Genomic DNA, 56,821 nt, shown 5'->3' with positions numbered 1-56,821 from the left:
TCGTATCCGGTATTAGACCCCGTTTCCAAGGCTTATCCCAGAGTGCAGGGCAGATTGCCCACGTGTTACTCACCCGTTCGCCACTCATCCACACCCGAAGGTGCTTCAGCGTTCGACTTGCATGTGTTAAGCACGCCGCCAGCGTTCGTCCTGAGCCAGGATCAAACTCTCCAACAATGCTTTGTTGAAACAATCCCAGCAGACACTCACACAAACCCCAAGGGTTTGGAGCGTCATACTCAAAGAAACCACCAACCAACACAAATGTTTGGTCGGGGGCATAAAAGAACACTAACCAAAACAGTCCGCTGTTGAGTTCTCAAAGAACACACCCACACCATCACCATCACCCACAACCAATTACAGGCCGTGAAGCTCCGGGGAGCATTTCCTCTGTTCGCTTTCTTGTGCCGGTAACTCTAGCAGGCCCATTTTCCGGTGTTTCAGGGGGGTCGCTTTCGCTTCCCGCCGCCGCACCGTTCGAAATCCGGCTCGCTATTCGTCCCGACCGCAGTCAAGCGCATTTTCATCAAAGATCTGGGTTTGGGACCCGAATCCGCACCTCGGGCGCGAAGGCCCGCTGCTGCTTTTCCGGTTTCCCGATCGAGGTGCCCACTCTACCATCCGGAGATGGGAGCTTGGTTCGCTACCCCGTTGTCGCGCTCGTTCCGGTTTTCCCGGCCCGTGTCGCGCTGACTTGAATTAATTTACGCGCCGATCCGCGCCAAGTCAAATCCGCGGGGATCAGCACCGGAAAGAAGCGAACACGCAGGTCAGCGCCCCGTTCCGGTGCTGATTCAAGGCTAGTACAGGACCCGAACGCCCGCAGTGTGACGCTTGCCACGACGAATTACCAGCCAACGCCCGTGGAGCAGCTCCTCCTTGCTCGGAGACCACTCCTCATCAGCGATTTTGGTGTTGTTGACGTACGCGCCGCCCTCCTTGATGGTGCGCCGCGCCGCCCCCTTGCCGTTCGCCAGACCGGTCTCGACCAGCAGGTCGACCAGGTTCGGACCGTCCGAGAGCCGCACCTCCGCCGTCGGCACCGCAGCCATCGCCGAGTCCAGCGTCGGCTCGTCGAGCTCGCCCAGCTCGCCCCGGCCGAACAGCGCCTGGCTGGCCGCGATGACCTTCTGCGTCGCGTCCGCGCCGTGCACCAGCGTGGTCAGCTCCTCCGCGAGGCGCTTCTGCGCTGCGCGCAGCTGGGGCTTCTCCGCCGTGGTGCGCTCCAGCTCGGCGATCTCCTCGCGGCCGAGGAAGGTGAACAGCCGCAGGTACTTCGCCACGTCGGCGTCGGCCGAGTTCACGAAGTACTGGTACCAGGCGTACGGCGTGGTCATCGTCGGGTCGAGCCAGACGTTGCCGCCGCCGGTGGACTTGCCGAACTTGCGGCCTTCCGAGTCGGTGACCAGCGGGAGGGTCAGCGCGTGCGCGGCGACGCCCTCCTGCTTCCGGACCAGGTCGACGCCGGCGATGATGTTGCCCCACTGGTCGGAGCCGCCGAGCTGCAGCCGGGTGCCGTACTTGCGGTTCAGCTGCACGTAGTCGTTGGCCTGCAGGAGCATGTAGCTGAACTCGGTGTAGGAGATGCCGTCGGTCTCCAGCCGCCGCTTGACGGTCTCCCTGGCCAGCATGGTGTTCACCGAGAAGTGCTTGCCGATGTCGCGCAGGAACTCGGTGACCGGCAGGTCCGCGGTCCAGTGCGCGTTGTTCTCCATGATCGCGCCGGTCGGCGAGTCGTCGAAGTCGACGAACGCCGACAGCTGGGTGCGGATCTTCTCGGTCCACTCCAGCACGGTGCTCTCGTCGTGCAGGTTGCGCTCACCGACGTCGCGCGGGTCGCCGATCAGGCCGGTGGCTCCGCCCGCCAGCACCACCGGTCGGTGCCCGGCCTGCTGGAAGCGGCGCAGGGTCAGGATCGGGATCAGGTGTCCGGCGTGCAGGCTGGGCCCGGTCGGGTCGAAACCGGCATAGAGGGTGAGCGGCCCCTGGTCGAGTTCCCGTCGCAGCGAATCGAGGTCGGTGGATTGCGCGATCAGTCCGCGCCAGGTCAGCTCGTCGAGGATGTTCTCACTCACGCCTGCCAGTCTCGCTCATGCGAGCAACCGGGTTTACGCCCGGGCCTGGACCCGGCGGCGGGCGCCGCGCCGGTAGCTGCTGACGGCGTCCGAGCCGTCCACCCAGGTCCGCCACGGCAGGTCCATGGCCGCGGCCACTCCGACGCGCGGGCCGCTGCGGATGTCGTCCTCGGCGACCGGCGAGCCGTTGACCAGCCGGATGGGTGAGGCCGGGTCGGTGAGGTCGATGCCGTTGTGCTCCCGGGTGATGCCCAGGACTCCGGCCAGCCGGGCCGGGCCGCTGGCGATCTGGGACTCCTTGCGGACCGCCGGGCGCCGGGAGCGCGCCAGGTCGTGGCCCGCGGTGATCTCCCCGGCGCGGAGCAGGACCGCGCCGGGGACACCGTCGGTCAGGCACACCACGTTGATGCAGAAGTGCATCCCGTAGACGAAGTACACGTAGAGGTGGCCGGCCGGGCCGAACATGACCGCGTTGCGCTCGGTCCGACCCCGGTAGCAGTGCGACGCGGGGTCGTCCAGCCCGCGGTAGGCCTCCACCTCGACCAGGCGCACACCGACCTCGCCCTCGGGGCTGTTCGAGCGCAGCTCGCAGCCGAGGAGCCGTCGAGCCACCCACAGCGGGTCGAGGGCGAGTTCGTCGCGTGTCACCTGGCGCACACCGTAGACAGTACCGGTCGTGGCTGAACCGTGATCACTTAGACAGCCAGCCGCGATGTTCGCGCACCGCGGCCACCACCCGTTCGCGCTGCTCGGCGACCCGGTCCGGGGCGGTGCCGCCGTGCGCGTCGCGGGAGGCGATCGAGCCCTCGACGGTGAGCACCTCGCGCACCTGCGGGGTCAGCGCCGGGTTGGCCGCGGCCAGCTCCTCGTCGGTCAGCTCCTCCAGGCCGACGCCGCGGGCTTCGGCGGTGCGGACGCACTCCCCCGACGCCTCGTGCGCCACCCGGAACGGCACGCCCTGGCGGACCAGCCACTCGGCGATGTCGGTGGCGAGGGTGAAACCGGCGGGCGCGAGTTCGGCGAGCCGTTCGGTGTGGAAGGTCAGGGTGCCGAGCATCCCCGCCATCGCAGGCAGCAGGAGGTCCAGCTGCTCGACGGAGTCGAAGACCGGCTCCTTGTCCTCCTGCAGGTCGCGGTTGTAGGCCAGCGGCTGCGCCTTGAGGGTGGCCAGCAGACCGCTGAGGTTGCCGATGAGCCGACCGGACTTGCCGCGGGCGAGTTCGGCGACATCGGGGTTCTTCTTCTGCGGCATGATCGAGCTGCCGGTGGCCCAGGCGTCGTCGAGGGTCACGTAGCCGAACTCGGCGGTGTTCCAGATGATCACCTCTTCGGCGATCCGGGAGAGGTTCACGCCGAGCATGGCCAGGCAGAACGCCGCTTCGGCGGCGAAGTCGCGGGACGCGGTGCCGTCGATGGAGTTGTCCGTGGCGCCGTCGAAGCCGAGTTCGGCGGCGACGGCCTGCGGGTCGAGGCCGAGCGAGGAGCCCGCCAGCGCGCCGGAGCCGTAGGGCGAGTACGCGGTGCGGGCGTCCCAGTCGCGGATGCGCGCGACGTCGCGCAGCAGCGACTGGCAGTGCGCGAGCAGGTGGTGCGCGAGCAGCACCGGCTGGGCGTGCTGGAGGTGGGTGCGACCGGGCAGCACCGCGTCGGGGTGGTTGGCGGCCTGGGTGACCAGCGCGTCGACGACGTCCAGGACGCCCGCGGCGACGCGGCGGTTGGCGTCGCGCAGCCACATCCGGAACAGGGTGGCGACCTGGTCGTTGCGGGAACGGCCCGCGCGCAGCTTGCCGCCGAGGTCGGTGCCGACCCGCTCCAGCAGGCCGCGTTCGAGGGCGGTGTGCACGTCCTCGTCGTCGATGACCGGCTTGAAGGCGCCGGATTCGACGTCTGCGGCGAGGACGTCCAGGCCCTGCAGCATCCGCTCGAGCTCGTCGGCGGTGAGCAGCCCGGCGTGGTGCAGCACGCGGGCGTGGGCGCGGGATCCGGCGATGTCGTAGGGCGCCAGCCGCCAGTCGAAGTGGGTCGACAGGCTCAGCGCGGCCATCGCTTCGGCCGGGCCGGAGGCGAACCGGCCGCCCCAGAGCTTGGTGGGCTCGCTGCCTTGCTGCGTCACGGGTGTTCCTTAGGTGTGCTCGTAGTTGGGTGGAGGTCGGCCGGTCTCAGGCTTGGCCGCAGAACTGGCCGAGCTCCCGTTCGGAGGAGTCGTACCAGGTCGGGAGGTCCGGGGCGCGCCAGGGTCGTTCGCGGACGATCGCGCGGCCCTCGTGCAGGGCGATCCGGACCTCGCCGGAGACCTGCTGCTGCGAGTCGGCGACGAAGGCGTCCAGGGCGTCCTTGAACGGCGAGAACCACAGGCCGTCTTCGACCAGTTCGCTCCAGCGGTGCCCGACGGTGCTCTTGAACCGGGCCAGGTCGGGTTCCAGGGTCGCCGCTTCCAGCTCCCGGTGCGCGGTGATCAGCGTGATCGCTCCCGGTGCCTGGTAGCTCGCGGCGGTGCCCACGCCGTGGACGCCGGCCCGCAGGTTGAGCTCCCGGATCGCTTGCAGCACCGTGACGGTCTCGCCGTCGATGGCCACCGGAACGCCCCGGTCGAAGGTGATTGTCAGCTCTTCGGCGTCGGGCGTGCCCCAAACGTCTTGCGTGGGAACGGTTTCCGCGCTCCGGCCCCAGATGTTCCGCTCGATCGCGCAGTGCGCCTTCCCACCGACGTCGTGGTGGCCGCGGCCCGGGGAGACCACGCCCAGCCGGGGCGCGAGGGCACGGACATCGGCTTCGAGATGTCCGTGCTCGCCCGCGCAGCCGTGCGCGACGGCGTTCGCGCCGAACTGGTCGGCAGCGGCGACGAGGTGCTTGGCGATCATCGGCCGGGACAGCGCGGGCACCGGCGGGAGCGCGTTGGCCTGCAGCGCGGGCAGGCAGTACTGCTCGGCGAACTCGTCGCGGGCGTCGGTGACGACCGCTTCGACCGCTCCGCAGTCGAGGGCGCGCCGGCGGACCGCCGCCAGGTCCTCGCCGCCCTGGCCGAGGTCGACCGTGATGGCAACGACCTCGGCCCGGGTCCGCTCCGCGAACCACCGGATGGCCGCGGACGAGTCCGGATCGCCGGAGTAGGCGAGCACCACGCGCTCACTCATCTGCTCTGCTCCTCAGTGCTGGCGCGGATCCGGGCCACTTCCCGCGCCGGTGGCGGCTCCGCTCGGAGCCGCCACCCGATCCGCGCTCTAGGTCCTGCCGTTGTTCTCCGGTGCGTCCTCGTCGGCGGGCCGGGCACCGGCGGCCATCGCGGTGAACCGCTCCCCCAGCTCGTGGCCGGTGAGGGGTTCGCGGGCGACGATCATCACGGTGTCGTCACCGGCGATGGAGCCGACGACCTCCGGCAGCGAGGCCCGGTCGATGGCGCTGGCCAGGAACTGCGCCGCCCCCGGCGGGGTGCGCAGCACCGTCAGGTTGCCCGAGCCGTCGGCGCCGACGAGCAGTTCGCCGAGCAGCCGGCTCAGCCGCGAGGTGCCGCCCTGGACGCCGCGGACCGGACTGCCGTCCTCGGGGATGACGTAGACCGCCGCCCCGCCGTCCGCGCCGCGCAGCTTGACCGCGCCGAGCTCGTCGAGATCCCGGGACAGGGTGGCCTGGGTGACCTCGATGCCGTCGTCGGCGAGCCGCTTGGCCAGTTCGGTCTGGCTGCGGATGCCGTTCGACGAGACCAGTTCGACGATGCGGGCTTGCCGCGCCACTCGGTTCGTCATGGTCGTCGCACCAACCACGCCAGCAGCGCCTTCTGCGCGTGCAGGCGGTTCTCGGCTTCGTCGAACACCGCGCTGGCCGGGCCGTCGATCACGTCGTCGGTGATCTCCATGCCGCGGTGCGCGGGCAGGCAGTGCAGCACGCTGGTGCCGGGCTTGCCGGTGGCGGCCAGCAGTTCGGCGTTGACCTGGAACGGGCGGAACGGGCTGACCCGGTCCTTGCCGTCGTTCTCCTGGCCCATCGAGGTCCAGGCGTCGGTGACCAGGACGTCGGCACCGTCCACGGCGGCGTTCGGGGTGCTGAACAGCTCGACGGAGCCACCGGTTTCGGCGGCGCGCGCCTTGGCCGCCTCCAGCACCCACTCCAGCGGGCGGAAGCCCTCCGGGGCGCCGATGCGCACGTGCATGCCCGCGGTGACGCCGCCGACCATCAGCGAGTGCGCCATGTTGTTGGCGCCGTCGCCGAGGTAGGTCAGGGTCAGGCCTTCGAGCTTGCCGTGCCGCTCGCGGATGGTCTGCAGGTCGGCGAGCACCTGGCAGGGGTGGAACTCGTCGGTCAGCGCGTTGATCACCGGGACGCTGGAGACCGAGGCCATGGCGTCGATGCGGGCCTGGGCGAAGGTCCGCCACACCACGGCGTCGACGTAGCGGGACAGAACCCGGGAGGTGTCCTCGATGGTCTCCTCGCGGCCGAGCTGCATCATGCGCCCGTCCACGACGACCGGGTGGCCGCCGAGCTGGGCGATGCCGACCTCGAAGGACAGCCGGGTACGGGTGGAGTTCTTCTCGAACAGGACCGCGACGGCCTTCGGCCCGGCCAGCGCGTCGGAGCCGAGCGGGTCGGCCTTGAACTGGTCGGCGAGGTCGAGGACCTCGATCTGCTCCTCGGGTGTGAGGTCGTCGTCGCGGAGGAAGTGGCGGGGCATCAGTCGTTCTCCTTGGCAGCGTCGAGCAGCGCGGGCAGGGCGGCGAGCAGTCGCTGCACCTGCTCGGACCGCACGATCAGCGGTGGGGCCAGCCGGATGGCATTCGGCTGGATGGGGTTGAGCAGGAATCCGGCGTCCTGCGCGGCGGCGGCGATCTTGGCCGACACGGCTTCGGTCAGGCCCACGCCGATCAGCAGGCCTTCGCCGCGCACTTCGCCGATCAGCGGGTGGTCGAGCTGCCGGATGCCGGAGGCGAGTTCCCCGCCGACCTTCTCGACGTGCTCGAGCAGGTCGTCGGCGGCGATGGTGTCGAGCACCGCGAGCGCGGCGGCGCAGACCACCGGGTTGCCGCCGAAGGTGGTGCCGTGCTGGCCGGGGTGCATCAGGTCGCCCGCGGCGCCGATGCCGATGCAGGCGCCGATGGGCAGGCCGCCGCCGAGCCCCTTGGCCAGGGTGATCACGTCGGGCGTGATGCCCGCGCGCTGGAAGGCGAACCAGGCCCCGGTGCGGCCGATGCCGGTCTGCACCTCGTCGACCACGAGCAGCGCGCCGTTGCGGGCGGTGATCTCGCGGGCCGCCTGGAGGTAGCCCTCGGGCGGGACGATCACGCCGTTCTCGCCCTGGATCGGTTCCAGGAACACCGCGGCGGTGTTGTCGTCCACTTCGGACTCCAGCGCGGCCACGTCGCCGTAGGGCACGTGCACCACGCCGGGCGGCAGCGGTTCGAAGGGCTGCTGCTTGGCGGGCTGGCCGGTGAGCGCGAGCGCGCCCATGGTGCGGCCGTGGAAGCCGCCGTCGGTGGCCACGATCTTGGCCCGGCCGGTCAGCCGCGCGATCTTGAACGCGGCCTCGTTGGCCTCGGCGCCGGAGTTGCAGAACAGCACGCGGCCCTGACCGCTCGCCCCGGCCAGGTCCAGCAGCCGTTCGGCGAGTTCGAGACCGAGCTCGTGCACGTAGAGGTTGGAGACGTGGCCGAGCTTGCCGACCTGCTCGGAGACCGCTCGCACGATGGCCGGGTGGGCGTGGCCGAGCGCGTTGACCGCGATCCCGCTGAGGAAGTCCAGGTAGGTCTTGCCGTCGGCGTCGGTGACCTCGGCGCCGGAACCGCTGACCAGGGTCAGCTTCGGCGTGCCGTAGTTGTCCATCATGGACGCTTGCCAGCGCTGCGCGCCCGCGGCGTTGCCGACTGTTCCGCCTCTCCGCGATTCACAGTGGTGGCCGCGTTCGGGATTGATCTCACGTTTCGAGGTTTCTTGTGGTTGAGTTGCGTCACGGTCCCCTGAGGTGCGGTTGAGATGCGCCCCAGTCGGCACAGAATCACTCATCACTTCTCCTCGGTGTTCTGCGCTGGCACGACCATGGTGCCGATGCCGGCGCTGGTGAAGACCTCCAGCAGCAAGGAGTGCGCGAGGCGTCCGTCGATGACGTGGGCCCGCGGGACTCCGCCGCGCACCGCGCGCAGGCAGGCCTCCATCTTCGGGACCATGCCCGAGGCCAGGTCCGGCAGCAGTTCGGCCAGCTGGTCGGCGTCGAGCCGGGACACCAGCGACGAGCGGTCCGGCCAGTTCGTGTAGAGGCCTTCGACGTCGGTGAGCACCACCAGCTTCTCGGCGCCCAGCGCCACCGCCAGCGCGCCGGCGGCGGTGTCGGCGTTGACGTTGTGCACCACGCCGTCGGCGTCCGGGGCGACGGTGGACACGACCGGGATGCGACCGGCGTTGATCAGGTCCAGCACCGCGTCGGGGTTGACCGAGACGACGTCGCCGACCAGGCCGACGTCGACCGCTTCGCCGTCGACGGTGGCGGTGCGGCGCTCGGCGGTGAACAGCCCGGCGTCCTCGCCGGACATGCCGACCGCGTAGGGGCCGTGCTGGTTGATCAGGCCGACGAGCTCGCGCCCGACCTGGCCGACCAGCACCATGCGCACCACGTCCATGGTTTCCGGGGAGGTGACCCGCAGTCCGCCGCGGAACTCCCCCTCCATGCCGAGGCGGTCGAGCATCGAGGTGATCTGCGGGCCGCCGCCGTGCACCACGACGGGGTGCAGCCCCGCCAGGCGCAGGAACACCATGTCGGTGGCGAAGGCCTGCTTGAGCTCGTCGTCGACCATCGCGTTGCCGCCGTACTTGATCACGATGGTGGCGCCGTGGAAGCGCTGCAGCCACGGGAGCGCTTCGACCAGCACGCTGGCCTTCTCCGCGGCGGTGGCCAGCCGGTCGGTGGTTTCTGGGGTCATGACGAGTACGCGCTGTTCTCTTCGACGTAGGCGTGGGACAGGTCGGTGGTCAGGATGGTCGCGGTGTGCTCGCCGAGGTGCAGGTCCACGACGATCTCGACCTCGCGGCCGGACAGGTCGGCCTCGCTGCGGTCGCGGGCCTTGGTGCCGCCGGCGTAGAGCGTGACGCCGTTGGTGGCGATCTCGAGCTTGTCGACGTCGATCTCGGCGTCGACCCGGCCGAGCGCCATCGCGATGCGGCCCCAGTTCGGGTCGGAGCCGAAGATCGCGGTCTTGACCAGGTTGTCCTCGGCGATGGTGCGCCCGATGGCGACCGCGTCGGCTTCGCTGACCGCGCCGCGCACGACGACGTCGATGACCTTGGTGGCGCCCTCCGCGTCGTCCTGCAGCTGGCGGACCAGATCCGCGCAGACGGTGGTCAGCAGCTCGGTGAAGTCCTCTTTGGACACCTCGACGCCGGAGGCGCCGGAAGCCAGCACCAGCACGGTGTCGTTGGTGGAGGTGCCGCCGTCGACGTCGAGCCGGTCGAAGGTGACCCGGGTGGCCGCGCGCAGCGCCTCGTCGAGGTCGTCGCCGCTGATCACCGCGTCGGTGGTGAGCACGCCGAGCATGGTGGCCAGGTTCGGCGCGAGCATCCCGGCGCCCTTGGTGAAGCCGCCGATCGACCAGCCCGCGTCGTGCTGGCTGAAGGCCTGCTTGGCCTTGGTGTCGGTGGTGAGCACGGCGTTGGCCGCGTCGGAACCGGCCTGCTCGTCGTTCCCGAGCGCCTGGGCGGCGGTGTCGACGCCGGGCAGCAGCGCGTCCATCGGCAGCCGCTCCCCGATCAGACCGGTCGAGCAGACCGCCACCTCGATCGCGCCGGCACCGAGCACGTCGGCGACCTTCTCCGCGGTGGCGTGGGTGTCCTGGAATCCCTCGGGGCCGGTGCAGGCGTTGGCGCAGCCGGAGTTCAGCACCACCGCGCGCAGCTTGCGCTCCTTGAGCACCTGCTGGGACCACAGCACCGGCGCGGCCTTGACCTTGTTGGTGGTGAACACCCCGGCGGCGGCCTGCTGCGGCCCGTCGTTGACGACGAGCGCGAGGTCGCGCTTGCCCCCGGCCTTGATCCCGGCGGCCACCCCGGCCGCCCGGAAACCGGCAGGTCCGGTCACGCTCATTTGCTCTCCTCGGTGTCTTCGACGGTGTGCCCCGCAGCGGTGAGCACTTCCGCGGCCTGCTCGGCGGCGTCGGCCGGGACCAGGATCCAGTCGGTGTCGAACGTGGACAGGGTGAAGACGCTGATCCCGGCGTCGGCCAGCGGCACCAGCAGCGCGGCCAGGACCCCGGTCAGCGCGAAGTCCAGCGGGCCGTGCACCTCCAGCGCCCGGAACGGCCCCTCGACCCGCACGTCGCGCCCGGCTTCGGCGGCCAGCGAGTACGGGAAGACGATGGTGCGGCCCGCGCTGGTGGTGATGCTGCCCTTGATCGGCGCGTTGCCGCCGGTCAGCGCCAGGTTGACGTGCTCGGGGACCATGCCCACGGCCAGCGGTTCGCCGTGCAGCCGCAGCGCCATGCCGGTCACGGGGCCACCCCGACCGTCGGCAGGCCGGTGGTCTCGGGCAGGCCGACCGCGAGGTTCATGCACTGCACGGCACCGCCCGCGGTTCCCTTGGTGAGGTTGTCCTCGGCGGCGACGACGATCAGCCGATCGGCGTCGGGGTCCACCGCCAGCTGCAGGTGGACGGTGTTCGCGCCGAGGGTGGCCGAGGTCTGCGGCCACTGCCCCTCGGGAAGCACGTGCACGAAGGGCTCGTCGCCGTAAGCGTCGAGGTAGGTCTTGCGGGCCGCAGCGGCGTCGACGCCCTCGCGCAGCGCGGCGCTGCAGGTGGCGAGGATGCCGCGCGACATCGGCGCGAGGACCGGGGTGAAGGAGACCTTCACCGGCTGGCCCGCCGCGGCACTGAGGTTCTGGATGAACTCCGGGGTGTGCCGGTGCGCGCCGCCGACGCCGTAGACGCTGGCCGAACCCATGACCTCGGCGGACAGCAGGTGCGGCTTGAGCGCGCGACCGGCGCCGGAGGTCCCGGTGACCGCGACGACGACCGCTTCGGGCTCGACCAGCCCGGCGGCGAGCGCCGGGGCGAGCGCCAGCGAGGACACCGTGGGGAAGCAGCCCGCGACGGCGACGCGCTTGGCGCCACGCAGCCGCTCGCGCGCGCCGGGCAGTTCGGGCACGCCGTAGGGCCAGGTGCCGGGGTGGTCGCCGCCGTACCAGCGGGACCAGTCCTCGGGGTCGTTGAGCCGGTGGTCGGCGCCGCAGTCGATCACCACGGTGTCCTCGCCGAGTTCGGCGGCGATCGCGGCGGAGTGGCCGTGCGGCAGCGCGAGGAAGACGACGTCGTGCCCGGCGAGCTCGGCGGCCGTGGTCTCGGCCAGCACCCGGTCGGCCAGCGGCAGCAGGTTCGGCTGGTGCTCGCCGAGCCTGCTCCCGGCGTTGCCGCCCGCGGTCAACGCACCGATCTCCACCTCGGGGTGCGCGAGCAGCAGGCGGAGCAGCTCCCCGCCCGCGTAGCCACTGGCACCGGCAACCGCCACTCGAACCGTCATGCGGATGATTATGCACCCTCATGCAACATTAATCAAACAGGCATTCGTCACGCGCGAAAATGATTTGCCGCCGGCCCGGCCGCTCGACTAGGAAACCTGAATGCTCAAAGGCAAGTCGATCGGGCTCAGGGCCCGGCACGAGGACGACATCCCGGTCCTGCGGGCCGAGCTCTACGACGACGTGGTCAACGGCTCGCGCGCCGAAGCCGGCCCGTGGCGGCCGATCACGCCCGGCTCGAACGACCCCCGGCTCGTGGTGACCGACGAGAACCAGAAGGAGCAGGTCGTCCCGTTCTCCGTGGTGGAGCTGGACAGCGGCGCGCTGGTCGGCAGCGCGACGCTGTGGGGCATCGACAACCACAACAGATGCGCGCACATCGGGCTGGGACTGCTGCCCTCCTGCCGCGGCAAGGGCTACGGCACCGACGTGGTCGAGACGCTGTGCTACTACGGATTCACCGTGCGCGGCATGCAACGCCTGCAGATCGAGACGCTGGCGGACAACACCGCGATGCTGCGCGCCGCCGAGCGCAACGGCTTCGTCCGCGAAGGCGTGCTGCGCTCCTCCGCCTGGGTGCTGGGCGAGTTCGTGGACGAGGTGCTCCTCGGCCTCCTCGCCGAGGAGTGGAAGCCAGGCTCGAAGGGCTAGGCCACCGCCCGGCTCGTGCGCAGCTGCTCGTGAGTACTTCGGGGGGCTATAGCGCCCCGAAGTACTCACGAGACTGGAGCTCGCACCGGGCCGTTCGACGTGGTCGGATCGCAGCGGGTCCCGATGCGTAGGAGGCGTGATGGTCACCGTGCAGGCCGCTGTTGTGCAGGACGCTCCCGTTGCTTTCGATCTCGACGCCACGCTGGGCAAGGTCGATCGGCTCGCCGCTGAGGCCGCCGCCGGCGGGAGCGAGCTCGTCGTGTTCCCGGAGGCGTTCGTCTCCGCCTATCCCCGGGGCGTCACCTTCGGGGCGACCGTCGGGCAGCGGACACCTGAGGGGCGGCAGCTGTACCGGCGGTACTGGGAGTCCTCGATCGAGGTGCCCGGCCCGGCCACCGAGCGCATCGGGGCCGCCGCCGCGCGGCACGGGATCCACCTGGTCATCGGCGTCATCGAACGCGATCGCGGCACGCTCTACTGCACCGCGCTGACCTTCGGGCCCGACGGCGGGCTCCTCGGCAAGCACCGGAAGCTGATGCCGACCGGCAGCGAACGCCTGGTGTGGGGATTCGGCGACGGCTCGACCATGCCCGTGCACGACACCCCGATCGGCCGCATCGGCACCGTCATCTGCTGGGAGAACTACATGCCCGCGATGCGCATGCACATGTACTCGCAGGGCGTGCAGCTCTACTGCGCACCGACCGCCGACCCCCGCGACACCTGGGTGGCGAGCATGCAGCACATCGCCTGCGAAGGCCGCTGCTTCGTGCTCTCCGCCAACCAGTTCACCCGGCGCTCGGACTACCCGGCCGACTACCCCGTCGACGCCGAGCCGGACGCGGTGCTCAGCCGGGGCGCGTCGGTGATCGTGGACCCGCTCGGCACCGTGCTGGCCGGCCCCGCCACCGGAGGACCGGCGATCCTGCGGGCGGAACTCGACCTGGGCCGCATCGCGGAGGGCAAGTTCGACTTCGACGCCGTCGGCCACTACTCGCGCCCGGACGTCTTCGAGCTCCGCGTGGACCAGAGCCCGAAGCGGCCGGTCGTCTGACGCATCCGCCAACCGGACGTTTCGGGCGCTTCGCACCCATCTGGATGAGCTCCGGTCGGGCTTCCCGAAGTGCTGTGGCTCACCCGACCCCCTTGCGTGATCGTTGCGGCGGCGAGGGATCATCGTTGTGATGACGATGATCCCGCCCCGCCCGAGCGCGGTCCACCGCGCGTCGCGGCCGACTTCAGGCTGGGTGGGGCGTCGGGTGCGGTTACGCGGCATCGAACCGGGCGACCGGCGCACCCTGGTCGGCTTCGACCGGGAGTCCGCGAGCGAAGGGCCGCCGCAGTTCGACGGCTACCGGCACTGGGCGGCGCACCGCGCCAACCACCTCGAAGCCGGCGAGGACCTCCAGCTGGCGATCGAAACCCGGCAGGACCGCACCCTGGTCGGCTCGCTGTCGACGAGCCAGCCGGAAGCGGGGATCTTCAGCTACGGCATCGGGATCGGCCCGCAGCACCGCCGCCACGGCTACGCCGACGACGCGATCAACACCCTGCTCGGCTACATGTTCGGCCACCGCCGCTTCACCAAGTGCGAGGTCGGCATCTACAGCAGCAACGCCGCATCGCTCACCCTGCACGCCAGGCTCGGCTTCCGCGAGGAAGGCCACCTCCGCGACCCGGAATTCCTCTGCGGCGGAGCCCAGTACCTGGTCCTGATGGGCATCACCGCCGAGGAGTTCGCCACCCGCCGCCTCCCCCGGGCCCGCTGAGGGCTCACGACGGTGCGACGACTCCCGGGGCGGCGTCCGGTACTGGGGCCGGGATCGCGGGACGCGCTGTGACGATCACCTGGCCCCCGCAGTTCCAGCACTCCGGTTCGTTCTCGGGCGCCGTTCGGCCCGCTACGTCGCAGTCGGGGCACATCCAGGCCGTCAGGATGATGTGACCGGCGGGGTCTCGTCGGGGGATCACGGGCAGCCACCCACTTCGATCATGCCGGGGGCTGAACGCGCAACGTGAAGCCCGCTGGCAAGCACTTCACTCGTGTGGGCGGGAATTATCGACGCACCGAGCACCCGGGGTCAACAGCCGTGGACAGCTCGTCGCACACCCGCTCGGCCCGTCGAGGTCCATTTGACAGGCCCATGACCTGGCGTTTCCCTCGGGCCGTGGGCGAGGGGCCCGCACAGGTCTCGGGGGGAGGGACCGGATGGCGACGTACGAGTACGACTGCCCTCGGTGCGGTCGGTTCGAGACCCGGCAACCGATGGGGACGGCGGCGGACTCGCACACCTGCCCCACCTGCCTGGGCAACGCCCACCGGGTCTTCTCGGCACCGCACCTGAACGCGGTGCCCGAGCAGCTCAGCGCCGCCCTCGCCCGCGAGGAGCGCAGCCGGGCGGAACCGGAGGTCGTCACGGAGGTGCCGGACTCCCCTTCCCGCCTCCGCCCCTGACCGAGCCAGGCACCCGGAGGTGTCACCGGTGGCATACGTGGGACTGCTCTACGTCGGCGCCGTGCTGTTCCTCAACGGCGTCATGCTGTTGGGGAAGGCCGACCCCAAGTCGATCGGCGTCTTCAACATCTTCGTCGGCGCGCTCCAGGTGATCACGCCAACCGTGCTGATCGCGACTGCGCTCGCCGACCCCGTCACGATCCTCAGCGCCTCGGGCATCTACCTGTTCGGCTTCACCTACCTCTACGTCGGCATCGGCCTGCTCGGCGACTTCGACAGCAGCGGCGTCGGCTGGTTCTCGCTGTTCGTGGCGATCATGGCGCTGGGCTACTCGTACGCGAACTTCCAGCTGCTCGGCGACAGCCCGTTCGGCGTGATCTGGCTGTACTGGTCGTTCCTGTGGCTGCTGTTCTTCCTGCTGCTCGGGCTGAAGCGGGAGAAGCTGACCCGCTACACCGGCTGGGTCGCCGCGATCGAGGGCTGGGTGACCGCCGCCATCCCGTCCTTCCTGATCCTGACCGGCAACTGGCGCAACCCGAGCGCGACCGCGCTGACGCTGGCGGTGTTCGGCGTGGTCGTATTCGGCGCCCTGTGGTGGGGCACCACCCACGAGTGGTCGTTGCGGGGCTTCCAACGGGGACATCGGGCGATGCCGGTGTCCCGCTGATCAGCGCATCCGCGAGGAGGATTTGCCATGCCAGAAGTGGTGTTCAGCGTCGACCAGTCGAAGTCGATGCGCGAGCAGGCGGTGCCCGGCCACAACCGCTGGCACCCGGACGTCCCGGTGGCCCACACGGTGCGGCCGGGCCAGGAGTTCCGGGTCGAGTGCCGGGAGTGGACCGACGCGCAGCTCGGCAACAACGACTCGGCCAACGACGTCCGCGACGTCGACCTCGACGTCACGCACATGCTCTCCGGCCCGTTCGGGGTGGAGGGCGCCGAACCCGGTGATCTGCTGGTGGTCGACATCCTCGACCTCGGGCCGGTGCCGGAGGCCGGCGACGCCCCGGGCCAGGGCTGGGGCTACACCGGGGTGTTCGCCAGGAACAACGGCGGCGGCTTCCTGACCGAGCAGTTCCCCGACTCCTACAAGGCGATCTGGGACTTCCACGGCCAGCAGGCCACCTCCCGCCACCTGCCCGGCGTCCGCTACACCGGCATCACCCACCCCGGCCTGATCGGTACCGCACCGTCCGCCGACCTGCTGGCCAGGTGGAACCGGCGGGAGCAGGCGCTGATCGACACCGATCCGAGCCGGGTGCCGCCGTTCGGGCTGCCGCCGACGGTCCACGGCGCGCTGGCCGGTCAGGCCAGCGGTGCCGAGGCAGATCGCATCGCCGCCGAAGGGGCGCGGACCGTGCCGGCCCGCGAGAACGGCGGCAACCAGGACATCAAGAACCTCTCCCGCGGATCGCGGATCTGCTTCCCGGTCTTCGTGCCGGGCGCCAAGCTGTCCGTCGGTGACCTGCACTTCAGCCAGGGCGACGGCGAGATCACCTTCTGCGGTGCGATCGAGATGGGCGGGTTCATCGACCTGCACGTCGACCTGATCAAGGACGGCATGGCCAAGTACGGCGTGACCACCAACCCGCTGTTCATGCCGGGCAACGTCGAACCGCGGTACTCGGAGTTCCTGTCGTTCTCCGGGATCTCGGTGAACCACCAGTCGGACACGAACTACTACATGGACGCCACCATCGCCTACCGCCGGGCCTGCGAGAACGGCATCGAGTACCTCAAGAAGTGGGGCTACACCGGCGAGCAGGCGTACCTGCTGCTCGGGTCGGCACCGGTGGAGGGCCGGATCAGCGGCATCGTGGACATCCCCAACGCCTGCTGCACGCTGTACCTGCCCACCGCGATCTTCGACTTCGACGTCCGCCCCACGGCGGCCGGACCGACCGTCGAGGACCGCGGCCAGTGCGCCGTCACCTCGTGAACCGAGGGGGTGGTTCGCGCGGAACCACCCCCACCACCTCAGTTGTCCCGTGCGATCACCGGTGCGCGCAGGTCCAGCGCGTACTCGGTGGCGATGCGCAGCAGCATCTCCTTCTCCACCCGCAGCAGGCGGTTCTCCCGGCGGAGCCGGTCGAGCTCTTCGCGCTCCGCGGTCGTGAGCTCGTTCATCGCAACGGGTCGAACGGCCGCAGCAGCGCCGGGCGCTTGCCGGTGGTGATCTGCTCGGCGAGCAGGCGTCCGGTGAGCGGGCCGAGGGTCAGACCCCACATGCCGTGCCCGCCCGCGACGTAGGTGCCGGGCTGCTTGGTCGCACCGATCAGCGCGAGGCCGTCGGGCGTGACCGGACGTCCACCGACCCACTCGTCGTGGCGCTCTTCCCAGCGCACGCCCTTCAGCAGCGGGCGGGCCGAGCGCACGATCGCCTCGATGCGGCCCCGGTCCAGCGGGGCGTCGACCGGCCGGAACTCCATGGTCCCCGCGACGCGCAGTGCGCCCTGGTACGGCGTGCACGCCACCCGCGCGGCGGGCAGGTAGATCGGGCCGGGCACCGGTTCGTCGGTCGGGACGGTGAAGGAGTAGCCGCGGCCGGCGCGCACCGGGGTGCGCACGCCCAGCGGCTTGGCGAGCTTGCTGATCCAGGCGCCGGTGGCCAGCACGACCACCTCGGCGGAGACCCGGTCGCCCGCGTCGGACTTGACGATCACCTGACCGCTGGTGCGCACCATCTCCCGCACGGTGAACCCGGTGCGCAGCGTCCCGCCGCGCGCCACGAAGGACCGCGCGAGGGCCCGGGTGAACTCGCCCGGGTCGACGTAGCGCTGCCCGTCGACGCGCAGCACCGCCGAGATGCGGTCGGACAGCTGCGGCACGCCCGCTTCGGACACCGACAGCTCGGTGGTGGCGACCTGCTGGCCGCACTGCCGGATCTGGTCGAACTCGTGGCGCAGCTCGGCGACCTGCGCCGGGTTCTCGAACGCGGCGGTGATCGGCGCCGACTCGGTCTTCGCCTCGACCCCGCCCGCGGTCAGCGCGTCGAAGGCGTCCAGGCACTCGTTGTTCATCGGCACGAAGGAGGTCATCGAGCGCTTCCACGCCCACGGCGTGCAGTGCGCGGCGAAGCGCGTCAGGAACGACCACAGACCGGGGTCCGGCGACGCGGGCACGTGCAGCGGGGCGTCCGGGGAGAACAGCGTGCGCAGCCCGTACTTCAGCACTCCCGGTTCCGGCAGCGGGATGGAGAAGCCCGGCGAGAGGTACCCGGCGTTGCCCCAGGACGATCCCGCCGCCACGTCCTGCTTGTCGAGCACGGTCACCTCGACGCCGTGCTCCTGCAGGAACCACGCGGTGGACAACCCGACCACCCCGGCCCCGACGACCACTGCCCGTCGCGGAATCCCGTCGATCCCGTCCTCGCGCATGCTTCCTCCTAGGTGCGGACCTCGCAGAGGAGCATGCCTCGGCTACCCGGCGCAGCCAGTGTTCGATCCGAACAATTCCAGGCGAGTCCTTTGGCCGGAATCCACTATCCGACCGCGATGGCGATGATCATCGCCAGCCGGGTGGCCGGATCGTCCAGGTCCAACCGGGTCAGCTCGGCCATCTTCCGCATCCGGTACCGGACGGTGTTCGGGTGGATCTCCAACCGCGCCGCGGCCGCCCCGAGATCGCCCTGGCACTCCAGCCACGCCCGCAACGTCTCGACGTAGCGCGTGCCCTGCTCCCGATCGTGCCGGCGGAGGTCCACGACCGGCCCGCGGTCCGGCAACCGGCCGGTCGAGGCGGCGTGCCGCAGGCGGCGCAGCAGGATCTCGTGCCACGCCTCGTCGTAGACCACGGCGTCCTGACCGGGCCGGGACTCGTGGACGGCCAGGCTCTCATCGGCTTCCCGCCGGCTGTCGACGAGCTGGTTCGGCCCGGCCGCTCCCCCGACCCCGGCGAGGATCGTGGTGTCCGACGGCAGTTCCCGCACCAGCGCCCGCACCCACTCGCGGGCGCGCGCGGCGTCGTCGTAGGGCAGCACCGTGTAGACGGTGTTGGCGAACAGCGCGCTGCGCCCGGGCCGCGACCAGCCGAACCCGATCGTCGACCGCTCGAAGGCCAGCAGCGCGGTCTCGTCCGGCGCGGCGCCGCTGTGCACCTGCACGGCCACCACCCGGAACTGCTCGCTGCGCAGCCCGAGCCTGCTCAGCACGGCCGAAGCCTCCTCGTGCCCTTCGAGCAGGCCTATGACCAGGTCCGATTCGACCTGCCGCTCCAGGTCCGCGCTGGCCCGGGTGCGCAGCAGGTGCAGTGCGGCGGTGCGAGCCCCGCCGGTCAGCGCGGCCTCGTGCGAGGCGGTGAGCGGGTGCTGGGTCTCCACCCAGATCGACCCCAGCAGCTCCCGGCCCGCGCGGATCGCGACGACCACGCGCCCGTGCGAGTCCTGCGGTTCCAGCGGCGCCACGAAGATCGGCTCGTCCGAGGTCTCCAGGTGCCGGAACACGCCCCGCTCGGCCAGCGTCCGCCGGATCTCCTCCGGGACCTGCCGCCCCAGGATCGTCGCCAACCTCGCCCGGTCGGCGGTCAGCTGCCGCCGGGAGTACGCCAGCACCCCGGACCGGTGGTCCTCGATGGTGACCGGACCGCCCACCGAATCCGCGAGCGCGTCGGCCAGCGCGAACAGGTCGGTCGGCCCGCGCCCGGCCTCGGTCTCGCGGCCCTCGAGCACCAGCCCGTACACGACCCCGGCCAGCTGGCCCCACGAAACGGCCGGATCGACGAGCACGACGGCCAGACCACGCTCCCGCGCAACCGCGACCACCTGGTCCCCGACCGAACCCGCCCGGAACACCACGACCGCGGCCGGGGTCCGCTCGACCAACCCCGCGTCATCGGGGTCCACGCCGACCGCGAGCAGCACATCACCGGTGGCACCGGGATCAGCCGGATCGTGCAGTGCCACGGAACGAAGATCCGCGGACCTGCTCCGCGGCGCGCTGACCAGCCGCGCTCCGAACCCGCCGAGCACGTTGATCAACCGATCCAGCTTTACCACTCCGCACCTCCCCGGAAAAGCCAGCGGCCCCGTCCCGGTGAGGAACGGGGCCGCTGGGGCGTTCGCGTCAGCCGCGCAAGGTCGCGCCGAGGCGGTCGGCAGCGGACTTGACCGCCGCGTCGCGGGCCTCGGTGGCCTCCTCCTGCTTGAGGGTGCGGTCCGGCGCCCGGAAGCGGAGGGCCAGGGCCAGCGACTTCTTGCCCTCGCCCAGCTGCTCACCCGCGTAGACGTCGAACAGCCGGACGTCCTCCAGCAGGTCCCCGCCGCCCGCGCGGACCGCGTCGATCAGGTCCGTCGCCGCGACCTTGGCGTCCACCACCAGCGCGATGTCCATCAGCACCGGCGGGTAGGCCGAGATCTCCGGCGCCGGACGGCGGTCCACCAGCGGCAGCGCGTCCAGGTCGAGCTCCATCGCGCAGGTCCGCTTCGGCAGGCCCAGCGCTTCGACGACCTTCGGGTGCAGCTCACCGGCGTGACCGACCACGGTCTCGCCGACCTTCAGCTGCGCGCAGCGGCCCGGGTGCCACGGCGCCAGCTCACCGGCGCTGACCTCGAGCTCCACACCGGCGGCCGAGGCGACCACGCGAGCGGCCTGGACGGCGTCCGCCCAGCTCGCGTCGCGGCCCTTGCCCCACCAGCCGGCCTGCTCGCGGTGACCGCCCAGCATCACGGCCACGTGCGTCGGCTGCGCCGGGAGCGCGGCCTCCAGCGCGGCGATCTGCTCGTCGCTCGGACGCTGCTCGACTCCGACCTCCGGCACCGCGGGCTGGTCCGCGGCCGGCTGCACGACCTGTCCGATGTGGAACAGCGCCAGGTCGCGCTGCCCGCGGGAGACGTTGCGCTGCATGACCTCGGTCAGGCCGGTCAGCAACGTCGTGGTCAGCAGCGACTTGTCGCTCTCCAGCGCGTTGAGCACCGACATGGTCCGACGCCGCTCGTCGTCCTCGGCCAGGCCGAACGCGTCGAGCGTCGCCTTGCCGGTGAACGGGAACGGCAGCACCTCGACGTAGCCCTCGCCGGCCAGCGCGCGGGACACCGCCCGCTCGCGGCGCTGCTCGCCGGTGAGACCGCGGCCGGGCGGCGCGGCGGGCAGCACCGACGGGATCGTGTGGTAGCCCTCCAGCCGCAGCACCTCCTCGACCAGGTCGTAGGGCTGCGTCAGGTCCGGGCGCCAGGTCGGCGGGGTCGCGGTGACCAGGCCGACGCCCTCGTCGGAGGTGCTGACCTCGATGCGGCAGCCGATCTGGCGCAGCCGCTCGGCGGTCACGCCCCGCTCGTAGGAGACACCGGCGATCTTGTCCGGCAGCGCCAGCGGCATGGTCACCGGCTCGGGCTGCTTCGGCTCGCCGACGTCGGTGCGGCCCGGCGCGATGGTGCCGTCGCCGTAGCGGACCAGCAGCTGCGCGGCCAGCTCGACGGCCACCGGCGCGACCGCCGGGTCGACCTGCCGCTCGAACCGCTTGCCCGCCTCGCTGGGCAGCTTGTGGCGGCGGATGGCCCGGGCGATGCTCGCCTGGTCCCAGTTCGCGCCCTCCAGCAGCACGTCGTGCGTCCCGTGGCCGATCTCGGTGGACTCGCCGCCCATCACACCGGCCAGCGACACCGGGCCGGAGTCGTCGGCGATGACGATGTCGTCCACGTCCAGCTCGCGGCTCACCCCGTCCAGGGTGGTCAGCTTCTCGCCGGCCTCGGCGCGGCGGACCACCAGGTCACCGGACAGCTTGTCGGTGTCCCAGGCGTGCAGCGGCTGGCCGAGCTCGAGCATCACGTAGTTGGTGACGTCCACGGCCAGCGAGATCGAGCGGATCCCGGCCAGCATCAAGCGGCGGCGCATCCACCACGGGCTCGGCGCGGTCGGGTCGACGCCCGTCACGCGGCGCAGCACGAACCGCGAGCACGCCGTCGGATCGCTGATCTCCACCGAGCGCGACGGCCGGTCGTCCTCCGGGACCGGGCGGGTGCCCGGGTCGCCGAACGGCACGTCCAGCGCGTTGGACAGCTCGCGGGCCAGGCCGCGCACCGAGAAGCAGTAGCCGCGGTCCGGGGTGATCGCCAGCTCGATGATCGAGTCGTCCAGCCCGACCAGCGACACCGCGTCGTCACCCGGGTCGGCCGAACCCGGCGCCAGCACCAGGATGCCGTCGGCGTCCTCGCCGATGCCCAGCTCGGAGGTCGAGCAGATCATGCCCTCGCTGAGCTTGCCGTAGGTCTTGCGCGAGGAGATCTCGAAGTCGCCGGGCAGCACCGTGCCGGGCAGGGCGACCACGACCAGGTCGCCCTCCTGGAAGTTGCGGGCACCGCAGACGATGCCCTGCACCTGCTGCTCGCCGGACTCGGTCGCGCCGACCTCGACCTGGCAGTACCGGATGGGCTTCTTGAACTCGGTGAGCTCTTCGATCTCGGCGACGCGGCCGACCACGAGCGGTCCCCGCACCTGCGTCAGGTGCGTGACCTCCTCGACCTCCAGCCCGATCCGGATGAACGCTTCGGCCAGCGTCTCCGCGGTCGTCTCCTCGGGCAGCTCAAGGTGCTCGGCCAACCAGGAAACCGGAATCCGCACTTGGTCAGGCCTTTCTCTCGTTCAAGTGGATGTCAGTGGGCATCAGATGCCGAACGGCTGGGTGAAGCGGACGTCGCCCTCGACCATGTCTCGCATGTCGGGGATGCCGTTGCGGAACATCAGGGTCCGCTCCAGGCCCATGCCGAAGGCGAAACCGGTGTAGACCTCGGGGTCCACGCCGCAGGCGCGCAGCACGTTCGGGTTGACCATGCCGCAGCCGCCCCACTCGACCCAGCCGGCCCCGCCCTTCTTCTCCGGGAACCAGATGTCCATCTCGGCGGAGGGCTCGGTGAACGGGAAGTACGAGGGGCGCAGCCGGGTCTTGGACTCCGGGCCGAACATCGACCGGGCGAAGGCGTCCAGCGTGCCCTTCAGGTGCGCCATGGTCAGGCCCTTGTCCACCGCCAGGCCCTCGACCTGCGAGAACACCGGGGTGTGGGTGGCGTCGAGCTCGTCGGTGCGGAAGGTGCGCCCGGGGCACACCACGTACACCGGCAGCTCGCGGTCCAGCAGCGCGCGGATCTGCGACGGCGAGGTGTGCGTGCGCAGCACCAGCCCGGAGTTCTCCGGGGCCACGTAGAACGTGTCCTGCATGGTGCGCGCCGGGTGGTCCTTGCCGAAGTTCAGCGCGTCGAAGTTGAACCACTCGGTTTCCAGCTCGTGGCCCTCGGCCACCTCCCAGCCCATCGCCAGGAAGGTGTCCTCGATCTGCTCGGCGAGCTGGGTGATCGGGTGGCGCGCGCCGGTCGGCTCGCGGTCCCAGGGCAGCGTGACGTCGACGCTCTCCTCGCGCAGCACCCGCTGGTCGCGCTCGGCTTCGAGGACGGCGCGGCGGTCGTCGAACGCGCGCTGGATCGCCTCGCGGGCCTGGTTGACGCGCTTGCCCGCGTCCGACCGCGCCTTGGGCGGCAGGGCGCCGATCTCGCGGCGAGCGGTCAACAGCGGCGAGCGGTCACCGAGGTGCGCGGGCTTGACGGCGGCCAGTTCCTCGAGATCCGCGGCCGCCCCGAAGGCCTTGCCGGCCTCGACCACCGCGCGGTCCAGCGTCTCCGGCGACAGCGCGGCGACCTCTTTCGGGTCGTACTGGTCGTTGGCTCCAGACATCGTGTGTGCGTGACTCCCGTTGATCCGACAGGCATCAGCGCCCGAGCCTCCCGGGCTGACGAACCTGCTCGTCGGCATGCGGACTCCGACCGCAAGCTAGCCCCTAGAGTCTATGCGACGGCCCCAACCCGTTTTCGCGGAGATCCGCTCCCGGCGAGTTCCGCCTGCGCACCCCGTGACCAGCTGGATCTCAGTTTTGCCCGGACTCGCGCGCGATCCGGGACCGGCGCGCCGGGTCGGTTCTGCTGAAAACTGTCACTCATCCGGCGCGGTGTTGCGCGCGGGCCGAGGCGTAGAGGCAGACCGCTGCGGCGGTCGCGAGGTTGAGGCTCTCGGCGCGGCCGTAGAGCGGGACGCGCAGCGTGGTGTCCAGCTGCGATTTCACCTCATCGGGCAGTCCGTGGGCCTCGCTGCCGAACACCCAGGCGGTGGGTCCGGCCAGTTCACCGGCGTGGTCGGCGGTGTCCAGGTCGCCTTCGGCGTAGCCGTCGGCGCCGACGAGCCGGAGCCCGGCCTCGCGGCAGGCGGTGAGCACCGCGCCGACGTCGCGGTTCCGGGCGACCGGCAGGTGGAACAGGCTGCCGGTGGACGCGCGCACGGCCTTGCCGTTGTAGGCGTCGACGGTGTCCCCGGCGAACAGGACCGCTCCGGCACCGGCCGCGTCCGCGACCCGCACCACGGTTCCGGCGTTGCCCGGGTCGGAGATCCCGACCAGCACGGCGACCAGCGCGGGGCGTTCGGCCAGTGCGGCGTCGAGCTCGACCGCGGGCAGATCGCACACCGCGACCAGGCCCTGCGGGGTGACCGTCTCCGACAGCGATGCCGCGGCCTTCTCGGTGACCAGGTGCACCGGTACGCCGACGGCGCGGGCGCGATCGAGGTGCTCGGCGTGCCGAGCGTGCTCGGTGGCGAACAGCTCGCGCACCCGCAGCGATCCAGCGGTGTGCGCGGTCAAAGCCTCCCCCACCGCTTGAGCGCCTTCGGCCAGGAAGGCCCCGGCCTTCTCGCGCCCGGCGCGGCGGGTGAGCTTGCGAGCGACCGCGACCCGGGACGATCGCTCCGTGAGCGGAGCAGTCCCGGGTCGCGGTGCAGCAGAGGTGCCGTCGGCGATCAGGCCGCACTCTCCGGCAGGCTCTTGCGGGCGACCTCGACCAGCGCCGCGAACGCGGTCGGGTCGTTCACCGCGAGCTCGGCCAGGATCTTGCGGTCGACCTCGACCTCGGCGGCCTTCAGGCCCTGCACGAACTTGTTGTAGCTCAAGCCGTGCTGACGGGTCGCCGCGTTGATGCGGGTGATCCACAGCTTCCGGAAGTCACCCTTGCGGGCGCGCCGGTCGCGGTAGGAGTAGGTCATCGAGTGGAGCATCTGCTCCTTGGCCTTGCGGTACAGCCGGGAGCGCTGACCGCGGTAGCCGCGGGCCGACTCGAGAATGGTGCGGCGCTTCTTCTGGGCGTTGACTGCCCGCTTGACGCGTGCCACGGGGTCCGTCCTGTTATCTCATCGGGGGCGGGGTGACCGCCCGTGCTGGTGGCTGGTGTCGCGCTGAACTGCTGCTGTCCCGGTTCGGGGAGCTAGCGAGCGTCAGAGACCCAGCAGCTTCTTGATGCGCGGGGCGTCGTTCTTGGACACCGCTTCGGTGCCCTCCAGGCGGCGGGTGACACGGCTGGACTTCTTCTCCAGGATGTGCCGACGACCGGCCTGCTCGCGCCGCAGCTTGCCCGTACCGGTCACCTTGAAGCGCTTCGAGGTGCCCTTGTGGGTCTTGTTCTTCGGCATGCTCTCGTCCTCGTTTCGTACTGATGCCGGGCGGGGGCGCGGACTGCGTCCCGGCCCGGCGTCACAATCACGAGCCCTTGCGAGTGCCTTACGCGTTCGCCTTGGGCTTGGTCTTGTTCGTCTTGTGCGGCGCAAGAACCATGATCATGTTCCGACCGTCCTGCTTCGGGTTCGCCTCGATGAACCCGAGGTCGGAGACGTCATCGGCCAGTCGCTGCAGCAGGCGGAAACCCAGCTCGGGCCGCGACTGCTCACGACCGCGGAACATGATCGTCACCTTGACCTTGTGACCCTGGCCGAGGAAGCGGGACACGTGGCCCTTCTTCGTCTCGTAGTCGTGCGGGTCGATCTTCGGCCGGAGCTTCTGCTCCTTGATGACGGTCTGCTGCTGGTTGCGACGCGACTCGCGGGCCTTCTGCGCGCTCTCGTACTTGAACTTGCCGTAGTCCATGAGCTTGCAGACCGGCGGGCGCGCCTGCGGGGCGACCTCGACAAGGTCCAGATCCGCTTCCTGGGCCAGCCGGAGCGCGTCCTCGATGCGGACGATTCCGACCTGCTCCCCGTTCGGTCCGACCAGTCGGACCTCCGGAACCCGGATGCGGTCGTTGATGCGCGTCTCGGAGCTGATGGGCCCTCCTCGGTTCGATGGCTGTTCTAATGCACCGCGGCGCGTAGAGCTCACCCCGGAATGCGAAGATCCCGTCGTTCCGCTCGCGCGGACCGCGGGATCCTGACTCCAACCGATCGAACCGGCACCTCACGTACCGTTCGCACCACCGGCGGCGCAGGGCCACCGGATGGACCGGACCCGGAAGCCTGTGGCGGCTACTCGGGTGGGAGCGGGACTCCACTTTGCCGCCCCCGACTCATCGGGGGCTGGTCGTGCGTGTCAGGGTAGCAGGCGTGACCGAACCGCAGCCAACGCCCCTGACCAGTGCCGACCTGACTGGTGAGCCAGCACACGACGCGGACCTTCAGGACAACGTCCGCGACCTCGTCGATGTTCCCAGCGTCGAGGTGATCAGCCGCGCGGCGGTCATGTTGATGTCCTCCGCCGCGGAGAAGCTCGGCCTGGGCGCCGAGGACCCGGACACCGCCCCGGAGCGCGACCTGGACGAGGCGCGCCGCCTGATCACCGCCCTGGCCGGGCTGGTCACCGCGTCGGTGGAGTACCTGGGCGCCCACGCGGGCCCGATCCGCGACGGCCTGCAGACCCTGCAGCGCGCCTTCCGCGAGGCCTCGGCGTTCCCGGACGCCCCGGGCCAGGGTCCCGGCGAGAAGTACACCGGCCCGGTCTACTGATCCACCCCGCGCAGCCGCGCCCGCGCGCGGCTGCGCACCTCTCCCGCCCCGGGGGTGCAGCCCGCGCAACGGAGCTCCCCCGAAATTGCGCCTCGTGCAATGCAATGTGGACGGTTGATACCGAAAACCCTTGCACCGCCGAAAAATCTTGACCGGCGATCATCGCTGGCATAGCTTCCGCCCACATTCGCAACAAGCACGACAGCTACAGGGTGGGCGCATGGTCGATCCGGTCGAACTCCTCGCGGACCTGGTCCGCATCCCCAGCATCAACCCGCGCGACCGCGCCGAACCGGCCGAGACGGCCCTGGCCGAGCACATCGCCGAGTGGGCCAGCGCGCGCGGGATGCTCGCGCGCACCGAGGAGGTGCTCGACGGGCGGCGCAACGTCGTCGTCACGCTGCCCGGCGACCACGAGCGGCCGCTGCTGCTGGAATCGCACCTGGACACGGTGGAAACCGACGGCATGGCGATCGCGCCGTTCGAACCGGAAGTCCGCGACGACCGGCTGCACGGCCGGGGCTCGTGCGACGCGAAGGCCTCGCTGGCGGTGTTCCTGACCGCGATGGCGCGGCTGGCCGAGCGCGGCCCGCGCCCGCGGACCGTCGTCCTCGCCGGAGTGGTCGACGAGGAGCACCTCTACCGCGGGGTGACCGCGCTGCGCCGCAGCGACCTGCCGAAGCCGACGGGGGCGATCATCGGCGAGCCGACCGAGCTGCGGATGGTCGTGGCGCACAAGGGCTGCATGCGCTGCCGCATCGAGGCGCGCGGCGACGCCGGGCACAGCTCGCAGCCGTGGGGCCGGACCAACGCCATCGAGGTCGCCGCCGAGGTCGTGCGCCACCTCCAGCAGGAGCACGCGCCCGGGTTGGTCCACCTGACCCGGCCGCTGGTCGGCCCGCCGTCCCTGGCGGTGACCATGATCGGAGGCGGTCAGGGGCCCAACGTCCTGCCGGACAGCTGCGTGGTGACCATCGACCGGCGCACCGTCGGCGGCGAGGACCCGCACGAGGTCTGGGCGCAGCTGCGCGCGGAGCTCGAGGGGCGCTGGCCGGTCGTGGTGCACGAGCCGCACATCGTCGACTACTCGCTGGAGACCGATCCGGCCGATCCGTTCGTGCGGAGCGTGGCCGCCGGTCTGCGGGAGTCCGGGCTGGACGCCGAACCGCTCGGCGTCGGCTACGGCACCGACGCCAGCAAGATCGCGCTGGACGGGGTGCCCGCGGTCGTGTTCGGCCCCGGCTCGATCGCGAACGCGCACACCGCGGACGAATCCGTCCCGCTCGGCGAAGTCCGCACCGCGATCGACGTCGTCGAGCGCGTCCTGCGCACCGAAGGTGTGCCCGCATGACGATCACGCAGACCGCTACCGCCACCCGCCGCCGGTTCGGGGTGCTCGCCGCCGACTTCGCGGTGCTGGGCCTGAACTACGCCGACCGGGCCGCGTTCGGCATCGCCGGACCGCTGATCATCGCCGAGTTCGGCTTCTCCAACGCCGCCTTCGGCTGGCTGGCCAGCATCTTCGCGCTCGCCTACTCGCCGTTCGGGTTCATCGGCGGCTGGCTGGCCGACCGGTTCGGGCCGCGCAACGTGATGGGCTGGGCGGTGATCGCCTGGTCGGCGTTCACCGCGCTGACCGCCGCCGGCATCGGGTTCGTCAGCCTGCTGGTCATCCGGTTCCTGTTCGGCGCCGGGGAAGGCCCGCAGGCCACGGTCACGGCGAAGCTGATGCACAACTGGTTCCCGAAGCGGGAGCTGGGCACCGCGCTGGGCATCGCCAACGCCGCCACTCCGCTGGGCGGCGCGGTCGCCACGCCGGTGGTGGTCGCGATCATGCACGCCACGCAGGGGAACTGGCGGCTGCCGTTCCTGATCTTCGGTGCGCTGGGCGTGCTGGCCGCGGTCGGCTGGTTCTGGGTCGTGCGCGACACCCCGGAGCAGCACCCGAAGGTCAACGAGGCCGAGCTCCGGGCCATCCGGCAGGACGAGGCCGAAACGGCCGAAGCGGAGCAGGAGGACGCGCCGGGGTTCTGGAGCTGCGTGGCCAAGCCCGCGGTGTGGGCGACCGCGATCGCCTACTTCGGCTACGCCTGGATACTCTGGACGTTCGTGTCCTGGTTCCCGACCTACCTGGTTCAGGAGCGGGGCATCGACCTGGACGGGTTGGCGATCTCCGGGGCCATCCCGTGGATCGGCGGCTGCGTCGGGCTGGTCGCCGGCGGGGTGCTCACCGACTGGCTGGTCCGGCGGATCGGCGACCCCGAGGCCCCGCGCCGGTGGCTGGTGATCGCCTGCCTGGCCGCGACCGCCGTGCTGTTCGCGCTGGTGTCGATGGTGACCAGCACCTTCGCCGCGGTCGCGGTGATGACCGTCGTGGTGTTCCTGCTGTACCTGACGGGCGCGCAGTACTGGATCATCGTGGGCGAGGCGGTGCCCGCCGCCCGCTACGGCGCGGTCTCCGGGGCGGTGCAGATGTTCGCCACCTCCGCCTCGATCTTCGCGCCGCTGGTCACGGGCTACCTGGCCGACTCCTCGTGGGGCTGGGCCGGGGTGTTCGTGGTCGCGGGCGGGATCACCATCATCGGCCCGGTCCTGCTGGTGTTCGCCGGGCGCCGGTCGTGAGCCGAGCGCGGGAGCGGGGCTGTTCCCGTTCCCGCGCTCGTGGCGTCACGGGTTGACGGCGAGGAACAGGAAGGCCGCCAGCAGGGCCAAGTGGACGCCGCCCTGGAGGCGGGTGGCCCGGCCCGGGACGACGGTGAGGACGCTGACCACGATGGTCAGGGCGAACAGGACGATCTGGGTGGCGCCCAGGCCGAGGTGCAGCGGGCCCTTCAGCCAGATCGAGGCGACCGCGATCGCCGGGATGGTCAGGCCGATGCTGGCGATCGCCGAGCCGTAGGCCAGGTTGAGGCTGATCTGCATGCGGCGGCGGACCGCGGCGCGGACCGCGGCGATGGTCTCCGGCAGCAGGACCAGCATCGCGATGACCACGCCGACGAAGGAGTTCGGGAAGCCGATCGCGGCCACCGCGGCCTCGATCGCCGGGGACTCCACCTTCGCCAGGCCGACCACCGCGACCAGCGCGATCAGCAGCAGGACCAGGCTGGCCGCGGTCTGCTTGCCGGTCGGCGGTTCGGCGTGGTCGTCCTCGGGCTCGACGGTGCCCTTGTCGGTCACCGGCAGGAAGAAGTCGCGGTGCCGCACGGTCTGGGTGAACACGAACAGCGCGTAGAGCACGACCGAGGCCGCCGCGGCGAACACCAGCTGCTCCGTCGAGTAGGCGGGTCCGGGGACGCTGGTGGTGAAGGCCGGGAACACCAGGGTCAGCGCGCCGAGCGTCGCGACCGTCGCCAGCGCCGCGCCGGTGCCTTCCGCGTTGAACATCGTCAGCCCGTACTTCAGGGCTCCTACCAGCAGCGCCAAACCGGCGATGCCGTTGGTGGTGATCATGATCGCGGCGAAGATGGTGTCGCGGGCGAGCGTCGCGGCCTCGTCCCCGCCGGAGATCATCAGGGTGACGATCAGCGCGACTTCGATCACGGTGACGGCGACGGCGAGCACGAGCGAGCCGAACGGCTCCCCCACCTTGTGCGCGACGACCTCGGCGTGGTGCACCGCGGTCAGCACCGCACCCGCCAGCAGCACGGCGACGACGAGGACCATGCCCAGCCCCAGGCCCTTCTGGGGCAGGGATATGGCCAACGTGATGATGGCCAGCACCGGCACCAGGACGTTCCAGGACAGCAGTGATCGCAACGACATGTGTCCACATTAGAAGGTGAGATCACTTCACGCGGAACCTGACACGCGAACCGCTGGTGTTCGTCGGCCGCACCCGCCAAGCTGACGACCGGAGGTGTCGGAACGAATGGTGTCCGTGGATCGACTGCTCGTCTTCGCCGCGATGTCGCTGGTGATCATCGCGGTACCCGGACCGAGCGTGCTGTTCGTGGTGGGCCGGGCGCTGGCCCACGGCAAGCGCACCGCGCTGACCAGCGTCCTGGGCAATGCGATCGGCAGCTACCTGGTCGCCGTGGCAGTGGCTATGGGCATCGGCGCGGTGGTGGCGCAGTCGCTCGTGGTGTTCACCGCGATCAAGCTGCTGGGCGCGTTGTACCTGATCTACTTGGGAATCAAGGCGCTGCGCAGCAACGGCCAGCCGACCTCGGAGCTGCCGGCTGATGTTCCCCCGCACGGCGGCTGGCGAGCGCTGCGGGAAGGTGTCGTCGTGGGGGTGGCGAATCCCAAGACGTTCGTCTTCTTCAGCGCGGTGGTCCCGCAGTTCGTCGTCCCGGAGGCGGGCGGCGCAGCGGTGCAGATGCTCCTGCTCGGCCTGATCCCGGTCGGGATCGCGCTGGTCTCGGACAGCGCGTGGGGCCTGTCCGCAGCGAAGGCCCGTCATTGGGTTGCCAGTGCCCCGCGTCGTCTGGCCCGGGTCCAGCGAGTGGGCGGGTTCGCCATGATCGGACTCGGCCTGTCCATCGCGTTCACGGGCCGCCGCGACTGAGCCGCCCGATCGAAGCGACGAGCGCCTCCCGCCGAGCAGTTCAGCGGCGGGAGGCGCTCTTTCGCGTCGTGGCGCTCAGTCCAGGACTGCCAGGGCGTCGATCTCGACCAGGAGGCCGGCCGGGAGTCCGACGTAGACGGTGGTGCGGGCCGGGAAGGGCTCGCCGACCACGCGGGCGTAGACCTCGTTCATCTCCGCGAACTGGGAGGTGTCCGTCAGGTACACGCGCAGCATCATGACGTCCTCGAGGGAGCCGCCTTCGGCTTCCAGGATCGCGATGACGTTGCGCAGGCACTGCTCGGTCTGCTCGGCGACGCCGCCCTCGACGACCTTGCCGGTGGCGGGGTCGACCGCGGTCTGGCCGGAGACCTGCAGGATGTTGCCCTTGCGGACGCCCTGCGACAGCGGGATGCTCGCCGGCGGCTTCGGGGCGTTGTCGGTGCTGACCACGGTGCGGGCCATCAGGATTCCTTCCTCTTGTCCGTTGGCTGCCAGCCCAGCTCGGCGGAGATCCCGCCGGCTGCGCGCAGCACGTCGTCGACGAGCCCGAGCAGGCCGTCGAAGTCCAGCAGTACTTTCGGCACCGACAGCGACACGGCGGCGACCGCCTCGCCGCGGTGGTTGCGGATCGGCGCGGCGATGCAGTGGATGAAGTCCTCGTGCTCGCTGCGGTCGACCGCGTAGCCCTGCGCGCGCACCCGCTCCAGCTCGGTCAGGAACCGCTCGGGCGAGTCGATGGTGTTCGCGGTCAGCTTCGGGTAGGTCAGCTGCTCGGCGAACTGCTCGCGCTGCTGCGGCGCCCAGTCCGCGACCAGGGCTTTGCCGACCGCGGTGCAGTGCACGGGGGCGCGGCGGCCGATGCGGGAGTACATCCGCACCGGGTGCTTGCTGTCGACCTTGTCGATGTAGATGACGTGGTCGTCCTCCAGCGTCGCCAGGTGCACGGTGTGGCCGCCGATGCCGCCCAGCTCCAGCAGGTGCGGGCGGGCGATGTCGCGGACGTCGAGGTCTTCGAGCGCTTGGTGGGCGAGGTCGAACAGCGTGCTGCCGAGGCGGTAGTGGTGCACGTCCTCGCGGCGGACGAAGCGCCCCGCTTCGAGGGTGCGCAGCAGGCGCATCGCGGTGGACTTGTGCACGCCGAGGCGCTGGGCGAGCTGGTCGAGGGTTTGCGGTCCGGCGGCCAACGCGGTCAGCACGGCCAGTCCTCGCTCCAGGCTCTGACTCACCTAGCTCTCCGATCCGTTGACGTGTCGCGCCGCGTGATGGTACACACCTAGCCAGCATTCTGCGCAACCATTGTTGCATTCCACGCAATAGGAGACCTTGGTGTCATCACGGGGTATCAACGTCGAAGCGGTCCAAGCCCTGCACGACGAGCGCATCGACTGGCGCTTCAAGGGCATGCCCTCGGATGCCTTCGGCACCACGGTGGGCGAGTTCCTGGCCACGAAACCGACCGTCTTCGGGAGCGGTTTCGTCGGACCGCTCCTGACCCTCGACCGCGCTGCCCTGCAGCACAACCTGCGGACCATGGCCGACTGGTGCACCGAGCACGGGGTGCAGCTCGCCCCGCACGGCAAGACCACGATGGCGCCGCAGCTGTTCGGGCAGCAGCTGATGAACGGTTCGTGGAGCATCACCGCGGCCAGCACCAGCCAGCTGCGGGTGTACCGCGCGTTCGGCGTCGAGCGGATCCTGTTCGCCAACGAGCTGGTCGACCCCAGCGGACTGGCGTGGCTGGCCGACGAGCTCGACGGCGACGCCGATTTCGAGTTCTGCTGCTACGCGGACTCGGTGCGCGGTGTGCAGCTGATGTCCGAAGCGCTGGCCTCGCACGGTGCTTCGCGCCCGGTGGACGTGCTGGTCGAGCTGGGACTGCCCGGCGGGCGCACCGGTGCGCGGACGAAGGCCGAGGCCCGCGAGGTCGCCGATGCCGTGCTGGCGAGCCCGGTGCTGCGGCTGGTCGGCGTGGCCGGCTACGAGGGCGAGGTCGCGCACGACATCAGCGACACCTCGCTGTCCGCTGTGGACGGATATCTGGAGCACGTGCGCGAGCTGGTGGCCGAGCTGTCCGAGGCCGGGCACTTCGCCGGGCTCGAGCAGGTGATCGTCACCGCCGGCGGCAGCGCCTACTTCGACCAGGTCGCCGAGGCGCTGACGAAGGGGTGGCCGGCGGGGCTGCCCGTCCTGCCGGTGATCCGCAGCGGCGGCTACCTGCTGCACGACGACGGTTTCTACCGGGTCCGATCGCCGTTCAGCCGCGAGCACCGGCTGGCCGGCGCGGAGAGCCCGTTCCGGCCCGCGATGCGGATCTGGGCGCAGGTCATGTCGCGCCCGGAGCCCGGTCTGGCGCTGCTGACCATGGGCCGGCGGGACGTGTCCTTCGACCAGGGCCTGCCGGAACCGCAGGTGATCCGCGGCGCCGACGGCGTGATCCGCGAGTTCCCGGAGGGGTCCTGCCGGGTCCGGGGGCTGGCCGACCAGCACACGTTCCTGGAGCTGTCCGGCGCCGATCCGCAGGTCGGCGACTGGGTCGGGTTCGGGCTGTCCCACCCCTGCACGGTGTTCGACAAGTGGTCGCTGATCCCGGTGGTGGACGGCGACGAGGTGATCGACCTGGTCCGCACGTTCTTCTGATCGCACGGGCCCGCAGCAGCTGACAACTCCGAACCGGTGGAGGCTCCACAATGGACTTGGTCGTCCGCGGAGCGCGGGTCGTCGACGGAGACGGCGGCCCCGGTTACCGCGCCGATGTCGGCGTCGAGCGAGGCCTCATCACCGAGATCGACGAAGGTGGCGGGTTGCGCGGCAAGCGCGCGATCGACGCCGACGGGCTGGTGCTCTCCCCCGGTTTCATCGACATGCACGCGCATTCGGACCTGCAGCTGCTCGCCAACCCCGACCACACCGCGAAGGTGTCGCAGGGCGTGACGCTGGAGGTCATCGGCCAGGACGGGTTGTCCTACGCCCCGGTCGACGACGCGACGCTGGCGACGCTGCGCACCCAGATCGCCGGGTGGAACGACGATCCGCCCGGCTTCGACTGGAACTGGCGCAGCGTCGCGGAGTACCTCGACCGGCTGGACGCCGGGATCGCCGCCAACGCGGCGTACCTGGTGCCGCAGGGCACGCTCCGGTTGCTGTGCGTGGGCTACGACGATCGCGCCGCGACCGATGCCGAGCTCGACCGGATGCGCGCGGTCCTGGCGCAGTCGTTGGACGAGGGCGCGTTCGGGATGTCCTCCGGGCTGACCTACACGCCCGGCATGTACGCCGACACCGGTGAGCTCGCGGCGCTGTGCGAGGTGGTCGCGGCGCACGGCGGGTACTACAGCCCGCACCACCGCAGCTACGGCGCCGGGGCGCTGGCCGCGTACGCGGAGATGATCGAGGTCAGCAAGCGGTCCGGGTGTCCGCTGCACTTGGCGCACGCGACGATGAACTTCAGCGTGAACCGCGGCCGGGCGGCCGATCTCCTGTCCATGTTGGACGCTGCGCTGGACGACGGATGCGACATCACGCTGGACACCTACCCGTACCTGCCGGGCAGCACTTCGCTGCACGCGCTGCTGCCGAGCTGGGCGATGGTGGGCGGTGTCGAGGCGACCTTGGCGCGGTTGCGCGATCCCGCGCAGCGCGAGCGGATCCGCGTCGCGCTGGAGGAGGAGGGTTCGGACGGCTGCCACGGGGTTCCGGTCGAGTGGGACACCATCGAGATCAACGGTGTCCGGGAACCGGCCAACGACCACCTCGTCGGCCGCAGCGTCGCCGAATCCGCCCGCGCCGCGGGGAAAGCGCCCGCGGAGCACTACTTCGACGTCCTGGTGTCCGAGGAACTGGGCAGTTCGTGCTTGATGCACGTCGGCCACGAGGACAACGTGCAGGCCATCATGCGCCACCGGGTGCACACCGCCGGTAGCGACGGGCTGCTGGTGGGTGCGCGCCCGCACCCGCGCGCGTGGGGCACCTTCCCCCGCTACCTCGGCCACTACGTGCGCGAGCTCGGCGTGCTGGGGCTCGAGGAGTGCGTGCAGCACATGACGTCCCGCCCCGCCGATCGGCTCGGGCTGACCGACCGCGGCCGGATCCGCCCCGGACACGCCGCCGACCTGGTGCTCTTCGACCCCGACGCGGTCGCCGACACCGCCACCTTCGACGAACCCCGGCAGCAGGCCGCCGGAATCCCGCACGTGCTGGTCAACGGCGTGCCGGTGATCGAGGACGGCCGCCGAACCGACGCACTGCCCGGACGCGCCCTGCGCAAGCCGCACTGACGCCGGACGACCGGCCTTCCCCCCAGAGGAGTACGCCGTGAGCACGTTCCTCCACTGGCTCCAGCACGAGACCCCCGGCCTGCTCCTGCTGTGCGCGGTCGGGATCGCGGTGCTGCTGCTCATGATCATCCGGTTCCGGGTGGAACCGTTCATCGCCCTGATCGTCTCCGGGCTGCTGATCGCGCTGGCCGCCGGGCTGTCCGTCGAGGACATCGTCGGCACCGCGCAGAAGAGCAGCGACTCCCTGCTGGAGAGCGGGTTCGGCGGAATCCTCGGGCACATCACCGCGATCGTCGGGCTCGGCACGATCCTCGGCTCGATGCTGGAGGCCTCCGGCGGCGCGCAGCTGCTGACCCGCACGCTGCTGCGAGCGGTCGGCGAACGGCGCGCACCGCTGGCGATGGGCCTGTCCGGCCTGGTCTTCGGCATCCCGGTGTTCTTCGACATCGGCATCTTCGTGCTGGCGCCGCTGGTGTACGCGGTGGCGCGGCAGGGCGGGAAGTCGATCCTGCTGTACTGCCTGCCGCTGGTCGCCGGGCTGTCCATGACGCACGCGTTCCTGCCGCCGCACCCCGGACCGGTGGTAGCCGCCGGGCTGCTCGGCGTGGACCTCGGCTGGATCATCCTGATGGGCCTGGCCTGCGGGCTGCCTGCGTTCGCGGTCAGCGGCCTGCTCTACCCGCTCTGGATCGGCAAGCGCATCGACCTGCCGGTGCCCGAGGAGATGCTGGCCGCGGCCGATGAACTGGCGCGCAAGAACGAGGCCGAGGGCCGCCCCGAGCCGAAGCTGGCCACCGTCGGTTTCATCATCGGCCTGCCGATGCTGCTGATCCTCGGTGCCACGTTCGGCAGCATCACGCTGCCGAAGGGCAGCGCGGTGCTGGCGGTGCTGACGTTCCTGGGCAACCCGACGGTGGCGTTGACCATCGCGGTGCTGCTGGCGTTCTGGCTGCTGGGACGGCGACGCGGGATGAGCCGCGGGGAACTGTCGAAGCTGACCGGGAACTCGCTGCGCCCGCTGGGCATGATCCTGCTGGTGGTCGGTGCGGGCGGGTTCTTCGGCAAGGTGCTGGCCGAAACCGGCGTCGGCCAGGCGCTGGCCGGATCGCTGCAGTCCACCGGGCTCCCGCTGCTGGTGGCGGCGTACGTGATCAGCTCGGGTCTGCGCATCGCGCAGGGCTCGGCGACGGTGGCGATCGTGACCACCGGCGGCATCATCGCACCGCTGCTGCACGCCGGGGAGTACTCGCAGGCGCAGCTGGCGCTGATCGCGGTGGCGATCGCCGCGGGCTCGATCATCGCCTCGCACGTCAACGACGGCGGTTTCTGGATCATCAGCCGCTACTTCGGCATCTCCGTCAAGGACATGCTGAAGTCCTGGACGGTCCTGGAAACCATCCTGTCCCTGGTCGGCTTCGGCATGGCCGCACTTCTGTCGGCGGTGATCTCCTGACCCCGACGATCTCTTGACCTCACGCGAAAAACCTTGCTGCTGCGTCGGAAACGCCCGTAACGTTCGCGATATCCGACTCCGAAGCGAGGAGTGTCCGAATGGACCTGAGCAGACGGTCGTTGCTTCTGTCCGCCGGCGCCGCCGCGGGGCTGATCGGGGTCGCACCGGCCCTGGGCCACGCCGGCACCGTGATCCCCGCCGATTCCCCCACCCCACCGCGCGGCCCCGGCGAAGGGCAGGGCCCGTTCCGGAAGCTGGTGATCCGCGGGGTCAACCTGATCGTCGGCGCGGGCGGCGAGGTGCGCGGACCGGTCGACGTGGTGGTCCGCGGCAACCGCATCGAGCAGATCATCCCCGCAGGTCAGCCGTCCCGCGCACTGCCCGCCGATCGACCCCCGCACGACGCCGAGCACGAGATCGACGCGACCGGCATGTGGATGATGCCGGGCCTGGTGGACGAGCACACCCACACCGGGACCGGGAGCACCCCGCGGACCTACGCCTACAAGCTGTGGCTGGGGCACGGGGTCACCACGGTCCGCGGCGTTTCGCTGGCCAAGAACCCCGACGCGGTCTCGGACAAGGAGCGCAGCGAGCGCAACGAGATCGTGGCGCCGCGCATCGTCAACTACCAGACCCCGGGCAGCGGCTGGGAGGGCGGCCCGGTCGACAGCCCGGAGAAGGCCACCCGGTGGGTGGCGTGGGCGGCCCGCAACGGCGTGGACGGCATCAAGTTCTTCGGCGAAGGGCCCTACGGCCGCCCGGAGATCGAGGCGGCGATCAAGGCCGCGCGGCAGTCCGGGCTGGGCACCACCATGCACCACTCCCCACCGATCTACCCGCAACTCAACGCGCTGGAGACCGGCAGGCTCGGGCTGGGCACGGTCACCCACTTCTACGGCCACTTCGAGGCGCTGCTCAAGGAAGGCCGCGAGCACCCGAAGCCACCGGACTACGACTACTCCAACGAAGCGTCGCGGTGGCGGGCGGTCGCCGAGGTCGTCAACTACACGTACCCGCCCGGCTCCGCGCAGTGGCGCTCGTACCTGTCGCAGCAGCTGGACAACGGCGTGACGTTCGGCCCCACCCTCGGCGTCTACCTCGCCGGGCGCGACCTGCTGCGGACGCGCGGTCTGGAGTGGCACCCGCGGTTCGTGCTGCCGACGCTGTGGAACTTCTGGGAACCCAGCCCGGAAGCGCACGGCTCGTTCTACTACTCGTGGACCTCCGAGGACGAGGCGAGCTGGAAGCGCTTCTACGTGCAGTACATGCAGCTCGTCCACGACTACAAGGAGATGGGCGGGCGCATCGCGGGCGGCACCGACCCGGGGTTCATCTACAACCTGTACGGGTTCGCGAACATCAACGAGCTGGAGATGCTGCGCGAAGCCGGTCTGACGCCGCTGGAAGCGATCGAGGCGATGAGCTCGGCGGCCGCGCGGACCATCGCCGACCCCACCGGTCGGCCGCCGGAGTACGGCTCGGTGGTGGAGGGATCCATCGCCGACCTGGCGATCCTCGGGGAGAACCCGCTGGAGGACCTGAAAACCCTCTACGGCACCGGAACTCCGCGGTTGAACCAGGACACCGGCGACATCGCCCGCGTCGGCGGGGTGCAGTGGACGATCCGCAACGGCGTCGTCTACGACGCCAAGCGGCTGCTCGCCGACGTGGCCGACATGGTGCAGGCGCAGAAGTCGGCAGGCGCGTGCGGCGACGTCGACCCGGACTGGAGCATGTCCGGTCCCTGCGGCGGCAGCCCCGGCGTCGGCGTCGCACCGCCCGCCAAGCCCGCGAAACGCGCCGCACCGCTGCCGTAGCGGATTTTCCCACTGCTCGGGGGAAATCCGCGAATCCGACCTTGAGGAAACCTTAAGGTTTCGTGGTCTAGTCCACTGGTCGCGAATGCGGCAGACTGTCCCGCGATCGTCCACCGAGCAGGGAGAACATCGTGCGGGACAACGCAATGCCGCGTCGCCGGTTCCTCACCGCCGCAGGCGCTCTCGGCCTCGCAGGCGCGGCCGGGGTGGTCGCCACCAGCACCGCGTGCGCGACCACCTCGTCGGCCGCACCCCAGGCCGACCCGGCGATGCAGCACGCCGCCGGGCTGATGACGCTCATCGGCAGCTACACCTCGGCGTCCCCGGCCGGTCGCGGCCTGGAGGTGGCGATCCGCAACGACGCGGGCGTGCTCGAACCGTCCGGAGTGGTCGACGGGGTTCCCGACGCTTCGTTCTTCGCCTGGTCGCCGGACCACAAATACCTCTACGTCACCAACGAGGTCCCGGAAGGCACGATCACCGCTGTCGACCTCTCCGGTCACCACCCGGTGGTCCTGGGCAGCCAGCCCACCGGCGGCGCGGGCCCCACGCACCTGACGGTGCACCCGAGCGGCGAGTTCATCTTCACCGCCAACTACACCGACGGCACGGTCTCGGTGCACCGCCGCAACGCCGACGGCACCATCGGCGAGTCCACCGACCTGGTCAAGCACCCCGGTGCCGAGCCGCACGCCCACCAGGTGCTCGTCGATCCCAGCAAGCAGTGGGTGGTCGCGGTGGACCTCGGCGCGGACGCCGTGTTCGTCTACGCCTTCGACGCGGCCACCGGCAAGCTCACCCAGCACCAGCACCTCGAACTGCCCACCGGCACCGGGCCGCGCCACCTGGCGTTCAACTACGACCGCGCCTACCTGCTGGCCGAGCTGAAGTCCGAGATCACCGTGCTGGACTGGGACCTGGACGCCGGTCAGTTCACCCCGGGTCAGGTCGTCGGCACCCGCGAACCCGACGCGAGCGGCGAGAACTTCCCGGCGGAGATCGCGATCACCCGCGACGCCAAGTTCGCCTACGCCACCAACCGCGGCGACAACAACATCGCCACCTTCGCGATCACCGGCGAGGGGCTGGAGTTCCGGGGCACCACGCCGGTCGGCGGAGACTGGCCCCGCCACTTCGCCCTCGACCCGGAGCAGACGTCCCTCTACGTGACCAACCAGCGCTCCGGCGCGATCACCCGCCTGACCCGCGACGCGGGTTCCGGCGCCCTCTCCCCCACGCAGGACGTCTACGAGTGCCCATCGGTCGCAGCCGTGACCTTCCACGGCTGACCCCTCGGGAAGGGCGGGCTCCCCGCGCCCTCCCCGAGGTTCGGGTCTCGCCGTCCCGGTCGGCGTCGGCGAGACCCACCAGCAGTTCGTCAGTCAGTACCGGCGTCGGGGAGCTGCGCTTCGACCCCGTCGAGGATGGTGGCCAGGCCGAGTTCGAAGGAGGCGTCGAAGTCGTCGGTGCCGACGACGTCCGCATGCTGCGCCAGGGTCGGGTAGTCCTCCCGGCGGCTTTCGAGGTGCTGCTGGGTCCAGCGTCGGAGCTGGGCTTCGCGGGCGGGATCCCGGTGCACCGCCCGCCAGAAGTTCTCCGTCGCGGCCCACCCCTGGACGTAGTACGTCAGCGCACCGATGACAGCCGTCAGGCGGTGGCCTTCGAGCCCGACCGCGGTCAGAACGGCGTAGAACCGCTCGGAGAGCGCTAACGAGTTCGGGCCGAGCAGCGGACGGGTGGACATCAGGGCCGGCAACCACGGATGCTGCTTCATCACGTCCCGGGCTCGGACCAGCTGCTGCGTGAGGGCCTCCCGCCAGGGCACCCCATCGATCCCGTCGAGCTCGACGCCGGCGAAGGCCTCGTCCACCGCGAGGTCGAGCACGTCCTCCTTGCTGCCCACGTACTCGTACAGCGACATCGCGCTGACGTCCAGCCGGGCGGCGAGCCGCCGCATGGACAGTCCCGAAGCGCCGTCCGCGTCCAGCACCGCGACCGCGGCACGTGCGATGCGTTCCCTGGACAGGCGCGGTTTGCGGGGACGTTGCTCGGCGAACCAGATCGCCGGTGGTCTTTCCTCGGCCATGCCGCTCCTCCCTTACAGCGTACGGAAAACCGTACAGCTAGCTTCGACCGGAGTCAGGCGGAGCGCCACGAGGAGGATTCGATGACACCGGACGAATGGCTGCGCCAGTACGCGCTTCTGGCGCTGCGCATCGACAAGTTGGTGACGGGCAGCGCGACGGGGACCGTGGTGATCTACAGCGGGCCACCGCGATGGCGGGACCAGGTGGCGGGCGAAGAGCCGACGGCGGCGCGGCAGCTGGTCGAAGACGCCGAAGCGCTGCTGGACACCTCACCGTTTCCCGGCGAGCGCGCTCGCTACCTGGCTGCCCAGGTGCGGGCCATGCGGGCGGTCGCCCGGCGACTGGCCGGCGAACAGCTGCCGCTGTCGGCGCATGCCAGCGAATGCTTGGGCGTGCCAGTGCGAATGCTGCCTACGGAGGTCTTCGACGAAGCGCACGACTTGCTGGACCGCGCTTTGCCGCAGGGCACCGGGTCGCTGCTGGAGCGGCTGCAGTCCTGGCAGGCGTCCTACGCGCTGCCACCGGCCCAGGTGGACCAGCTGCCGGCCCTCGTCGACCGCGCAGTCGCCGAGACCCGCAGGCGCACGGACGAGATCGTGGCCCTGCCCGAGGGCGAGGTGACCAAGTGCGAGTTGGCCACCGGCGTGAACTTCCGGGCCGCCGGGGCCTACGAGGGGGATCTGCGCTCGACGATCCACATCAACGCCGACCTGCCGTTCAACCTGGCCGACCTGCTCTACGTCGTCGCCCACGAGGGGCACCCCGGGCACATCGCCGAATCGATGCTCAAGGAGCTCCGGCTGGTCGACGAGCTCGGCTTCGCGGACCAGCAGGTGCGGTTCATGCTCTCGCCGTCGTTCGTGATCAGCGAGGGTCTCGGGTTGCACGCGCAGGACATCGCCTTCCCCCGCGGCCAAGCCCAGACGTGGCTGGCCGAGAACGTCCTCGCCGAGCGGGGGATCGCGCCGGACGGCTCCGATTTCGCCGCGATCCACCGCGCGCAGAACATCCTGTTCGGAGCCTGGGGCAATGCCGCGCTCCTCGCCGATGAAGGCCGTCCGGACGCCGAGATCAGCGCCTACCTCACCAGGTGGGCGCTGATCTCGGACGCTGACGCCGGTGCGGTCCTGACCTTGCTCCGGGCCGGGGGCATGTCCTGCTACGTGTGGGGTTACTTCCACGGCTGGCGGCTGCTCGACCGGTGGTTGGCCGCTCCCGACCGCGACGCGCGGGTGCGCCGGGTGCTCACCGAGCAGTTGCTACCCGCCGACCTCGAAGTCCCGGCTTGAAGCGTTGACCAGGCGGTGCCAGGCGCTGGCCCGCCAGTCGTCGCCGTCGTCGAGGAACATGCGGTTGCCCGCGCTGTCCCAGTGCGCCAGGGCCCAACCGTTGCCCCGGCGGTTCTCGTGCCAGCCGACCAGCGGCCAGTAGGCGAAGTCGGTGTCGTTGGCGACGAGGAAGTCCACGAAGTTCTCGAACCACGCCCGGACCTTGGGGTCCTGCTCGTCGCGGCCACCCACGCCGAACTCACTGATCCACAGCGGGGCGGTGTAGGGCTGACCGTCCTCGGTCACGAAGAACGCCTGTCGCTGCAGCACGTCGTGCAGCTCGTCGCGGGACAGGTCCTGGTAGCGCGGGTCGCTGGTCTCCCCCGTGCCGGTCGCACCGGAGTGGTTCGGGCCGGTGTAGCCGTAGAAGTGCGCCGAGTACACCAGCTTTCCCGGTTTTGCCAACGTGTGCGACAACGTCCGGACCGGTTCCAGCGTCGGCCGGCCGTGCGGGAAACCGTCCACCGGGATGCCGACCCAGTTGATCCCCTCGATGATGATCAGCAGGTTCGGGTTGGCCTCGTTGAGGATCCGGTCCCCGGCGCGCTGCGAGGCGGCGAACCAGTCGTGCGCGTCGCCCAGCCCCCAGTTCGGGTCGTCGAACACGTCGCGCCGCACCTCGTTGTACAGGTCGGCGCCGACCACGCGCGGGTTGTCCCGGTAGCGGCCGGCCATGAACGCCCAGTCGTCCTCCCACTGCTGGTCGCTCTGGCTGCTGTTCCAGCGCTCGTTGCCGTCGACCCCGCAGCACCAGCGGGTGGTGTTGGTGTGGTTGTTCAGGATCACCGCGAATCCGCGGTCGGTGAGCGCGGAAACCGCCGCGTCGTAGACCTGCAGCCGGGTCTTGCCGCGCAGCTGCGGGTTCGCCGCGACCGCCTGGTCCGGCACGATCGACTCGTCGCGGATCATGTCGTTGGCGAACGGCAACCGGATGCTGTTGAGACCGAGTTCGGCGAAGCTGTCGAGGATTTCGCCGATCGGCGCCCGGTCCAGGCCCAGCGGGATGCCGTTGCTGTTCTCGCCGGCGTGGTGGTTGGCCGGGTCGTCGACATCGCCGCTGCCGTCGTAGGTTCCGCTGGCTCCGTGCCAGTTCCCGGATTTCAGCTTGAAGCGGGAACCACCGGCGTCGACGATGTAGCGCCCCTCGGTGTGCAGCGGCGCGGTCCACGTGGCGGCCAGGTCGGGTTCTTCGAGCTGAGCTGGGCTGGGTGGCAGCGGTTGCACCAGCGTTGCGGTGAGGACGGCAGTGAGCAACCCGGCGATCATGCGCGCTCCCTGGGGTTCGGACGAATCGCGGATCGGCCGCGGCCCACCAATCCTCCCAGTGATCATCGGGACGAAAACCTCTGGGAATTCACCACTTTTCCCGGCCTCGCATCATCCCAACCGCGAAAATTGGTTCAGACCTTGCCTTTCCCGGTTGTGATCCATAGCATCCGATTGCTCAGCGCAAAACGGGAATTGCGGACAGTGCAACGGAGACTGCCATGCGTGCCTGGAAAGCCATCACCGTCACCGCCATCGGTGCCTTGCTCACGGCCTGCGGACCACCGCAGGTGCAGCAGGACGGACCCGCTGAGGACGAAAGCACCGGCACGCTACGGGTCTGGCTGTTCGACGAGGCCACCCGCGGACCCAAGCAGACCACTGTGGACGAAGCGGTGGCCCGCTTCGAGGCCGAGCACCAGGGCGTCCAGGTCGACGTGCAGTACATCCCGGTGGACACCCGCTCGGAGCGGTTCACCGGCGCGTTCAACGATCCGGCCAGCGCCCCGGACGTCGCCGAGTACGGCAACACCGACGTGGCCGGTTACGTCGCCGCAGGCGGTCTCGCCGACCTGACCGACCAGCTCGGCCAGTGGCCGGAGGCCGCCGACCTGGACGAATCGGTGCTGGAGACCGCGAAGGTCGACGGCAAGGTCTACGGCGTGCCCTGGTACACCGGCATCCGCGCGCTGTACTACCGCACCGACGTCTTCGACGAGCTCGGCCTGAAACCCCCGCGCACCACCGCGGAACTGGTCGACACCGCGCAGCGGATCCGCGAAGCCCGCCCCGACCTCTACGGCATCTCCGTCGGCGGCAAGTACCACTACGCGCTGATGCCGTTCATCTGGGCCGCGGGCGGCGACATCGCCCGCCAGGACGGCGGCACGTGGACGTCCACTGTGGATCAACCTGCGGCCCGCGAGGGCGTGGCCACCTACTCGTCGCTGATCAGCGGCGGCGCGTGCCCGCGCGAGCAGTGCGCGGACATGACCGGCAGCCAGGCAGTGCAGGCCTTCGCCTCCGGCAAGGCCGCGATGACCATCGGCGGCGACTTCAACCGCGCCGCGGTGGAAGCCGGTGCGGCAGGCGGCAAGTACGCGGTGGTCCCGCTGCCCGGCAAGACCGACGGATCCATCGCCCCGGCCTTCGCCGGCGGGAACATGCTGGGCGTGCTGAAGTCCTCCAAGCGCGCCACGCTGGCCAAGGAGTTCGTGCAGCTGCTGGCGGGCAAGGAGTACCAGCGCAAGATGTACGACGCGATGGGCAACCTGCCCACCTTCACCGACGTGCAGCAGGAACTCGCCGCCGGCGACCCCGCAGTGGCGCCGTTCGTGCAGACCCTGCAAGCCGGAACCCGGTTCGTGCCCACCACCGACGGCTGGTCGAAGATCGACGCGCAGGGCGTGCTGCCCACGATGGTGCAGCAGGTCATCACCGGCACCAGCGTCGAGGAGGCCACCTCCGGCGCGGCCGAGCAGATGAACTCCGCGTTCGAAGGCCGCTGATGGCCGCACTGCTCTACCTCGCACCGGCCGGGCTGCTGCTGGCCGTGATGATGGGCTACCCGCTCTACCAGCTGGTGCAGATCTCCCTCTACGAGTACGGGCAGGCGCAGGCCTCCGGCGGTGCCGCGCTGGAGTTCCTCGGCGCAGGCAACTACCTGGCGCTGCTGGGCGATGCGGAGTTCTGGACGATCCTGGCCCAGACCTGCCTGTTCGCCGCGGTGTGCGTGGTGGGCAGCCTGGCGGTCGGCATCGCGCTGGCGGTGCTGGCCACCAGGATCAGCCCGCTGCCGCGGCTGCTGCTGTTCCTGGCCGCGATCGGCGCCTGGGCGACCCCGGCGATGGCCGGTTCGACGGTGTGGCTGTTCCTGTTCGACCAGGACTTCGGGCTGGTCAACGAGGTGCTCACCGGGATCGGCGTGGACGGTGCGGCCGGGTTCTCCTGGACCTACGACCGGTTCGTGGCCTTCGGCCTGGTGGCCGCCGAGGTGATCTGGTGCTCGTTCCCGTTCGTGCTGGTAACCACCTACGCCGGGCTCAGCGGGATTCCCGGCGAGGTGGTGGAGGCCGCGGCGCTGGACGGCGCGTCGACGTGGCGGACCGCGCGCAGCGTGCTGCTGCCGATGCTCAAACCGGTGCTGATGATCGCCACCATCCAGTCGATCATCTGGGACTTCAAGATCTTCACCCAGATCTACGTGATGACCAACGGGGGCGGCGTGGCCGGGCAGAACATGGTGCTCAACGTCTACGCGTACCAGGAGGCGTTCGCCGGTTCGAACTACGGGCTCGGCTCGGCCATCGGCGTGGTGATGACCGTGCTGCTCGTGCTGATCACGCTGGCCTACCTGCGGGCCCAGCGCAAGGACGGGGCGATCGCATGACTTCCTCGCGCAAGCGGATGCCGCGCCGGATCGCCGACGCGGTGGCGGTGCTGATCGCCGTCGCGGTGGCGTTCCCGCTGTACTGGATGGTGCTCTCGGCGTTCAAGCCGGAGGGCGAGCTGCTGTCCGCCGATCCCCGCCCGTGGACCTTCGCCCCCACCCTGGACGGGTTCCGCCGGGTGTTCACAGTGGACGGTCTCGGCGGCTACTTCGCGAACAGCCTGCTGGTGGCCGCGGCAGTGGTGCTGCTGTCGCTGCTCATGTCGTTCCTGGCGGCGGTCGCGCTGACCCGCTTCCGGTTCCGCGGTCGCACCGTGCTGCTGCTGATGATCCTGGTGGCCCAGATGGTCCCGGTGGAGGCGCTGACCATCCCGCTGTTCTTCCTGATGCGCGAGGTCGGCGGCGTGGCACCAGCGTTCGGCCTCAACCGCCTGGGCTCGCTGGTGCTGGTGCACCTCGCGTTCAGCCTGCCGCTGGCGATCTGGATGCTGCGCGGGTTCGTCGCCGCGGTCCCCGCCGAGCTGGAGGAGGCGGCCACCCTCGACGGCGCCAGCCGCGGCCGGTTCGTGTGGCAGGTGCTCTTCCCGCTGGTGGCACCGGGTTTGGTGGCCACCAGCGTGCTGTCGTTCATCCACGCCTGGAACGACTTCCTGTTCGCCAAGACGTTCATCATCTCGGCCACCGAGAACCAGACGTTGCCGATGGCGATCCTGGTCTTCTTCAAACCCGAGGGCAACGATTGGGGTGCGATCATGGCCGGTTCGACGTTGATGACGATCCCGGTGCTCGTCTTCTTCGTGCTGGTGCAGCGGAAGCTGGTGTCCGGCCTGGCCGGGGCGGTGAAGGGATGAGCTGGGACTCGCTGCTGCCGCGCCCGCTGCGGGTCAGCCCGGCGGCCGGGGTGCTGGAGCTGGACCAGAACACCACGGTCGGCGGCGAACCCACCACCGCCGACTGGTTCCGCCGCCACGTCGGGGCGGGCACCGGGCTGCGGTTCGCCGACGCCGAGCGCCCGACGATCGAATTCCGCGTCGACGGGCGCCGATCGGTCCCCGGCGGCTACCACGCGCAGATCCGCCCGGACGGCGTCGAGGTCGTCGCGCACGACGTGGCCGGCGCGCACCACGCCGCGCAAACCCTGCGGCAGCTGCTGGATCCGTCGGCGTACCGGTCGGCGCTGATCCACTACGGGCGGTTCGTGCTGCCGTGCGGGGTGGTCGAGGACCGGCCGCGGTTCGCCTGGCGCGGCTGCCACCTCGACGTGGCGCGCCACTTCCTGCCCAAGCGGGAAGTGCTGCGGTTCGTCGAGCTGCTGGCCGTGCACAAGCTCAACGTGCTGCACCTGCACCTGACCGACGACCAGGGCTGGCGGTTCGAGGTGCCGCGCTACCCGGAGCTGACCCGGGTCGGCGCCTGGCGGGCGCGCTCGATGGTCGGCCGCGGCCCGGAACCGGAGTTCGACTCCCGGCCGCACGGCGGTTTCTACACCTCCGACGACCTGCGCGAGATCGTCGCCCACGCGGCCCGCCACCACATCACCGTGGTCCCGGAGGTCGACGTGCCCGGCCACAGCCAGGCCGCCATCGCCGCCTACCCGGAACTGGGCACCGGCCAGCGCCCGGAGGTGTGGGACTCGTGGGGCGTCAGCAGCGACATCCTCAACACCGACCCCGCGACCACCGATTTCTACCGCGCGGTCCTCGACCACCTGATGGACGTGTTCCCGTCCCCGGTGATCTGCGTCGGCGGCGACGAGGTCCCCGGCATCACCCCGCAGCACGGCACCTTCCTGCGCGAGCTCATCGAGCACGTCCACGCGCGCGGCCGCCGCGCCTCCGGCTGGGACGAACTGCTGGACTCGGTGGACCCGCTGCCGGCGGGCACCATCATCGCCGCCTGGCGCGACGAGCAGGCGGCGGTGCGCGCCGCCGAACGCGGCCACGACGTCGTCCTGTGCCCGGAGGACCACCTCTACTTCGACCACCGCCAAGCCGACCACCCCGACGAACCGATCCCGGTGGGCTTCCTGACGACGCTGGAGAAGGTCTACGGCTACCAACCGCTGCCGGGCGCGCTCGGCGTCCAAGCACAGGTGTGGACCGAGCACCTGGACACCCCGCGCCGCCTGGACTACGCGGCGTTCCCCCGCCTGTCGGCCTTCGCCGAAGTGGCCTGGAGCCAGCAGCACGACCTCGCCGACTTCCAGCGCAGGCTCGTCGACCACCACCTGCCCCGCCTGGACGCCCTCGGCGTCGAGTACCGCCCCCTGGGCGGCCCGCACCCCTGGCAGACCCGCCCCGGGGTGCCCGGCAGGCCCCGCTGATGCCTGCGGCGGTCAGTCCTCCAGGTGGGACTTGAGGCGCTGGAGGGTGGCTTCGATGGACCGGAGGTTCTGCTTCGGCAAGCCGGTCCGCGCGATCAGCTTCGGCAGCATCGCCGCGTAGTCGTAGGTCTCGGTGACCTTGGTCGCCGACTCGCCCGCCGGCTCCAGCTCGTACCGCCAGCGACCGGGCAGCACGTGCCGCCACGCGATCCGCCGGTTCTCCTCGTACTCCACGACGGTGTTGGTGATCCGGTAGCCGATGCCCCTGCGCATCCGCATCCCGAACTTCGACCCCAGCACCAACCGCTCCGGTCCGCTCATCTCCCCCTGCACGGTGCCGGAACCGTCGATGACCGCGTGCTTGCGCGGATCGGCCAACACCGCGAAAACCGCCTCCGCGGGAGCGTTCACGACCACGCTGCTGGACACCGAGAACTCGTTCTGACCCATGCGCCAGAACGTAACGACCCGAGGTAACGAACCAGGCACGAAGCCGCGCTGAGCGCGCGTTCCGGCAGATCCGCGAAACCAGTGCCTCCCGTCACACGTCATCTGTAGTGTCACTTCTGATGATCAGCTGACCACTGGGGGTGCTCATGACGGAAGCGACCGCGGGACAAGGGGTTCCGGTCGCTCAGCTGCCGCAGCGCCTCGGCTGGCGGTGGATCAGGCGCAAGCGGCTGGAGACGATCCCGGACCAGCCGATCGTCCACCTGCTGCGCGAGAAGAACCCGGGCGCGCTGGTCGACCAGCTCTCCGACCACCTGGGCTCCGTCGTCCCGCACGTGGTGCTCGACGTCGGCGCCGACCCGGCCGAGACCCAGCGGCAGAAGTCCGTCCAGATCCGCAAGCTGCTCGACCGCGCGGCGCTGGGTCTGCGCGACGCCGACTCGTGGCCGCGCATCGGCCGGCTGCGCTTCCGCCGCTACGCGCTGCTGAGCTGGCTGCTCAAGAAGAACCTGCCGCAGACGAACCTGGCCCGCGCACCGCACTCCGACGTCCGCCACCTGCTGCGCGAGTACCTCAGCAGCCGCCGCCCGCGGCGCACCCAGCAGGAAGAGCAGCTGGAGTCGCAGGGCTGGGAGCTGGCCGCGCAGAACCTGCCCTGGTACCTGCACCTGCTGTCGCTGGTGTTCTTCCCGGTCTACTACGCGTGGTGGATGCGGGCGGGCCGCGTCGCGCGCTGGTTCATGCGGCAGCCCTACCTGTCCCCCGGCGAATCGGCCGACTTCCCCAGCTTCGCGCAGCGCCTGATCGCCACGCCCTCCCGCTTCGAGAACGCCGAGCAGGTCCGGAAACTGCTGGTGCACGCGTTCCTGGCCGACCTCGCCGACTCCTACAAGCGGCGGCTGTGGCGCTGGAAGTGGGTGCCGAAGGACTGCTACCCGGTCCTGCTGCTGCGCAACCTGCGCGACGAGAGCACCGGCAAGCTGCTGGTGCGCCTGATCAACGACGTCCGCAACGAGACCGGCTCGCGCGACCCGCTGCTGGTCATCGGCGCGGGAACGGCCGCCCTGCCGGAGGAATCGCCGAGCGAAGCGGTGACCCTCGAGCAGTGGCCGGAGAAGCTGCAGAACGCGCGCCGCCGCCGCTCCCCCACCGCCTGGTACGTCCCGGTGCAGGTCGCCGACGAACCCGGCAGCACCGACGACGAATCCACGCTGTCGCTGGGCCAGGCGGACCTGCCGCTCAAGCGCTCCCGGCTGGTGCGCCGCGTCCCGGCGATCGCGCTGGTGGCGCTGCTGCTCGTCGGAACCGGTGCCTACGTCAAGCAGTACGTCGGGCCGTGCGGACAGCTGCTCCCCTGGAACGGCCTGGAGCTGTGGGCTGAGGACAACGAATGCGTCGGCGTCTCCGACGGAACCTTCCAGTTCTCCGACATCAAGGGCAGGAACGCGGAGGAAGCCGACTTCCTGCAGGGCCTGGTCGGCTTGCAGCGGACGGTCGAGGACCAGAACTCCTGGATCGACACCCAGCACGAGCGGAACAAGTCGCGCCCCTACGTGACGGTGGTCTACTTCAGCACGCTGACTGATTCCGACCCCAACTCCGCGACCCTCAACGGGGTTTTCGAAGAGCTCAAGGGAATCCTGCACGCGCAGCGGATGTCGGACCTGCGCGGCGGCCCGCTGATCCGGATCGTGCTGGCCAACGGCGGGGGCGAGATGAAGCACGCCGGGGCGGTCGCCGAGCACATCGTGGCGCTGGCCCAGCGACGTGCGGATTCAGCGGCCCCGGTGGTCGGCGTGGTCGGTCTCGGCGGCAGCTGGCAGGGCACCGAGAACGCCATCCGGGTGCTGGGAGCCGCCGGACTGCCCATGGTGGGCACGACGACCTCGGCCGACGCCTTCCCGCAGGTGAGCAAGCTCTACCACCAGGTCGGGCCGAACAACGCGCAGCAGGCCCAGTTCGTCCGCGACTACCTCGGGCCGGGTGCGAAGCCCAAGGTCTACTACTCGACGGGCGACCTCTACAGCGAGAACCTGGCCGACGACCTGCGCGGGCAGTTCGCGCTGCCGCCGGAGCGGGTGGTCGCGAATCCCAGCTTCGACGACACCAGGATCAGCTGCGGCCCGCAGGAGGTCGCGTTCTTCTCCGGGCGGGCCAGCAAGCTCGGCGGATTCCTGGATTCGGTCCGCTGGCACTGCAACAAGATCAACGCACCGCTGCCCCGGCTGATCGCCGGGGACGACATCACCAAGTTCATGCTCGACAAGGAGCTGAAGAAGGACGTCTACCTGAGCCTCGAGTACACCTCGTTCTACGGGGAGGTCGTCAACAAGGAGAGCGACGACATCGAAGGCCGCGCGATGCTGGCCTTCGACGCGCTCCGCGTGCTGCAGAACGCGATCACCAACGTCATCGGCGAATCGCTGCTCCCCGACGGCGCGGAACAACTCCCCCTCAACGGGCTGTCCGTCTGGCGCGGCATCGCCGAGATCAACGGACCCGGGCGCGTGGTTCCCGGAACGGCAGGGAACATCTGCTACGGCCCGGATTCCCAGCAGGTCCCGGTGGACAAGAAGATCTCGATCATGCGCATGAAAACGGGCATGAGCCAACCCGAAGTCCTGTGGACGCGCGGAGAAGGCCGCTGCTGAAACGACGCTGCGGGCGGTGCGACCCGTTTCGGACCGCACCGCCCGCAGCTCGGACAGACCTCAGCCGGCCGTGGTCTTCTCCGGCTCGGTGGCCTTGGGCTCCCAGCACTCCACGCCGGTCAGCTCCGGCAGGCGGTCCCGGGTGAAGACCGGGTCCAGGCCCTGCTTGCGCTGCTCGTTGTAGTCGCGGAGGAGCTTGAACGCGATCGCGCTCAGCGGGGCGATCGCCGCCAGGTTCACCAGCGCCATGACGCCCATCGTGGTGTCCGCCAGGTTCCACACCAGGTCCGAGGAACCGATCGCGCCCAGGAAGGTCACCACCAGCACGATCCAGCGGTAGCCGGTCAGCACCGCGCGGTTCTGCGTCAGGAAGCCGACGTTGGACTCGCCGTAGAAGTAGTTGCCCAGCACCGAGGTGAACGCGACCAGCAGGATGATCAGCGTCAGCAGGTGCAGCGACCAGTTGCCCAGGTTGAACTGCAGGGCCTCCTGGGTCATCGTCGGGCCGCGGTTCTCACCGTAGGCCGGGTTGGACAGCAGCACGATGAACGCCGTGGTGGAGCACACCAGCAGGGTGTCGACGTAGACGCCGAGGGTCTGCACCAGGCCCTGCTTGACCGGGTGGCTCACCGACGCGGTGGCGCCGGCGTTCGGGGCCGAACCCAGACCGGCCTCGTTGGAGAACATGCCGCGCCGCACGCCCTGCACGATCGCAGCGCCCAGCCCACCGGCGGCGATCTCCTGGAAACCGAAGGCGTTGGCGAAGATCTGGCCGAGCACACCGGGCAGCGCGTCGATGTTGAGCACCACGATGACCAGGCCGAGGATCATGTACAGCCCGGCCATGAACGGCACCAGCAGCTGCGCGACGTGCGCGATGCGGCGCACCCCGCCGAAGATGACCGCCGCGGTCAGCGCCACCAGGGCCAGGCCGAGCACCGGCTGCAGCCAGCCCATCCCGGTCGCGCCGGTCGCCTCCACCGAGGTCATGATCGCGCCGACGATGGTGTTGCTCTGCACCGCGTTGAACACGAAGCCGAAGGTGATCGTGATGACCACCGCGAAGAGCACGCCCATCCAGCGGGCGCGCAGGCCGTGCAGCATGTAGTAGGCCGGACCGCCGCGGAAACCGGCCTTGTCGCGCACCTTGTACAGCTGGGCCAGGGTGGACTCGACGAAGCTCGCCGCACCGACGACCAGGCCCATCACCCACATCCAGAACACCGCGCCGGGCCCGCCCAGCGCGATGGCGGTCGCCACACCGGCGATGTTGCCGGTGCCGATCCGGGCGGCCGCGGAGATCGCGAACGCCTGGAACGACGAGATCGCCTTCTTGCCGTCCTCCGCGGTCTCGGCCTTGCCGACCATCGCGCGGACCATCTCCGGGATCATCCGGATCTGCACCGCGCCGGAGCGGACCGTGAAGTACAGGCTGAGCACGGCCAGCACCGGGATGATCAGGTACAGCCAGAACGTGTCGTTCAGCGCGACGATCGCGTCGTTGAGCGCTTCCACGTGGAACCTTTCCGCAGGGTTGATGCGGAGCATCGGCGTTCCCGCGCACATCGGGTGGATGCGCCCGCCAAAGATCACCGCTCCGTTCGGTCGGCACAGTTTGTCCGACCCGGGACCCGACAAACGGTTCCCGTGGCGCAAAGGTTACAAAACGGGGCCTGCGGCGAATGCAGGCCCCGTCCCGTTCTTACTCCTCGGATCAGTGCTTTTCAGCCCTCCGCGAGCACTGGGGCGAGGAACTGTCCGGTGTGGCTCTCGGCCACCTCGGCGAGGTCTTCCGGCGTGCCTTCGGCCACCAGCATGCCGCCGCCGGAACCGCCTTCCGGTCCCATGTCGAGCACCCAGTCCGCGGTCTTGATCACGTCGAGGTTGTGCTCGATCACGATCACCGTGTTGCCCTTGTCCACCAGGCCGTTGATCACGCCGAGCAGCTTGCGGATGTCCTCGAAGTGCAAGCCGGTGGTCGGCTCGTCGAGGATGTAGACCGTCTTGCCGGTCGAGCGCTTCTGCAGCTCGCTGGCCAGCTTCACGCGCTGCGCCTCACCACCGGACAGCGTCGGGGCGGGCTGGCCCAGCCGCACGTAGCCCAGACCGACGTCCACCAGCGTCTTGAGGTGGCGGTGGATGGCGTTGATCGGCTCGAAGAACGCCGCGGCCTCCTCGATCGGCATGTCGAGGACCTCGGAGATCGTCTTGCCCTTGTAGTGCACCTCCAAGGTCTCCCGGTTGTACCGGGCGCCCTTGCACACCTCGCACGGGACGTAGACGTCGGGCAGGAAGTTCATCTCGATCTTCAACGTGCCGTCGCCCGCGCAGGACTCGCAGCGACCGCCCTTGATGTTGAAGGAGAACCGGCCCGGCTGGTAGCCGCGCACCTTCGCCTCGGTGGTCGCCGCGAACAGCTTGCGGATGTGGTCGAACACACCGGTGTAGGTGGCCGGGTTGGACCGCGGGGTGCGGCCGATCGGCGACTGGTCGACCTGCACCAGCTTGTCCACGTGCTCCAGGCCCTTGACCCGGGTGTGCCTGCCGGGCACCTGCCGGGCGCCGTTGAGCTTGTTCGCCAGCACCGACGCGAGGATGTCGTTGACCAGCGTGGACTTGCCCGAGCCGGACACGCCGGTGACCGCGGTCAGGCAGCCCAGCGGGAACGACACGTCGATCTTGCGCAGGTTGTGCTCGCGCGCGCCGACCACGGTCAGCTGGCGCTTGCGGTCCGGGACCCGGCGCAGCTCCGGCACCGGGATCTGCCGCCGCCGGGACAGGTAGTCGCCGGTCAGCGACTTCTTGTTGGACAGCAGCTTCTTGTACGGGCCGCTGTGCACGACCTGGCCGCCGTGCTCACCGGCGCCGGGGCCGATGTCGACCACCCAGTCCGCGCTGCGCACGGTGTCCTCGTCGTGCTCGACGACGATCAGCGTGTTGCCCAGGTCCCGCAGCCGGCTCAGCGTCTCCAGCAGCCGGTGGTTGTCGCGCTGGTGCAGGCCGATCGACGGCTCGTCCAGCACGTAGAGCACGCCGACCAGGCCCGACCCGATCTGGGTGGCCAGCCGGATGCGCTGGGCCTCACCGCCGGAGAGCGTCCCGGCCGCGCGGTCCAGCGACAGGTAGGTCAGGCCGACGTCGAGCAGGAAGCCCAGCCGCGCCTGCACCTCCTTGAGCACCGCGCCGGCGATCATCTGCTCGCGCGGGCCGAGCACCAGGCCGTTGAGGAACGTCGCGCACTCCTGCACGCTCAGCGCGCTGACCTTGGCGATCGACAGCTCGCCGAGGTCGGTGTTCTCCATGGTCACGGCCAGGATCTCGGGCTTGAGCCGGGTGCCGTCGCAAGCCGGGCACGGCACGTCCCGCATGTAGCCCTCGTACTTCTCGCGGGCGTAGTCGGACTCGGTCTGCTCCAGCCGCCGCTCCAGGAACGGGATGACGCCCTCGTAGTTGGCGTAGTAGGAGCGGGTGCGCCCGTAGCGGTTCTTGTAGCGGACGTGCACCTGGTCGTTCGAGCCGTGCAGCACGGCCTTCTTGACCTTGGTGGACAGCTGCCGCCACGGGGCGTCCATCCGGAAGCCGATCGACTCCGACAGCGAGGTGAGCAGCCGGGTGAAGTACTCGGCGGTGTGCCCACCCGCCCAGGGCGCGATCGCGCCGTCGGCCAGCGACAGGTCCTCGTCGGGCACCACCAGCTCGGGGTCGACCTCCTTGCGGATGCCGAGGCCCGCGCACTCCGGGCAGGCGCCGTAGGGCGAGTTGAAGGAGAAGGAGCGCGGCTCCAGCTCGTCGACGCCCAGCGGGTGACCGTTCGGGCAGGCCAGGTTCTCGGAGAACTTGCGCTCCCGGTTCGGGTCGTCCTCGTCGAGGTCGATGAACTCGACCAGCACCAGGCCGTCGGCCAGCCGCAGCGCGGTCTCCACCGAGTCGGTCAGCCGCTGCTTGGCGCCGGCCTTCACGGTGAGCCGGTCCACGACCACCGCGATGTCGTGCTTCTCCTGCTTCTTCAGCTTCGGCGGCGCGTCCAGCGGGTGCACCACGCCGTCGACGCGGGCGCGGGCGTAGCCCTGCGACTGCAGCTGCTCGAAGAGGTCGACGTACTCGCCCTTGCGGCCGCGCACCACCGGCGCCAGCACCTGGAACTTGGCCCGCTCGGGCATCTCCAGCACCTGGTCGACGATCTGCTGCGGGGTCTGCTTGCTGATCGCTTCACCGCAGGTCGGGCAGTGCGGTTTGCCGGCCCGCGCGTACAGCAGGCGCAGGTAGTCGTAGACCTCGGTGATGGTGCCCACCGTGGACCGCGGGTTGCGGCTGGTGGACTTCTGGTCGATCGACACCGCCGGGGACAGGCCTTCGATGAAGTCCACGTCGGGCTTGTCCATCTGCCCGAGGAACTGCCTGGCGTAGGCGGACAGCGACTCGACGTAGCGGCGCTGCCCCTCGGCGAAGATGGTGTCGAAGGCCAAGCTCGACTTGCCGGACCCGGAGAGCCCGGTGAACACGATCAGGCTGTCCCGGGGCAGATCGAGGTCGATCCCGCGCAGGTTGTGCTCACGGGCGCCGCGGACGACGAGGCGGTCAGCCACAGTGATCCCTTCGGAAGTTCTGGCGTTGAGGTCGACGCGCGCCGCTGCGGGCCGGGCCGCGAGAACCCGGCCATCGGCAGGTCGCGACGTCGCGTCGTCCATGCTATTCGGGGCCACCGACAGTCCCGGACCGGCTGCGCCCCGCACTGGGCGCGACCCCCGACCATCACCCCAAGGTGTGACATCCGAAGCGGTTGGCCGCCGCCGTCACCGACGATACGCAAATTCCCCCGGATTGGGCACTGTTGCCCTTGTGGCCTGCGCAATTAGGCTCGGTGTCCACATCGCGCTCCGTGCGCGCCCCGTCACCCTTCCGCGAGGTGGAGCATGGCTGACATCGCCCTCGGAACCGCCGCGCAGGTGACCAGCGAGGTCGCCGCCCAACTGGCAGCGGTGGACCGCGCCACCCAACGGCTGCTGCGCACGGTCGGCGACCTGGACGAGGTGTCCGTGCGGCAGCCCAGCCTGCTGCCCCGCTGGAGCCGGGCACACGTGATCGCCCACTTGGCGCGCAACGCCGACGGGCTGGTCAACCTGATGATCTGGGCGCGCACCGGCATCGAGCACGCGATGTACGCCAGCCGCGACGACCGCGACCAGGCCATCGCCGAAGGCTCCCAGCACAGCCACCAGCTGCTGTTCGAGGACCTGGCGGCATCCTGCGACCGCTTCGCCAGCGCGGTCCAGGAGATGCCGGACCACGCCTGGACGGCCGAGATCGCCTACCCCGTCGGCGACCCGATCCCCGCCCACCACGTGCTGCGGCTCCGGCTGATGGAGGTGTGGGTGCACCTGGTCGACCTCGACCACGACGTGGACTTCGCCGACATCCCGCGGCCCGACGTCGAACAGCTGCTGGAGGACGCGGTCCAGCAGTTCGGCGGCCGCCCGGACGTCCCGGCGCTGGCGGTGGAGGTCGACTTCGGAGACCACCAGCGCACCTGGGACCTGCGCGGCACCACGGCCCCGCCGAGCCGCGTCCGCGGCGAACCCGGCCCGATGCTGGGCTGGCTCCTGGGCCGAACCGACGCCCAAGACCTGCAGGGAACGGCCCCGGACCTCCCCGACTGGCGCTAACCCCCGCGACGTACCGCAATTTCAATGGAAATCAGACGTCCGATTTCCATTGAAATTGCGGAAGTTCTCCACACGCCCCAGAACCTGTCCCCAAGTCCCGGCATGTCGGGGTCCGACACGCCGGTGCTGTGTCCGCGCGGGTCCGCAGTTTCGCGCAGAACGAGCATGCTCGATTGCGCGGCATCGAACCACCGCACCGGTGCCT

Annotated in this window: 51 protein-coding genes and 1 rRNA gene; 22 read left to right on the top strand and 30 right to left on the bottom strand. The window is 70.3% G+C overall.

Features of this window, described 5'->3' with window-relative positions; all coding sequences use genetic code 11:
- The 12 genes from ABTZ89_RS02125 to argC all read right to left on the bottom strand — a co-directional run.
- Window positions 1-177 (bottom strand): 16S ribosomal RNA (locus ABTZ89_RS02125); the annotation flags it as partial.
- A gap of 626 nt (window positions 178-803) precedes the next feature.
- Window positions 804-2,078 (bottom strand): tyrosine--tRNA ligase, encoded by a 1,275-nt coding sequence (gene tyrS, locus ABTZ89_RS02120; RefSeq protein WP_270953456.1) that lies wholly within the window; start codon window positions 2,076-2,078, stop codon window positions 804-806.
- Between the two features lie 33 nt (window positions 2,079-2,111).
- A complete protein-coding gene (locus tag ABTZ89_RS02115; protein ID WP_270953455.1) occupies window positions 2,112-2,735 on the bottom strand; it encodes a DNA-3-methyladenine glycosylase in 624 nt (207 codons plus the stop codon).
- A gap of 34 nt (window positions 2,736-2,769) precedes the next feature.
- A complete protein-coding gene (gene argH / locus ABTZ89_RS02110; RefSeq protein WP_351039044.1) occupies window positions 2,770-4,191 on the bottom strand; it encodes an argininosuccinate lyase in 1,422 nt (473 codons plus the stop codon).
- 46 nt (window positions 4,192-4,237) lie between these two features.
- Window positions 4,238-5,212, bottom strand: coding sequence for an argininosuccinate synthase domain-containing protein (locus ABTZ89_RS02105; protein WP_351039041.1), 975 nt, complete (start codon window positions 5,210-5,212; stop codon window positions 4,238-4,240).
- Window positions 5,213-5,299: 87 nt separating this feature from the next.
- Window positions 5,300-5,821, bottom strand: a complete 522-nt coding sequence (locus ABTZ89_RS02100; RefSeq protein WP_270953452.1) for an arginine repressor — start codon at window positions 5,819-5,821, stop codon at window positions 5,300-5,302.
- The gene (gene argF, locus ABTZ89_RS02095; protein ID WP_351039038.1) at window positions 5,818-6,744 is read right to left on the bottom strand and encodes an ornithine carbamoyltransferase; all 927 of its coding nucleotides are present in this window, start codon (window positions 6,742-6,744) and stop codon (window positions 5,818-5,820) included. The genes ABTZ89_RS02100 and argF overlap by 4 nt, the downstream gene beginning before the upstream one ends.
- Window positions 6,744-7,979, bottom strand: a complete 1,236-nt coding sequence (locus ABTZ89_RS02090; RefSeq protein ID WP_270953459.1) for an acetylornithine transaminase — start codon at window positions 7,977-7,979, stop codon at window positions 6,744-6,746. The genes argF and ABTZ89_RS02090 overlap by 1 nt, the downstream gene beginning before the upstream one ends.
- Window positions 7,980-8,068: 89 nt before the next feature.
- On the bottom strand, window positions 8,069-8,980 hold the full coding sequence (argB, locus tag ABTZ89_RS02085) for an acetylglutamate kinase (protein ID WP_270953450.1): 912 nt from the start codon (window positions 8,978-8,980) through the stop codon (window positions 8,069-8,071).
- A complete protein-coding gene (argJ, locus tag ABTZ89_RS02080; RefSeq protein WP_351039035.1) occupies window positions 8,977-10,137 on the bottom strand; it encodes a bifunctional glutamate N-acetyltransferase/amino-acid acetyltransferase ArgJ in 1,161 nt (386 codons plus the stop codon). The genes argB and argJ overlap by 4 nt, the downstream gene beginning before the upstream one ends.
- The gene (locus tag ABTZ89_RS02075; protein WP_351039049.1) at window positions 10,134-10,532 is read right to left on the bottom strand and encodes an ACT domain-containing protein; all 399 of its coding nucleotides are present in this window, start codon (window positions 10,530-10,532) and stop codon (window positions 10,134-10,136) included. Before ABTZ89_RS02075 ends, argJ begins: the two co-directional genes overlap by 4 nt.
- Before the next feature lie 5 nt (window positions 10,533-10,537).
- Window positions 10,538-11,566, bottom strand: coding sequence for an N-acetyl-gamma-glutamyl-phosphate reductase (argC, locus tag ABTZ89_RS02070; RefSeq protein WP_351039032.1), 1,029 nt, complete (start codon window positions 11,564-11,566; stop codon window positions 10,538-10,540).
- Window positions 11,567-11,666: 100 nt separating this feature from the next.
- On the opposite strand from argC, the gene ABTZ89_RS02065 reads away from it, so the two are divergent.
- From ABTZ89_RS02065 to fmdA, 6 genes are all read left to right on the top strand, one after another.
- A complete protein-coding gene (locus ABTZ89_RS02065; protein ID WP_270953445.1) occupies window positions 11,667-12,215 on the top strand; it encodes a GNAT family N-acetyltransferase in 549 nt (182 codons plus the stop codon).
- Between the two features lie 139 nt (window positions 12,216-12,354).
- A complete protein-coding gene (locus ABTZ89_RS02060) occupies window positions 12,355-13,269 on the top strand; it encodes a carbon-nitrogen hydrolase family protein (protein ID WP_351039028.1) in 915 nt (304 codons plus the stop codon).
- A 130-nt stretch (window positions 13,270-13,399) separates the two neighbouring features.
- Complete coding sequence (locus tag ABTZ89_RS02055) at window positions 13,400-13,984, top strand: GNAT family N-acetyltransferase (protein ID WP_351039025.1); 585 nt, start codon at window positions 13,400-13,402, stop codon at window positions 13,982-13,984.
- 440 nt (window positions 13,985-14,424) lie between these two features.
- Window positions 14,425-14,670, top strand: a complete 246-nt coding sequence (locus ABTZ89_RS02050) for an FmdB family zinc ribbon protein (protein ID WP_270953440.1) — start codon at window positions 14,425-14,427, stop codon at window positions 14,668-14,670.
- A 28-nt stretch (window positions 14,671-14,698) separates the two neighbouring features.
- A complete protein-coding gene (locus ABTZ89_RS02045; protein ID WP_270953438.1) occupies window positions 14,699-15,337 on the top strand; it encodes an AmiS/UreI family transporter in 639 nt (212 codons plus the stop codon).
- Window positions 15,338-15,364: 27 nt separating this feature from the next.
- Window positions 15,365-16,609 (top strand): formamidase, encoded by a 1,245-nt coding sequence (gene fmdA, locus ABTZ89_RS02040; RefSeq protein ID WP_270953436.1) that lies wholly within the window; start codon window positions 15,365-15,367, stop codon window positions 16,607-16,609.
- Window positions 16,610-16,647: 38 nt separating this feature from the next.
- Here fmdA and ABTZ89_RS02035 read toward each other — a convergent pair whose 3' ends face one another.
- The 9 genes from ABTZ89_RS02035 to infC form a co-directional block, all read right to left on the bottom strand.
- Complete coding sequence (locus ABTZ89_RS02035) at window positions 16,648-16,797, bottom strand: hypothetical protein (RefSeq protein ID WP_351039020.1); 150 nt, start codon at window positions 16,795-16,797, stop codon at window positions 16,648-16,650.
- Window positions 16,794-18,047, bottom strand: a complete 1,254-nt coding sequence (locus ABTZ89_RS02030; protein ID WP_351039017.1) for an NAD(P)/FAD-dependent oxidoreductase — start codon at window positions 18,045-18,047, stop codon at window positions 16,794-16,796. The genes ABTZ89_RS02035 and ABTZ89_RS02030 overlap by 4 nt, the downstream gene beginning before the upstream one ends.
- A gap of 104 nt (window positions 18,048-18,151) precedes the next feature.
- Window positions 18,152-19,663, bottom strand: coding sequence for a PucR family transcriptional regulator (locus tag ABTZ89_RS02025; protein WP_351039014.1), 1,512 nt, complete (start codon window positions 19,661-19,663; stop codon window positions 18,152-18,154).
- Window positions 19,664-19,730: 67 nt separating this feature from the next.
- Window positions 19,731-22,223 carry a phenylalanine--tRNA ligase subunit beta gene (pheT, locus tag ABTZ89_RS02020; RefSeq protein ID WP_351039011.1) on the bottom strand — a complete coding sequence of 831 codons (2,493 nt, stop codon included), beginning with the start codon at window positions 22,221-22,223 and terminating at the stop codon, window positions 19,731-19,733.
- Between the two features lie 42 nt (window positions 22,224-22,265).
- On the bottom strand, window positions 22,266-23,327 hold the full coding sequence (gene pheS / locus ABTZ89_RS02015; RefSeq protein WP_270952130.1) for a phenylalanine--tRNA ligase subunit alpha: 1,062 nt from the start codon (window positions 23,325-23,327) through the stop codon (window positions 22,266-22,268).
- Window positions 23,328-23,586: 259 nt separating this feature from the next.
- A complete protein-coding gene (locus ABTZ89_RS02010; RefSeq protein ID WP_408641922.1) occupies window positions 23,587-24,441 on the bottom strand; it encodes a TrmH family RNA methyltransferase in 855 nt (284 codons plus the stop codon).
- Entirely contained in the window at window positions 24,438-24,806 is a 369-nt protein-coding gene (gene rplT / locus ABTZ89_RS02005; RefSeq protein ID WP_270952131.1) for a 50S ribosomal protein L20, read from the bottom strand. The genes ABTZ89_RS02010 and rplT overlap by 4 nt, the downstream gene beginning before the upstream one ends.
- Window positions 24,807-24,908: 102 nt before the next feature.
- Entirely contained in the window at window positions 24,909-25,103 is a 195-nt protein-coding gene (gene rpmI / locus ABTZ89_RS02000; protein ID WP_270952132.1) for a 50S ribosomal protein L35, read from the bottom strand.
- Window positions 25,104-25,191: 88 nt separating this feature from the next.
- On the bottom strand, window positions 25,192-25,785 hold the full coding sequence (gene infC / locus ABTZ89_RS01995) for a translation initiation factor IF-3 (RefSeq protein WP_270952133.1): 594 nt from the start codon (window positions 25,783-25,785) through the stop codon (window positions 25,192-25,194).
- A 260-nt stretch (window positions 25,786-26,045) separates the two neighbouring features.
- Between infC and ABTZ89_RS01990 the strand changes: the two genes are divergently transcribed.
- From ABTZ89_RS01990 to ABTZ89_RS01980, 3 genes are all read left to right on the top strand, one after another.
- Window positions 26,046-26,405: a DUF1844 domain-containing protein gene (locus tag ABTZ89_RS01990; protein ID WP_270952167.1), complete on the top strand. Its 360-nt coding sequence runs from the start codon at window positions 26,046-26,048 to the stop codon at window positions 26,403-26,405.
- A 220-nt stretch (window positions 26,406-26,625) separates the two neighbouring features.
- Window positions 26,626-27,756, top strand: coding sequence for a M20 family metallopeptidase (locus tag ABTZ89_RS01985; protein ID WP_351039005.1), 1,131 nt, complete (start codon window positions 26,626-26,628; stop codon window positions 27,754-27,756).
- The gene (locus tag ABTZ89_RS01980) at window positions 27,753-29,027 is read left to right on the top strand and encodes an MFS transporter (RefSeq protein ID WP_270952135.1); all 1,275 of its coding nucleotides are present in this window, start codon (window positions 27,753-27,755) and stop codon (window positions 29,025-29,027) included. Before ABTZ89_RS01985 ends, ABTZ89_RS01980 begins: the two co-directional genes overlap by 4 nt.
- A gap of 45 nt (window positions 29,028-29,072) precedes the next feature.
- Here the strand turns inward: ABTZ89_RS01980 and ABTZ89_RS01975 are convergent, their stop codons facing one another.
- A complete protein-coding gene (locus tag ABTZ89_RS01975) occupies window positions 29,073-30,167 on the bottom strand; it encodes a calcium:cation antiporter (RefSeq protein WP_351039002.1) in 1,095 nt (364 codons plus the stop codon).
- 106 nt (window positions 30,168-30,273) lie between these two features.
- Here ABTZ89_RS01975 and ABTZ89_RS01970 point away from each other — a divergent pair, with 106 nt between their 5' ends.
- Window positions 30,274-30,912 carry a LysE family translocator gene (locus ABTZ89_RS01970; RefSeq protein WP_351039000.1) on the top strand — a complete coding sequence of 213 codons (639 nt, stop codon included), beginning with the start codon at window positions 30,274-30,276 and terminating at the stop codon, window positions 30,910-30,912.
- A gap of 75 nt (window positions 30,913-30,987) precedes the next feature.
- Here the strand turns inward: ABTZ89_RS01970 and ABTZ89_RS01965 are convergent, their stop codons facing one another.
- Complete coding sequence (locus tag ABTZ89_RS01965) at window positions 30,988-31,374, bottom strand: RidA family protein (protein WP_270952138.1); 387 nt, start codon at window positions 31,372-31,374, stop codon at window positions 30,988-30,990.
- A complete protein-coding gene (locus ABTZ89_RS01960; protein WP_270952139.1) occupies window positions 31,374-32,138 on the bottom strand; it encodes an IclR family transcriptional regulator in 765 nt (254 codons plus the stop codon). The genes ABTZ89_RS01965 and ABTZ89_RS01960 overlap by 1 nt, the downstream gene beginning before the upstream one ends.
- Before the next feature lie 97 nt (window positions 32,139-32,235).
- On the opposite strand from ABTZ89_RS01960, the gene ABTZ89_RS01955 reads away from it, so the two are divergent.
- The 5 genes from ABTZ89_RS01955 to ABTZ89_RS01935 all read left to right on the top strand — a co-directional run bounded on the left by ABTZ89_RS01955 (window position 32,236) and on the right by ABTZ89_RS01935 (window position 39,748).
- Window positions 32,236-33,549, top strand: a complete 1,314-nt coding sequence (locus ABTZ89_RS01955) for an amino acid deaminase (RefSeq protein WP_502949501.1) — start codon at window positions 32,236-32,238, stop codon at window positions 33,547-33,549.
- Between the two features lie 50 nt (window positions 33,550-33,599).
- Complete coding sequence (locus ABTZ89_RS01950) at window positions 33,600-35,186, top strand: N-acyl-D-amino-acid deacylase family protein (protein WP_351038995.1); 1,587 nt, start codon at window positions 33,600-33,602, stop codon at window positions 35,184-35,186.
- A gap of 37 nt (window positions 35,187-35,223) precedes the next feature.
- Window positions 35,224-36,639 carry a GntP family permease gene (locus ABTZ89_RS01945; protein WP_270952142.1) on the top strand — a complete coding sequence of 472 codons (1,416 nt, stop codon included), beginning with the start codon at window positions 35,224-35,226 and terminating at the stop codon, window positions 36,637-36,639.
- A gap of 98 nt (window positions 36,640-36,737) precedes the next feature.
- Window positions 36,738-38,459, top strand: coding sequence for an amidohydrolase family protein (locus ABTZ89_RS01940; RefSeq protein ID WP_351038993.1), 1,722 nt, complete (start codon window positions 36,738-36,740; stop codon window positions 38,457-38,459).
- Between the two features lie 131 nt (window positions 38,460-38,590).
- Window positions 38,591-39,748, top strand: coding sequence for a lactonase family protein (locus tag ABTZ89_RS01935; RefSeq protein WP_351038991.1), 1,158 nt, complete (start codon window positions 38,591-38,593; stop codon window positions 39,746-39,748).
- A gap of 89 nt (window positions 39,749-39,837) precedes the next feature.
- Here the strand turns inward: ABTZ89_RS01935 and ABTZ89_RS01930 are convergent, their stop codons facing one another.
- Window positions 39,838-40,545, bottom strand: a complete 708-nt coding sequence (locus ABTZ89_RS01930) for a TetR/AcrR family transcriptional regulator (protein ID WP_351038989.1) — start codon at window positions 40,543-40,545, stop codon at window positions 39,838-39,840.
- Between the two features lie 81 nt (window positions 40,546-40,626).
- Here ABTZ89_RS01930 and ABTZ89_RS01925 point away from each other — a divergent pair, with 81 nt between their 5' ends.
- Window positions 40,627-41,835 carry a hypothetical protein gene (locus ABTZ89_RS01925; RefSeq protein ID WP_351038987.1) on the top strand — a complete coding sequence of 403 codons (1,209 nt, stop codon included), beginning with the start codon at window positions 40,627-40,629 and terminating at the stop codon, window positions 41,833-41,835.
- On the opposite strand, the gene ABTZ89_RS01920 is transcribed toward ABTZ89_RS01925, so the two are convergent.
- A complete protein-coding gene (locus ABTZ89_RS01920; protein ID WP_351038985.1) occupies window positions 41,806-43,140 on the bottom strand; it encodes a glycoside hydrolase family 5 protein in 1,335 nt (444 codons plus the stop codon). The genes ABTZ89_RS01925 and ABTZ89_RS01920 overlap by 30 nt on opposite strands.
- 221 nt (window positions 43,141-43,361) lie before the next feature.
- Between ABTZ89_RS01920 and ABTZ89_RS01915 the strand changes: the two genes are divergently transcribed.
- Genes ABTZ89_RS01915 through ABTZ89_RS01900 form a run of 4 tightly spaced genes read left to right on the top strand, consistent with a single transcriptional unit; the run spans window position 43,362 to window position 47,852 of the window.
- Window positions 43,362-44,648 carry an extracellular solute-binding protein gene (locus ABTZ89_RS01915; protein WP_351038983.1) on the top strand — a complete coding sequence of 429 codons (1,287 nt, stop codon included), beginning with the start codon at window positions 43,362-43,364 and terminating at the stop codon, window positions 44,646-44,648.
- Window positions 44,648-45,529 carry a carbohydrate ABC transporter permease gene (locus ABTZ89_RS01910; protein ID WP_351038981.1) on the top strand — a complete coding sequence of 294 codons (882 nt, stop codon included), beginning with the start codon at window positions 44,648-44,650 and terminating at the stop codon, window positions 45,527-45,529. Before ABTZ89_RS01915 ends, ABTZ89_RS01910 begins: the two co-directional genes overlap by 1 nt.
- Window positions 45,526-46,380: a carbohydrate ABC transporter permease gene (locus ABTZ89_RS01905; protein WP_351038979.1), complete on the top strand. Its 855-nt coding sequence runs from the start codon at window positions 45,526-45,528 to the stop codon at window positions 46,378-46,380. The genes ABTZ89_RS01910 and ABTZ89_RS01905 overlap by 4 nt, the downstream gene beginning before the upstream one ends.
- Window positions 46,377-47,852: a beta-N-acetylhexosaminidase gene (locus ABTZ89_RS01900; RefSeq protein ID WP_351038977.1), complete on the top strand. Its 1,476-nt coding sequence runs from the start codon at window positions 46,377-46,379 to the stop codon at window positions 47,850-47,852. Before ABTZ89_RS01905 ends, ABTZ89_RS01900 begins: the two co-directional genes overlap by 4 nt.
- Window positions 47,853-47,864: 12 nt before the next feature.
- On the opposite strand, the gene ABTZ89_RS01895 is transcribed toward ABTZ89_RS01900, so the two are convergent.
- Entirely contained in the window at window positions 47,865-48,302 is a 438-nt protein-coding gene (locus ABTZ89_RS01895; RefSeq protein ID WP_270952151.1) for an SRPBCC family protein, read from the bottom strand.
- Window positions 48,303-48,448: 146 nt separating this feature from the next.
- On the opposite strand from ABTZ89_RS01895, the gene ABTZ89_RS01890 reads away from it, so the two are divergent.
- A complete protein-coding gene (locus ABTZ89_RS01890) occupies window positions 48,449-50,953 on the top strand; it encodes a type 1 periplasmic-binding domain-containing protein (RefSeq protein ID WP_351038974.1) in 2,505 nt (834 codons plus the stop codon).
- A gap of 60 nt (window positions 50,954-51,013) precedes the next feature.
- On the opposite strand, the gene ABTZ89_RS01885 is transcribed toward ABTZ89_RS01890, so the two are convergent.
- On the bottom strand, window positions 51,014-52,501 hold the full coding sequence (locus ABTZ89_RS01885; RefSeq protein ID WP_351038972.1) for an alanine/glycine:cation symporter family protein: 1,488 nt from the start codon (window positions 52,499-52,501) through the stop codon (window positions 51,014-51,016).
- Window positions 52,502-52,677: 176 nt separating this feature from the next.
- Window positions 52,678-55,539, bottom strand: a complete 2,862-nt coding sequence (gene uvrA / locus ABTZ89_RS01880; protein ID WP_351038970.1) for an excinuclease ABC subunit UvrA — start codon at window positions 55,537-55,539, stop codon at window positions 52,678-52,680.
- Between the two features lie 327 nt (window positions 55,540-55,866).
- Between uvrA and ABTZ89_RS01875 the strand changes: the two genes are divergently transcribed.
- A complete protein-coding gene (locus tag ABTZ89_RS01875) occupies window positions 55,867-56,616 on the top strand; it encodes a maleylpyruvate isomerase N-terminal domain-containing protein (protein ID WP_351038968.1) in 750 nt (249 codons plus the stop codon).
- Here ABTZ89_RS01875 and ABTZ89_RS01870 read toward each other — a convergent pair.
- The coding region (locus ABTZ89_RS01870) for a hypothetical protein (protein ID WP_351038966.1) at window positions 56,613-56,821 on the bottom strand (209 nt) is incomplete at its 5' end. The genes ABTZ89_RS01875 and ABTZ89_RS01870 overlap by 4 nt on opposite strands.

The organism is Saccharopolyspora sp. NPDC002686, assembly GCF_040295745.1.
In the GTDB taxonomy this organism is placed as follows: domain Bacteria; phylum Actinomycetota; class Actinomycetes; order Mycobacteriales; family Pseudonocardiaceae; genus Saccharopolyspora; species Saccharopolyspora oryzae.
Note: the sequence above shows the minus strand (reverse complement) of the source record. Positions and strands in the feature narration are given on the sequence as shown.

Coding starts and splice junctions, on each gene's coding strand:
- rpmI (WP_270952132.1), bottom strand. CDS start 25,103: ATGCCGAAGAACAAGACCCACAAGGGCACCTCGAAGCGCTTCAAGGTG.
- ABTZ89_RS01875 (WP_351038968.1), top strand. CDS start 55,867: ATGGCTGACATCGCCCTCGGAACCGCCGCGCAGGTGACCAGCGAGGTC.
- ABTZ89_RS01885 (WP_351038972.1), bottom strand. CDS start 52,501: ATGCTCCGCATCAACCCTGCGGAAAGGTTCCACGTGGAAGCGCTCAAC.
- ABTZ89_RS01930 (WP_351038989.1), bottom strand. CDS start 40,545: ATGGCCGAGGAAAGACCACCGGCGATCTGGTTCGCCGAGCAACGTCCC.
- ABTZ89_RS01905 (WP_351038979.1), top strand. CDS start 45,526: ATGACTTCCTCGCGCAAGCGGATGCCGCGCCGGATCGCCGACGCGGTG.
- ABTZ89_RS01950 (WP_351038995.1), top strand. CDS start 33,600: ATGGACTTGGTCGTCCGCGGAGCGCGGGTCGTCGACGGAGACGGCGGC.
- ABTZ89_RS02030 (WP_351039017.1), bottom strand. CDS start 18,047: ATGCGCGAGGACGGGATCGACGGGATTCCGCGACGGGCAGTGGTCGTC.
- argF (WP_351039038.1), bottom strand. CDS start 6,744: ATGCCCCGCCACTTCCTCCGCGACGACGACCTCACACCCGAGGAGCAG.
- ABTZ89_RS02055 (WP_351039025.1), top strand. CDS start 13,400: ATGACGATGATCCCGCCCCGCCCGAGCGCGGTCCACCGCGCGTCGCGG.
- ABTZ89_RS01895 (WP_270952151.1), bottom strand. CDS start 48,302: ATGGGTCAGAACGAGTTCTCGGTGTCCAGCAGCGTGGTCGTGAACGCT.
- ABTZ89_RS01940 (WP_351038993.1), top strand. CDS start 36,738: ATGGACCTGAGCAGACGGTCGTTGCTTCTGTCCGCCGGCGCCGCCGCG.
- ABTZ89_RS01910 (WP_351038981.1), top strand. CDS start 44,648: ATGGCCGCACTGCTCTACCTCGCACCGGCCGGGCTGCTGCTGGCCGTG.
- ABTZ89_RS01975 (WP_351039002.1), bottom strand. CDS start 30,167: ATGTCGTTGCGATCACTGCTGTCCTGGAACGTCCTGGTGCCGGTGCTG.
- ABTZ89_RS02050 (WP_270953440.1), top strand. CDS start 14,425: ATGGCGACGTACGAGTACGACTGCCCTCGGTGCGGTCGGTTCGAGACC.
- ABTZ89_RS01925 (WP_351038987.1), top strand. CDS start 40,627: ATGACACCGGACGAATGGCTGCGCCAGTACGCGCTTCTGGCGCTGCGC.
- ABTZ89_RS02105 (WP_351039041.1), bottom strand. CDS start 5,212: ATGAGTGAGCGCGTGGTGCTCGCCTACTCCGGCGATCCGGACTCGTCC.
- ABTZ89_RS02035 (WP_351039020.1), bottom strand. CDS start 16,797: ATGAACGAGCTCACGACCGCGGAGCGCGAAGAGCTCGACCGGCTCCGC.
- ABTZ89_RS01980 (WP_270952135.1), top strand. CDS start 27,753: ATGACGATCACGCAGACCGCTACCGCCACCCGCCGCCGGTTCGGGGTG.
- fmdA (WP_270953436.1), top strand. CDS start 15,365: ATGCCAGAAGTGGTGTTCAGCGTCGACCAGTCGAAGTCGATGCGCGAG.
- ABTZ89_RS02100 (WP_270953452.1), bottom strand. CDS start 5,821: ATGACGAACCGAGTGGCGCGGCAAGCCCGCATCGTCGAACTGGTCTCG.
- argC (WP_351039032.1), bottom strand. CDS start 11,566: ATGACGGTTCGAGTGGCGGTTGCCGGTGCCAGTGGCTACGCGGGCGGG.
- pheS (WP_270952130.1), bottom strand. CDS start 23,327: ATGTCTGGAGCCAACGACCAGTACGACCCGAAAGAGGTCGCCGCGCTG.
- ABTZ89_RS01920 (WP_351038985.1), bottom strand. CDS start 43,140: ATGATCGCCGGGTTGCTCACTGCCGTCCTCACCGCAACGCTGGTGCAA.
- ABTZ89_RS02065 (WP_270953445.1), top strand. CDS start 11,667: ATGCTCAAAGGCAAGTCGATCGGGCTCAGGGCCCGGCACGAGGACGAC.
- ABTZ89_RS02060 (WP_351039028.1), top strand. CDS start 12,355: ATGGTCACCGTGCAGGCCGCTGTTGTGCAGGACGCTCCCGTTGCTTTC.
- argJ (WP_351039035.1), bottom strand. CDS start 10,137: ATGAGCGTGACCGGACCTGCCGGTTTCCGGGCGGCCGGGGTGGCCGCC.
- ABTZ89_RS01890 (WP_351038974.1), top strand. CDS start 48,449: ATGACGGAAGCGACCGCGGGACAAGGGGTTCCGGTCGCTCAGCTGCCG.
- ABTZ89_RS01900 (WP_351038977.1), top strand. CDS start 46,377: ATGAGCTGGGACTCGCTGCTGCCGCGCCCGCTGCGGGTCAGCCCGGCG.
- argB (WP_270953450.1), bottom strand. CDS start 8,980: ATGACCCCAGAAACCACCGACCGGCTGGCCACCGCCGCGGAGAAGGCC.
- ABTZ89_RS01915 (WP_351038983.1), top strand. CDS start 43,362: ATGCGTGCCTGGAAAGCCATCACCGTCACCGCCATCGGTGCCTTGCTC.
- ABTZ89_RS01985 (WP_351039005.1), top strand. CDS start 26,626: ATGGTCGATCCGGTCGAACTCCTCGCGGACCTGGTCCGCATCCCCAGC.
- ABTZ89_RS01970 (WP_351039000.1), top strand. CDS start 30,274: ATGGTGTCCGTGGATCGACTGCTCGTCTTCGCCGCGATGTCGCTGGTG.
- ABTZ89_RS02075 (WP_351039049.1), bottom strand. CDS start 10,532: ATGGCGCTGCGGCTGCACGGCGAACCGCTGGCCGTGGGCATGGTCCCC.
- ABTZ89_RS01965 (WP_270952138.1), bottom strand. CDS start 31,374: ATGGCCCGCACCGTGGTCAGCACCGACAACGCCCCGAAGCCGCCGGCG.